Annotated in this window: 55 protein-coding genes and 4 pseudogenes (1 of these 59 cut by a window edge); 28 read left to right on the top strand and 31 right to left on the bottom strand. The window is 71.9% G+C overall.

The annotated features are described in order from the left end of the window. From E6R62_RS41215 to E6R62_RS26785, 3 genes and pseudogenes are all read left to right on the top strand, one after another. Positions 1-111: pseudogene (locus tag E6R62_RS41215) on the top strand (IS5/IS1182 family transposase); the annotation flags it as partial. A 27-nt stretch (positions 112-138) separates the two neighbouring features. Continuing rightward, positions 139-861 (top strand): response regulator transcription factor, encoded by a 723-nt coding sequence (locus E6R62_RS26780; protein ID WP_136216051.1) that lies wholly within the window; start codon positions 139-141, stop codon positions 859-861. Next, the gene (locus E6R62_RS26785) at positions 858-2,285 is read left to right on the top strand and encodes a HAMP domain-containing sensor histidine kinase (protein ID WP_136216052.1); all 1,428 of its coding nucleotides are present in this window, start codon (positions 858-860) and stop codon (positions 2,283-2,285) included. The genes E6R62_RS26780 and E6R62_RS26785 overlap by 4 nt, the downstream gene beginning before the upstream one ends. A gap of 102 nt (positions 2,286-2,387) precedes the next feature. Here the strand turns inward: E6R62_RS26785 and E6R62_RS26790 are convergent, their stop codons facing one another. Both E6R62_RS26790 and E6R62_RS26795 read right to left on the bottom strand, forming a co-directional pair. Then, positions 2,388-2,738 carry a PRC-barrel domain-containing protein gene (locus E6R62_RS26790; RefSeq protein WP_136216053.1) on the bottom strand — a complete coding sequence of 117 codons (351 nt, stop codon included), beginning with the start codon at positions 2,736-2,738 and terminating at the stop codon, positions 2,388-2,390. A gap of 139 nt (positions 2,739-2,877) precedes the next feature. After that, positions 2,878-4,062 carry an acyltransferase gene (locus E6R62_RS26795; RefSeq protein WP_240801921.1) on the bottom strand — a complete coding sequence of 395 codons (1,185 nt, stop codon included), beginning with the start codon at positions 4,060-4,062 and terminating at the stop codon, positions 2,878-2,880. Between the two features lie 454 nt (positions 4,063-4,516). Here E6R62_RS26795 and E6R62_RS26800 point away from each other — a divergent pair, with 454 nt between their 5' ends. Both E6R62_RS26800 and E6R62_RS26805 read left to right on the top strand, forming a co-directional pair. Beyond that, positions 4,517-5,353, top strand: a complete 837-nt coding sequence (locus E6R62_RS26800; RefSeq protein ID WP_136216055.1) for an undecaprenyl-diphosphate phosphatase — start codon at positions 4,517-4,519, stop codon at positions 5,351-5,353. 386 nt (positions 5,354-5,739) lie between these two features. Then, complete coding sequence (locus E6R62_RS26805; protein ID WP_240801922.1) at positions 5,740-6,396, top strand: phosphatase PAP2 family protein; 657 nt, start codon at positions 5,740-5,742, stop codon at positions 6,394-6,396. Positions 6,397-6,663: 267 nt separating this feature from the next. Here E6R62_RS26805 and xdhC read toward each other — a convergent pair whose 3' ends face one another. Genes xdhC through E6R62_RS26820 form a run of 3 tightly spaced genes read right to left on the bottom strand, consistent with a single transcriptional unit; the run spans position 6,664 to position 11,334 of the window. Continuing rightward, positions 6,664-7,473 carry a xanthine dehydrogenase accessory protein XdhC gene (gene xdhC, locus E6R62_RS26810; RefSeq protein WP_136216136.1) on the bottom strand — a complete coding sequence of 270 codons (810 nt, stop codon included), beginning with the start codon at positions 7,471-7,473 and terminating at the stop codon, positions 6,664-6,666. A gap of 1 nt (position 7,474) precedes the next feature. Continuing rightward, complete coding sequence (xdhB, locus tag E6R62_RS26815; RefSeq protein ID WP_136216056.1) at positions 7,475-9,856, bottom strand: xanthine dehydrogenase molybdopterin binding subunit; 2,382 nt, start codon at positions 9,854-9,856, stop codon at positions 7,475-7,477. Continuing rightward, positions 9,853-11,334 carry a xanthine dehydrogenase small subunit gene (locus E6R62_RS26820; RefSeq protein WP_136216057.1) on the bottom strand — a complete coding sequence of 494 codons (1,482 nt, stop codon included), beginning with the start codon at positions 11,332-11,334 and terminating at the stop codon, positions 9,853-9,855. The genes xdhB and E6R62_RS26820 overlap by 4 nt, the downstream gene beginning before the upstream one ends. A 784-nt stretch (positions 11,335-12,118) precedes the next feature. Between E6R62_RS26820 and E6R62_RS26825 the strand changes: the two genes are divergently transcribed. Further along, positions 12,119-12,532, top strand: a complete 414-nt coding sequence (locus E6R62_RS26825) for a phage holin family protein (protein WP_136216058.1) — start codon at positions 12,119-12,121, stop codon at positions 12,530-12,532. Continuing rightward, positions 12,529-12,903 (top strand): DUF3618 domain-containing protein, encoded by a 375-nt coding sequence (locus tag E6R62_RS26830; RefSeq protein WP_136216059.1) that lies wholly within the window; start codon positions 12,529-12,531, stop codon positions 12,901-12,903. The genes E6R62_RS26825 and E6R62_RS26830 overlap by 4 nt, the downstream gene beginning before the upstream one ends. A gap of 712 nt (positions 12,904-13,615) precedes the next feature. Here E6R62_RS26830 and E6R62_RS26835 read toward each other — a convergent pair. Further along, positions 13,616-13,777 (bottom strand): hydrophobic protein, encoded by a 162-nt coding sequence (locus tag E6R62_RS26835; protein WP_136216060.1) that lies wholly within the window; start codon positions 13,775-13,777, stop codon positions 13,616-13,618. 177 nt (positions 13,778-13,954) lie between these two features. Between E6R62_RS26835 and E6R62_RS26840 the strand changes: the two genes are divergently transcribed. Beyond that, the gene (locus E6R62_RS26840) at positions 13,955-14,386 is read left to right on the top strand and encodes a GNAT family N-acetyltransferase (protein ID WP_136216061.1); all 432 of its coding nucleotides are present in this window, start codon (positions 13,955-13,957) and stop codon (positions 14,384-14,386) included. A gap of 39 nt (positions 14,387-14,425) precedes the next feature. Here E6R62_RS26840 and E6R62_RS26845 read toward each other — a convergent pair whose 3' ends face one another. From E6R62_RS26845 to E6R62_RS26860, 4 genes are all read right to left on the bottom strand, one after another. Further along, a complete protein-coding gene (locus tag E6R62_RS26845) occupies positions 14,426-15,070 on the bottom strand; it encodes a response regulator transcription factor (RefSeq protein WP_136216062.1) in 645 nt (214 codons plus the stop codon). Further along, on the bottom strand, positions 15,022-16,329 hold the full coding sequence (locus tag E6R62_RS26850; protein ID WP_240801923.1) for a sensor histidine kinase: 1,308 nt from the start codon (positions 16,327-16,329) through the stop codon (positions 15,022-15,024). Before E6R62_RS26850 ends, E6R62_RS26845 begins: the two co-directional genes overlap by 49 nt. Positions 16,330-16,387: 58 nt before the next feature. After that, on the bottom strand, positions 16,388-17,245 hold the full coding sequence (locus tag E6R62_RS26855) for a CPBP family intramembrane glutamic endopeptidase (protein WP_136216064.1): 858 nt from the start codon (positions 17,243-17,245) through the stop codon (positions 16,388-16,390). 131 nt (positions 17,246-17,376) lie between these two features. Continuing rightward, complete coding sequence (locus tag E6R62_RS26860) at positions 17,377-17,811, bottom strand: MarR family transcriptional regulator (RefSeq protein WP_136216065.1); 435 nt, start codon at positions 17,809-17,811, stop codon at positions 17,377-17,379. 84 nt (positions 17,812-17,895) lie between these two features. Here E6R62_RS26860 and E6R62_RS26865 point away from each other — a divergent pair, with 84 nt between their 5' ends. The 3 genes and pseudogenes from E6R62_RS26865 (at position 17,896) to E6R62_RS26875 (ending at position 20,140) form a co-directional block, all read left to right on the top strand. Further along, complete coding sequence (locus E6R62_RS26865; RefSeq protein ID WP_240801924.1) at positions 17,896-18,789, top strand: alpha/beta fold hydrolase; 894 nt, start codon at positions 17,896-17,898, stop codon at positions 18,787-18,789. 62 nt (positions 18,790-18,851) lie between these two features. Then, on the top strand, positions 18,852-19,655 hold the full coding sequence (locus E6R62_RS26870) for a methyltransferase domain-containing protein (protein WP_136216067.1): 804 nt from the start codon (positions 18,852-18,854) through the stop codon (positions 19,653-19,655). A gap of 48 nt (positions 19,656-19,703) precedes the next feature. Then, positions 19,704-20,140, top strand: a pseudogene (locus E6R62_RS26875) (glutaredoxin domain-containing protein). 125 nt (positions 20,141-20,265) lie between these two features. On the opposite strand, the gene E6R62_RS26880 reads toward E6R62_RS26875, so the two are convergent. From E6R62_RS26880 to E6R62_RS26895, 3 genes are all read right to left on the bottom strand, one after another. Continuing rightward, positions 20,266-21,675: a serine/threonine-protein kinase gene (locus E6R62_RS26880; RefSeq protein WP_136216069.1), complete on the bottom strand. Its 1,410-nt coding sequence runs from the start codon at positions 21,673-21,675 to the stop codon at positions 20,266-20,268. A 137-nt stretch (positions 21,676-21,812) separates the two neighbouring features. Then, the gene (locus E6R62_RS26885) at positions 21,813-22,298 is read right to left on the bottom strand and encodes a flavodoxin family protein (protein WP_240801925.1); all 486 of its coding nucleotides are present in this window, start codon (positions 22,296-22,298) and stop codon (positions 21,813-21,815) included. 836 nt (positions 22,299-23,134) lie between these two features. Further along, positions 23,135-23,806, bottom strand: coding sequence for an Hsp20/alpha crystallin family protein (locus E6R62_RS26895; protein ID WP_136216071.1), 672 nt, complete (start codon positions 23,804-23,806; stop codon positions 23,135-23,137). A gap of 286 nt (positions 23,807-24,092) precedes the next feature. Between E6R62_RS26895 and E6R62_RS26900 the strand changes: the two genes are divergently transcribed. After that, a complete protein-coding gene (locus tag E6R62_RS26900) occupies positions 24,093-24,542 on the top strand; it encodes a hypothetical protein (RefSeq protein WP_136216072.1) in 450 nt (149 codons plus the stop codon). Between the two features lie 80 nt (positions 24,543-24,622). Here the strand turns inward: E6R62_RS26900 and E6R62_RS26905 are convergent, their stop codons facing one another. The 3 genes from E6R62_RS26905 to E6R62_RS26915 form a co-directional block, all read right to left on the bottom strand. Next, a complete protein-coding gene (locus E6R62_RS26905; RefSeq protein WP_136216073.1) occupies positions 24,623-25,150 on the bottom strand; it encodes a hypothetical protein in 528 nt (175 codons plus the stop codon). 118 nt (positions 25,151-25,268) lie between these two features. Further along, a complete protein-coding gene (locus E6R62_RS26910) occupies positions 25,269-25,826 on the bottom strand; it encodes a DUF3291 domain-containing protein (protein ID WP_136216074.1) in 558 nt (185 codons plus the stop codon). A gap of 32 nt (positions 25,827-25,858) precedes the next feature. After that, positions 25,859-26,536, bottom strand: a complete 678-nt coding sequence (locus tag E6R62_RS26915) for a metalloregulator ArsR/SmtB family transcription factor (RefSeq protein ID WP_136216075.1) — start codon at positions 26,534-26,536, stop codon at positions 25,859-25,861. Positions 26,537-26,786: 250 nt separating this feature from the next. On the opposite strand from E6R62_RS26915, the gene E6R62_RS26920 reads away from it, so the two are divergent. Further along, complete coding sequence (locus E6R62_RS26920) at positions 26,787-27,254, top strand: hypothetical protein (RefSeq protein ID WP_136216076.1); 468 nt, start codon at positions 26,787-26,789, stop codon at positions 27,252-27,254. A gap of 55 nt (positions 27,255-27,309) precedes the next feature. Here E6R62_RS26920 and E6R62_RS26925 read toward each other — a convergent pair whose 3' ends face one another. Together E6R62_RS26925 and E6R62_RS26930 are read right to left on the bottom strand one after the other, a co-directional pair. Beyond that, complete coding sequence (locus E6R62_RS26925) at positions 27,310-27,891, bottom strand: AAA family ATPase (protein ID WP_136216077.1); 582 nt, start codon at positions 27,889-27,891, stop codon at positions 27,310-27,312. Positions 27,892-28,280: 389 nt separating this feature from the next. Then, positions 28,281-29,465, bottom strand: coding sequence for an FAD-dependent oxidoreductase (locus E6R62_RS26930; protein ID WP_136216078.1), 1,185 nt, complete (start codon positions 29,463-29,465; stop codon positions 28,281-28,283). An 83-nt stretch (positions 29,466-29,548) separates the two neighbouring features. Between E6R62_RS26930 and E6R62_RS26935 the strand changes: the two genes are divergently transcribed. The 5 genes from E6R62_RS26935 to E6R62_RS26955 all read left to right on the top strand — a co-directional run bounded on the left by E6R62_RS26935 (position 29,549) and on the right by E6R62_RS26955 (position 32,536). Beyond that, entirely contained in the window at positions 29,549-30,124 is a 576-nt protein-coding gene (locus E6R62_RS26935; RefSeq protein ID WP_136216079.1) for a TetR/AcrR family transcriptional regulator, read from the top strand. Between the two features lie 238 nt (positions 30,125-30,362). Further along, positions 30,363-30,737, top strand: a complete 375-nt coding sequence (locus E6R62_RS26940; RefSeq protein WP_240801926.1) for a hypothetical protein — start codon at positions 30,363-30,365, stop codon at positions 30,735-30,737. 163 nt (positions 30,738-30,900) lie between these two features. After that, positions 30,901-31,482 (top strand): MFS transporter, encoded by a 582-nt coding sequence (locus tag E6R62_RS26945; RefSeq protein WP_136216080.1) that lies wholly within the window; start codon positions 30,901-30,903, stop codon positions 31,480-31,482. A 181-nt stretch (positions 31,483-31,663) separates the two neighbouring features. After that, the gene (locus tag E6R62_RS26950) at positions 31,664-31,981 is read left to right on the top strand and encodes a hypothetical protein (protein ID WP_206308854.1); all 318 of its coding nucleotides are present in this window, start codon (positions 31,664-31,666) and stop codon (positions 31,979-31,981) included. A gap of 159 nt (positions 31,982-32,140) precedes the next feature. Next, positions 32,141-32,536, top strand: coding sequence for a hypothetical protein (locus tag E6R62_RS26955; protein ID WP_136216081.1), 396 nt, complete (start codon positions 32,141-32,143; stop codon positions 32,534-32,536). A gap of 28 nt (positions 32,537-32,564) precedes the next feature. On the opposite strand, the gene E6R62_RS26960 is transcribed toward E6R62_RS26955, so the two are convergent. Further along, positions 32,565-32,792 (bottom strand): DUF2945 domain-containing protein, encoded by a 228-nt coding sequence (locus E6R62_RS26960; RefSeq protein WP_136216082.1) that lies wholly within the window; start codon positions 32,790-32,792, stop codon positions 32,565-32,567. A gap of 297 nt (positions 32,793-33,089) precedes the next feature. Between E6R62_RS26960 and E6R62_RS26965 the strand changes: the two genes are divergently transcribed. After that, positions 33,090-33,989: an SDR family oxidoreductase gene (locus E6R62_RS26965; RefSeq protein ID WP_240801927.1), complete on the top strand. Its 900-nt coding sequence runs from the start codon at positions 33,090-33,092 to the stop codon at positions 33,987-33,989. A gap of 51 nt (positions 33,990-34,040) precedes the next feature. On the opposite strand, the gene E6R62_RS41860 is transcribed toward E6R62_RS26965, so the two are convergent. The 3 genes from E6R62_RS41860 to E6R62_RS26980 all read right to left on the bottom strand — a co-directional run bounded on the left by E6R62_RS41860 (position 34,041) and on the right by E6R62_RS26980 (position 35,342). Beyond that, complete coding sequence (locus E6R62_RS41860; RefSeq protein WP_276615661.1) at positions 34,041-34,169, bottom strand: hypothetical protein; 129 nt, start codon at positions 34,167-34,169, stop codon at positions 34,041-34,043. 148 nt (positions 34,170-34,317) lie between these two features. Then, a complete protein-coding gene (locus tag E6R62_RS26970) occupies positions 34,318-34,677 on the bottom strand; it encodes a peptidase inhibitor family I36 protein (RefSeq protein WP_240801928.1) in 360 nt (119 codons plus the stop codon). Between the two features lie 278 nt (positions 34,678-34,955). Then, a complete protein-coding gene (locus E6R62_RS26980) occupies positions 34,956-35,342 on the bottom strand; it encodes a hypothetical protein (protein WP_136216085.1) in 387 nt (128 codons plus the stop codon). A 353-nt stretch (positions 35,343-35,695) separates the two neighbouring features. Between E6R62_RS26980 and E6R62_RS41220 the strand changes: the two are divergent. Next, positions 35,696-35,908, top strand: a pseudogene (locus E6R62_RS41220) (molybdopterin-dependent oxidoreductase); the annotation flags it as partial. Between the two features lie 132 nt (positions 35,909-36,040). After that, on the top strand, positions 36,041-36,241 hold the full coding sequence (locus tag E6R62_RS26995) for a hypothetical protein (RefSeq protein WP_136216086.1): 201 nt from the start codon (positions 36,041-36,043) through the stop codon (positions 36,239-36,241). Between the two features lie 73 nt (positions 36,242-36,314). Here the strand turns inward: E6R62_RS26995 and E6R62_RS27000 are convergent, their stop codons facing one another. Further along, positions 36,315-37,028 carry a hypothetical protein gene (locus E6R62_RS27000; protein ID WP_240801929.1) on the bottom strand — a complete coding sequence of 238 codons (714 nt, stop codon included), beginning with the start codon at positions 37,026-37,028 and terminating at the stop codon, positions 36,315-36,317. A 103-nt stretch (positions 37,029-37,131) separates the two neighbouring features. On the opposite strand from E6R62_RS27000, the gene E6R62_RS27005 reads away from it, so the two are divergent. Then, positions 37,132-37,755: a TetR/AcrR family transcriptional regulator gene (locus tag E6R62_RS27005; RefSeq protein ID WP_136216087.1), complete on the top strand. Its 624-nt coding sequence runs from the start codon at positions 37,132-37,134 to the stop codon at positions 37,753-37,755. A 49-nt stretch (positions 37,756-37,804) separates the two neighbouring features. On the opposite strand, the gene E6R62_RS27010 is transcribed toward E6R62_RS27005, so the two are convergent. The 3 genes from E6R62_RS27010 to E6R62_RS27020 form a co-directional block, all read right to left on the bottom strand. Next, complete coding sequence (locus tag E6R62_RS27010) at positions 37,805-39,190, bottom strand: carotenoid oxygenase family protein (RefSeq protein WP_136216088.1); 1,386 nt, start codon at positions 39,188-39,190, stop codon at positions 37,805-37,807. Between the two features lie 48 nt (positions 39,191-39,238). Beyond that, positions 39,239-39,679 (bottom strand): SRPBCC family protein, encoded by a 441-nt coding sequence (locus E6R62_RS27015; protein WP_136216089.1) that lies wholly within the window; start codon positions 39,677-39,679, stop codon positions 39,239-39,241. A gap of 114 nt (positions 39,680-39,793) precedes the next feature. Then, positions 39,794-40,360 carry a TetR/AcrR family transcriptional regulator gene (locus tag E6R62_RS27020; RefSeq protein WP_136216090.1) on the bottom strand — a complete coding sequence of 189 codons (567 nt, stop codon included), beginning with the start codon at positions 40,358-40,360 and terminating at the stop codon, positions 39,794-39,796. A gap of 229 nt (positions 40,361-40,589) precedes the next feature. Here E6R62_RS27020 and E6R62_RS27025 point away from each other — a divergent pair, with 229 nt between their 5' ends. Beyond that, positions 40,590-41,714: an esterase family protein gene (locus tag E6R62_RS27025; RefSeq protein WP_136216091.1), complete on the top strand. Its 1,125-nt coding sequence runs from the start codon at positions 40,590-40,592 to the stop codon at positions 41,712-41,714. Positions 41,715-41,771: 57 nt separating this feature from the next. On the opposite strand, the gene E6R62_RS27030 is transcribed toward E6R62_RS27025, so the two are convergent. Beyond that, the gene (locus E6R62_RS27030) at positions 41,772-42,806 is read right to left on the bottom strand and encodes a helix-turn-helix domain-containing protein (RefSeq protein ID WP_136216092.1); all 1,035 of its coding nucleotides are present in this window, start codon (positions 42,804-42,806) and stop codon (positions 41,772-41,774) included. Between the two features lie 107 nt (positions 42,807-42,913). Between E6R62_RS27030 and E6R62_RS27035 the strand changes: the two genes are divergently transcribed. Further along, on the top strand, positions 42,914-43,810 hold the full coding sequence (locus E6R62_RS27035; RefSeq protein WP_136216093.1) for an alpha/beta hydrolase: 897 nt from the start codon (positions 42,914-42,916) through the stop codon (positions 43,808-43,810). 33 nt (positions 43,811-43,843) lie between these two features. After that, a pseudogene (locus E6R62_RS27040) lies at positions 43,844-45,045 on the top strand (serine hydrolase domain-containing protein). Here E6R62_RS27040 and E6R62_RS27045 read toward each other — a convergent pair. The 4 genes from E6R62_RS27045 to E6R62_RS27060 form a co-directional block, all read right to left on the bottom strand. Then, complete coding sequence (locus E6R62_RS27045; protein WP_136216140.1) at positions 45,018-46,652, bottom strand: serine/threonine-protein kinase; 1,635 nt, start codon at positions 46,650-46,652, stop codon at positions 45,018-45,020. The pseudogene E6R62_RS27040 and the gene E6R62_RS27045 sit on opposite strands and share 28 nt — an antisense overlap. A 177-nt stretch (positions 46,653-46,829) precedes the next feature. Next, a complete protein-coding gene (locus tag E6R62_RS27050; protein ID WP_240801930.1) occupies positions 46,830-48,350 on the bottom strand; it encodes a hypothetical protein in 1,521 nt (506 codons plus the stop codon). Between the two features lie 158 nt (positions 48,351-48,508). Further along, on the bottom strand, positions 48,509-50,041 hold the full coding sequence (locus E6R62_RS27055; protein WP_240801931.1) for an amino acid permease: 1,533 nt from the start codon (positions 50,039-50,041) through the stop codon (positions 48,509-48,511). A 66-nt stretch (positions 50,042-50,107) separates the two neighbouring features. Beyond that, positions 50,108-51,088 (bottom strand): hypothetical protein, encoded by a 981-nt coding sequence (locus E6R62_RS27060; protein ID WP_136216095.1) that lies wholly within the window; start codon positions 51,086-51,088, stop codon positions 50,108-50,110. Between the two features lie 463 nt (positions 51,089-51,551). Here E6R62_RS27060 and E6R62_RS27065 point away from each other — a divergent pair, with 463 nt between their 5' ends. The 3 genes in view from E6R62_RS27065 to E6R62_RS27075 are tightly spaced (at most 37 nt apart) and all read left to right on the top strand, a layout consistent with a single transcriptional unit that may run on beyond the window. After that, the gene (locus E6R62_RS27065; RefSeq protein ID WP_136216096.1) at positions 51,552-52,988 is read left to right on the top strand and encodes an FGGY family carbohydrate kinase; all 1,437 of its coding nucleotides are present in this window, start codon (positions 51,552-51,554) and stop codon (positions 52,986-52,988) included. A gap of 37 nt (positions 52,989-53,025) precedes the next feature. Continuing rightward, the gene (locus E6R62_RS27070; RefSeq protein WP_136216097.1) at positions 53,026-54,423 is read left to right on the top strand and encodes an FAD-dependent oxidoreductase; all 1,398 of its coding nucleotides are present in this window, start codon (positions 53,026-53,028) and stop codon (positions 54,421-54,423) included. Then, positions 54,420-55,354: the 5' portion of an FAD-dependent oxidoreductase gene (locus E6R62_RS27075; protein WP_136216098.1), read on the top strand. 256 nt of this gene lie beyond the right edge of the window; 935 of the gene's 1,191 nt are visible here — the first part of the coding sequence; the start codon lies at positions 54,420-54,422; its stop codon lies off the right edge, out of view. Before E6R62_RS27070 ends, E6R62_RS27075 begins: the two co-directional genes overlap by 4 nt.

Raw genomic sequence — 55,354 nt, forward strand, 5'->3', positions numbered from 1 at the left:
TTCAAACGACTCGCCGTCCGCTGGGAACGCCGCACCGAACTCCACGACGCCTTCGTCTCCCTCGCCTGCAGCCTCATCTGCTGGCGGCGCCTCAACAAACCCGAATCATGATCGTGTTACGAGCTCTAAGGTGTCCACATGCCGAGCGTCCTGGTCGTGGAAGACGACCCCAGCATTCGCCAATCACTGATCGAGGTCCTGACGGAGCACGGACATGTCGTCCGCAGCACGGGCGACGGGTTCGGCGCCCTGCGGGAAGTCACCCGGGCACGCGTCGACGCCGTGGTGCTCGACCTGGGCCTTCCCGATCTGGACGGGGCGGACGCACTGCGCATGATCCGGGGCATATCCTCCGTCCCCGTGCTGGTGGCCACCGCCCGGGACGACGAGGCCGAGATCATCAACCTCCTCAACGCGGGCGCCGACGACTACCTGGTCAAGCCCTTCTCCGGGGGACAGCTCATCGCGCGCCTCTCCGCCGTGCTGCGGCGGACCGGTCAACTCCCCGGCGCCGCGGGTTCGGCGGGCATCGGCGCGGCCCCCACGTCCGATCCGCTGCACCCCGTCCTGGTGGGCGAACTGGCGGTGGACCCGGGTGCCCGCACCGCCCACCTGGCGGGCCGGGAGCTGCGTCTCACGCGCCGGGAGTTCGACCTGCTGGCCTTCCTCGCCCACCACTGCGGCCACGTCGTCTCCAAGCGGCGGCTGCTGACCGAGGTCTGGCGGGAGCCGTACGTGGACGACCAGACCGTCGACGTGCACCTCTCCTCCCTGCGGCGCAAGTTGGGCGAAAGCGCGGCATCCCCGCGCTACCTGCTCACCGTCCGCGGCGTCGGCATCAAGCTGGTGGCACCGCGTTGAGGCGCTCACTCGCCGGAGTGGCGCTCGCCGTCACCTCCATGGTCGCCCTCTCCTTCCTCATACCGCTGGCCGCCCTGGTGATGTCGCTGGTCAAGGAGCAGGCCGTCACCGCCGCCGAACAGCGCGCCGCCGCCCTGGCGCCCGTCCTGACCCTGACCACCGATCCGTCCGCCTTGCGGGAGTCCACCGCCGGACTCGACGCGGCCGACCGCCTCGTGGTCCATTTGCCGGACTCCGGCCCGCCGGGCAGCTCCAAGGCCCCGAGGGCCCTGCTCGAACGGGCCCAGCGGGGGCGGGAAGCGATCTCCCAGGAGATCCCGGGAGGCTGGATATGCCTGCAACCCGTAGTGCTCCCCGGCGACCGCGTGGCCGTCGTCGAGAACTTCGTCCCGGAACGGGAACTGACCCACGGGGTCAAGGAATCGTGGGCGGTCATGCTGTTCCTGGCCGTGGGACTGATCGGCGGTTCCGTGCTGGTCGCCGACCGCCTCGGCGCGAAGGTCGTCAGGTCGTCGAGACGGCTCGCGCAGGCGTCTCGCGCCCTCGGCCAGGGGGACCTGGACGCCCGGGTGGAGCCGATGGGCCCCCCGGAACTGCGGGACGCGGGAGTCGCCTTCAACGCGATGGCCCGGCGGATGACCGAACTGCTCGCGGTGGAGCGCGAACTCGTCGCCGACCTGTCCCACCGGCTGCGCACCCCGCTGACCGCCCTGCACCTGGCGTCGGAACGCATGGTGGGGACGCCCGAGTCGGCGAGGGTCGAGGCGGCGGTCGGAGAGCTGGAGTCGGAACTCCAGGCCATCATCGCCGCGGCGCGCACCCCGCTCGCCGTGGGACCGATGGGACAGGGCATGCTCTCCGGGGACGCGTCCGGGGAGTCTCCCGCCGCCCCGAAGGCGTCCGGTCCGCGCTGCGAGGCCGCCGACGTGGTGCGTCGCCGCACCACCTTCTGGTCCGTCCTGGCAGAGCAGCAGAACCGTTCCTGCACTCTGGCCCTGGCCCAGGAGCCCACGACGGTCGGCCTGTCCGACGACGACATCGCCGCCGTCGTGGACGCGCTCATCGGGAACGTCTTCCGCCACACCGCGCCCGGAACGCCGTTCGCCGTCCACGTCGTACGTACGGCGCAGGCCGTGAAGCTGGTCGTGGAGGACGGCGGCCCGGGCATCCCCCGACCGGACCGGGCGCTGACCCGCGGGAGCAGCAGCGGTTCCACCGGACTGGGGCTCGACATCGCGCGGCGGGCCGCGACCGTGGCGGGCGGCTCGATGCACATCTCCCGCAGCCGACTGGGAGGCGCGCACATCGCCGTGACGTTCGCACTGGCCCCGTCGGCCCCGTCCGCGCGCCCCTCCCGCATGTCCCGGCGGCGGCCGGCATGGCCGCGCGGCCGGCGGGGCCTGTGGGGGCTTCGCCGGAACTGACCTCGCGGCGGCGCCGCTCGGCGGGCCGACACCTCGCGCCGCGTGCCCCGTCCGGGTCATGCCACGTCCGGGCCGGCCGCTCCCCGGGGTGGACGGGGTCGGTCAGCCCAGGAGGTTGCCGTAGTACCCGCCGATCCGGCTGTAGTAGGCAGGGTCCTCGATGTGCTTGTCACCGATGAATTCGGGGGCGGCCTTGATCTGGTCCTTCGTCCGGTCGACGTGGATCGTCTTCTCCGCCGCGTCGACGCGGCTGACCGTGCCCGCCGGGAGAAGGACTTCCCGGCCGAAGATCCAGGGGCCGGTGTCCACGACGACGTAGGACGAGTCGACCTCGTCCGAGTGCTTGCTCACCTTCCCGATCGACCCGTCGGCCGCCTCGACCTTGTAACCCGTCAGATCGAGGGCCTCGACGCGGCCCGCCCCCTCGCGGTAACCCCATACGTTCACGTTCACGGGCAGATCCTCTCTTCCGGTAGCGGACGGGCGCCTGCCCCCGCGCACCGGCGGGGGCGGCACTGCCTCCCGCCCGCCTGCCCCGCACGGCGCCGCTCACACGTCGGCGGCCGCCGTCGCGCAGGACCTTGCGACCGGGCTACCGGCCGACAGGGACGCTTTCCCGCTCGGCGGCCGACGAGCGCTGTGAGGGCAATGGCGGGTGCGTGCGAGGTTCGCTGTCGGGGGTTTCCGCTCGCATGTCCTCGACGGCCTTCGTGAGCCCCGTACGCAACAGCCGGCTCACCGGCCGCTCGATCAGACGGTGGATCAACCATGCCAACACGAGCATGAAGCCGATGACGGCGAAGGCGAGGGGGACCGGTGCCATCTCGTCGCGGAAGTGGTGGATGATCGTCAGTCCGGCCATCATGTGCACGAGGTAGAGCGGGTACGTGAGCGCTCCGGCGTGCGGCAGCCATCGCCACTGGACGCGGTCGAGGAAGCCCAACGCGATGGCCGCCATCAGGACGAAGCCGAGTGCGATGACGAGGTGGGCCGGCCAGGCAGGCAATCTCTCCCCGGCCTCCTTGCCCAGGTTGGAGGCCATCCGTGCCTGCACATGGGTCTGTGCGAGGAGGAACTGCAAAACGACCATCCCCCACAGCAACATGTTCGGCTTGAAGCGGCGCATCAGATAGAAGGCGATGCCCGCGATGAAATACGGGGAACAGGTGGGGATCGCGAAGAAGGCGAGAACGCCGTCACCGGTCGTGGGCGCGACGATGCCGGCCAGTGTCCACAGTCCGCAGAAGGCCACGCAATTTCGATACGTCACACCCATTCGGATGACGCATGCGAAGAGGACGTAGAACTTCAGCTCGACGAACAGCGTCCAGTACGCGTCATCGATGTGAGGCACACGCAGGCCTCCTTGCAGCATGGTGAGGTTCACGAAGACGTCGCTGACCTTGCCGATCCTGCGCACCTCGGGCCAGTTGAACAGAACGAGGGCCGTGAACGCCACGCCGGCCCAATAGGCCGGGAAGATTCGGGATATGCGGGAAACGGCGAACTGCCCGAGGGTCCTCCCCCACGCACTCATGCAGATCACGAACCCGCTGACCAGGAAGAATATCTCGACCCCGAGCCAGCCGTAGGCGGCCACCCTCCGCCCGTGCGGGAATATCTCCGCGGTCGCTCTCCCCCACGCGCTTTCCAGTACGAGGTAATGATAGGAAACGACGAAGAGCGAGGCCGAGAGGCGCACAAAGTCCAGAGCCGCCAGCCGCCGCCCCGAGGGATGTTCCCGTGGCGTGAGAGCTTCGGCTTTCGGTTCGCGCACGAATTCCCCCATTGTTACGTGCATGACAATCAGACCGGGATACTCTACAGGCGGCAGCGGAATTGCCCCTGCCCGGGGCGGAAGGGTCGGTCCCGCGCCGCGGGCGGGGCTCTCAGGGGAATGGGCCGGGGAGCGCGGGCAGTCGGCGCCGAAGGCCCGGATAGCCTTGGCCACGGGGGCACACGGGGCGGAACGTGGCCGACCCAGCAGCCGTCTACATATCTGTAGACGCTATAGTCGGCACCGGCGGCGTCCAACTGCCCCGGGAGAAGGGGTTCCGAGCCTGATCGCGCTGTCGCGCGCCTTCGCGGTCCGCCGCGAAAGCACAGCGTACGCGCACGCGGAACGAGGCCGGGGTCCTCCACCGACCGCGCCCGCCGCACCCCCAGCCCACGCGGTGGTCCAGCGCACGCTTGGCCAGCGTCATATCGAACCAGCCCCAGGGACGGACCCATTGAGCACCATCGACATCGGTCAAGCAGCCGTTCTCGGCATCGTCGAAGGGGTCACCGAATTCCTGCCGGTCTCCTCCACCGGCCACCTGAAGATCACCGAGGGCCTGATGGGCATCCCGGTGGACGACAAGGCCGTCGTCGCGTTCACCGCCGTGATCCAGGTGGGAGCCATCGCCGCGGTCCTCGTGTACTTCTTCAAGGACATCGTGCGCATCATGGCCGCCTGGGGACGCGGTCTCGCCAACCGCGAGGAGCGGTACCACCACGACTACAAGTTCGCCTGGTGGGTCATCTACGCCACCATCCCCATCGTGGTCGTGGGACTGGCCGCCAAGCCCCTGATCGAGGGCCCGCTGGCCTCCCTGTGGGTGGTCGCCGGTTCCCTGATCGTCGGCAGCGGTCTGATGTGGGCGGCGGACCAGATGGGTCGCCACAAGCGCGGCGAGGACGACACCGGCCTCAAGGACGCCATGTTGGTGGGATGTTCGCAGATCCTGGCGCTGCTCTTCCCCGGCTTCTCCCGCTCCGGCGCCACCATGTCCACCGGGCTCATCCTCGACCTCGAACGCGTCGCCGCCACCCGACTGTCGTTCTTCCTCGGCATCCCCGCCCTGACCGGCGCGGGCCTGTACGAGCTCAAGGACGCCGTCGGCGCCGGTGTGGACACCGTCCCCCTGGTCGTCGGCACCGTGGTGTCCTTCGTCGTCGCCTACGCCTCGATCGCCTGGCTCCTGAAGTTCGTCGCCAAGCACTCGTTCAACGCCTTCGTCCTCTACCGGATCGCCGTCGGGGTCCTGCTCTTCGGCCTGCTCGGCACCGGCGTCCTGACCGCCTGACGCTCGTCGCGCGCGTTCGGCGCCGAACCAGCGGGCGGCCACGGCTCATCCCGGCGCACAGCCTGGTCAGCGCGCGGGCTTCCGGTCCACCGACGCACTCGCGGTCGGTCGGTGGACCGGGTCGTTGTCTCCCCCTCGCCCGAGGATCGTCTACAGTGCGGTAGACCACCGGCGGGCGGTGGCGCCCGGTTGACCGGTCCTGCGCGCCCGGCCGTCTTCCGCCCGGCCGCCTTCCGCCCGAGTCCTCCGAGAGGCCCCGCCGCATTGGCCGCTTCCGTGCCCAGCGTCGCCCTCGACCCCAGGGTCGATCCGCTCGACGCCGCTCCCGTCCCGGTTGCCCCGGGGGTACCGGAGAGAGGCCCCCTGCGCCCCCTGCCGGCCGTCGCGTGACCCGCGCCGGGCTCGCCCGCCGGGCGGGATGGGTGGCCCTGGCCGCCATGGCGCTCTTCGCACTGCTGACGGTATGGGTCGTGCGGGCCCCGGACCACCTGCTGCCCCCCGACGCGGCCTTGCACCGCTGGTCCGTGGAGCACCGCCCGGCCCTCGCCTCCGTATCGGCGCGGGTCCTCACCGACACCGGCACCGGGGTCATCCCGTACGCCCTTCTCCTGGCGGCGGGCCTGTACGCGGGCCGCACCACCCGGCAGCGCGCCTGGACGGCGGCCGCACTGATGCTGTGCCTCGGCGCGGGTCAGGCCCTGCGCTACGCGGCAATGATGCTGATCGCCCGCCCGCGTCCGGCGGTCGGCGACTGGGTCACGCCCGCTTCGGGGTGGTCCTTCCCCTCCGGCCACTCCACCACGGCCGCGCTGACAGCCGGACTGTTGGTGACGGCGCTGTTCCAACGCGGCTCCCGGGTACCCCGGACCCCCGTCGTAGTGGTCGCGCTCTGGGCCACGGCGGTCGGCCTCACGCGCGTCTACCTCGGGATGCACTGGTTCACCGACGTGCTCGGCGGCTGGCTCTTCGCCACCGCCTGGCTCTCCCTCCTCGGCTGCGCCTATCTGGGGGGCGTAGGCGACCGACGCCAGGCCTCCGACTGACGGGAGACGGCGCGGTCCCTGCGAAGAAGGAAGAGCCCGACGGGTCGAGATCGCACCGCCGGAGGGCGCCGGGCCCGTCGTTCCGGACGGACGCCCTGTCCACCCGCCCGAAGTGGGCCGCCACCTTGGCTCCGGGCGCCCGGAGGGCCGGGCGGGCGCTTTGAGGCACACCCCGGCCGCCCGCCCCGGGCCGCCCGGTATCCGGCGGCCGGGAAGCGCTCGATCAGCGACACGGGCGCGGGCGACCGCCCCCGCACGCTGCACCGCTCAGTGGCGGTCCTGTTCGATGGTCCGGAGCAGGTCCGCCGCCACGCTCACCGCGATCGTGGCGGGTTCCTTGCCCGTGATGTCGGGCATGCCGATCGGGGTCTTGATCCGGTCGATGGTGGCGGCGTCGTGGCCACCCTCGGTGGACAGACGGTGGCGGAACCGCACCCATTTGGCGGCCGAGCCGATCAGACCGATCGAGCCGAGGTCTTCCGTACGCAGGGCGGCGTCGCACAGCGCGGCGTCCTCCGCATGGTCATGAGTCATGATCAGGACGTGGGTACCGGGCGCCAGTTCCGCCAGTACCTCTTCCGGAAGCAGCGGTACGTGGTGCACGTGGACCTGGGCCAGCGCGTCCTCCAGCACACCGAGCCGCTCGTCGGTGAGCATGTCCGAGCGGGTGTCGGTGAGGTGCAGGTCGATATTGTGCCGAGCGAGAATCCGTGCCAGCTCCAAGCCGACGTGCCCGACGCCGAAGATCGCCACCGTCGGGACCACCGGCAGCGGTTCGATCAGCACGGTGACGGCTCCGCCGCAACACTGCACGCCGTGCCGGTTGGTGACCTTGTCGTTGAGCGCGAACTCCATCAACTCGGGCTGCGGATCGGGCGTGCCGATCAGTTCGCGGCCCCGATCGATGGCGACGGCCTCGATGTTGCCGCCGCCGATGGAGCCCCAGGTCTCGGTCCGCCCCACGACGAGTTTGGCGCCGGCGCGGCGGGGCGCGTGGCCGCGCACGGTCGCGACGGTCACGAGCGCACCGGGTTCCCGGCGTGCTCGCAACCGCGCGACCGCGGCCACCCAGGTCATGTCAGGCATTGCTCAAAGCGCTCGCGGCGGTCGGGGCCTCGCTGTCGCGCCGCTCCTTGGCTCCGCGCGCGGCCTCGATCGCCCAGTAGACCGCCTCGGGTGTGGCGGGAGCCGCGAGCTCCACGCTGGCACCGGCCGGTCCGAAGGCCGCGGCGGCCTGCCGCAGCGCCTCTCGTACCGAGAAGGCCAGCATCAACGGAGGCTCGCCCACGGCCTTGGAGCCGTAGACGGCGCCCTCCTCGGTGGCGTTCTCCATCAGCGTGACGTTGAACTCCTCGGGCATCTCCGAGAAGCTCGGCAGCTTGTAGGTGCTCGCCGCCTGGGTCAGCAGTCGACCGCGGTTGGGGCCGTCACCGGTGTCCCAGCGCATGTCCTCAAGCGTCAGCCAGCCCGCGCCCTGCACGAAACCGCCCTCGACCTGACCGATGTCGATCATCGGGGAGAGGCTGTCGCCGACGTCGTGGACGATGTCGACGCGCCGGATGCGGTACTTGCCGGTGAAGCCGTCCACCTCCACCTCGGCGGCGGCGGCGCCGTGGGCGAAGTACTTGAACGGCGAGCCCCGGAACGACTTCGCGTCCCAGTGCAGCCCCTCGGTCCGGTAGTAACCGGCCGCCGACAGTTGGACCCGCTGGAAGTACGCGGTGCGGACCAGGTCGTCCCAGGCCAGCTCCTTGTCGCTGCCGAGGACACGGGCGACGCCCTCGACGATGCGCACGTCCGAGCCGTTGGCACCCAGCTGGGAGGCGGCGACCTGTACCAGCCGCGCGCGCAGCTGCTCACAGGCGTTCTTGATGGCCCCGCCGTTGAGGTCGGCGCCCGAACTCGCCGCGGTGGCAGAGGTGTTGGGCACCTTGTCCGTACGCGTCGGCGCCAGCCGCACCTTGTGCAGCGGGATGCCCAGCGTGGTCGCGGCCACCTGCATCATCTTGGTGTGCAGGCCCTGGCCCATCTCGGTGCCGCCGTGGTTGATCAGGACGGAGCCGTCCCGGTAGATCAGTACCAGCGCGCCGCCCTGGTTGAAGGCGGTGAGGTTGAACGAGATGCCGAACTTGATGCCGGTGATCGCGAGCGCCCGCTTGGTGTGCGGGTGCGCGGCGTTGAAGGCCGCGATCTCGCGCTTGCGGTCGGCGATGCCGCCGTTCTCCTTGACCTGGTTCCAGACCATCGCGATGCGCTCGGGCTGGGTGACCGGCTGCCCGTACGGCGTGTGCTGGTCCCGCTGGTAGAAGTTGCGCTCCCGCAGCTCCATCGGGTCCAGACCGAGCAGCGGCGCGACCCGACCGAGGATGTCCTCGATCACGAGCATGCCCTGGGGCCCGCCGAACCCGCGGAAGGCGGTGTTGGAGGTCTTGTTGGTCTTGGCGATACGACCCGCGATGCGCGCGTTGGGTATCCAGTAGGTGTTGTCGATGTGGCACAGCGCACGGGCCGTCACCGGCTCGGACAGGTCCAGGCTCCAGCCGCCGTCGGCGGTCAGGGTGGCGTCGAGGGCCTGAATGCGGCCCTCGACGTCGAAGCCGATCTTCCACGTGGCGTGGAACCCGTGCCGCTTGCCCGACATGGTCAGGTCCTGGGTCCGGTTGAGGCGCAGCCGGACCGGCCGGCCGGTCAGCTTGGCTCCGAGCGCGGCGATGGCCGCGAAGCCGTGCGGCTGCATCTCCTTGCCGCCGAAGCCGCCGCCCATCCGCAGACACTGCACGGTCACCTCGTGACTGTGCAGGCCGAGGACGTGCGCGACGATCTCCTGCGTCTCCGAGGGGTGCTGGGTGCTGCTCTGGACGAAGACCTGCTCGGCCTCGTCGATATGGGCCAGCGCGCAGTGCGTCTCGAGGTAGAAGTGCTCCTGGTCGGAGAACTGGAACTCGCCGGTGAACACGTGCGCGGAGTCGGCGAAGCCCGCGTCGACGTCACCGGCCAGCATCACGGGCCGGGCGCCGTGGAAGCTCTCGGCCGCGATCGCCTCCTTCAGCGTGATCACGGACGGCAGTTCGTCGAGTTCCACCTCGACGGCCTCGGCACCGAGCCGGGCGGCCTCAAGGGTCTCGCCGAGCACCCAGGCGACCGCGTGACCGTAGAACATGACCTCGTCGGGGAACAGCGGTTCGTCGTGCTTGATGCCGGCGTCGTTCACGCCGGGCACGTCGGCGCCGGTCAGCACACGGACCACGCCGGGCACGGCGAGCGCGGGCTCGGTGCGCAGTGCGGTGATCCGCCCGTGGGCCTTCATGACCTGGACCGGGTACGCGTGCAGTACGTCCTTGGTGCGGTGCACCAGGTCGTCGGTGTAGAGCGCGGTGCCCGTGACGTGCAGGTTGGCGCTCTCGTGCGGCATGGAAACGCCGACGACAGGCTTTTCGGGGCGTTCGGACAAATGACTCATGACGACACCGCCTCGGTGGTCTCTGCGTGCAGCTTCAGCAGGCTCTTGCCGAGCATCGCGGCCCGGTACTCGGAACTTGCGCGGTGGTCGCTCATCGGCGTGCCCTGGGCCCGCAGCACCTGGGCGGCGGCCTCGACGGTCTCCGCGTCCCACGGCTTGCCCTCCAGGGCAGCCTCGGTGGCGAGCGCCCGGATCGGGGTGGCGGCCACGCCGCCCAGGCCGATGCGCGCCTTGCGGACGATGCCGTCCTCGATCTCCAGGGCGAACGCGACGGCCACGCTGGAGATGTCGTCGAAGCGCCGCTTGGCGATCTTGTGGAAGGCCGCGACCGGCGACAGCGGAAGCGGGATGCGCACCGCGCGGATCAGCTCGTCCGGACGACGCACGCTCTGCCGGTAGCCGGTGAAGTACTCGGCCAGCGGGACCTCGCGCTCACCGTCGGCGTCGGCGAGCAGCAACGACGCCTCCAGCGCGAGCAGCACCGGCGGGCTGTCGCCGATGGGGGAGCCGGTACCCAGGTTGCCGCCCAGGGTTCCGCTGTTGCGGATGAGCCGCGACGCGAACTGCGGGAACAGCTCGGCCAGCAGCGGGACGCTTCCGTCGAGGCGGCGCTCGATCTCGGTGAGCGTCACCGCCGCACCGATCTCGATGTGGTCGGATTCGACCCGCAGCTCACGCAGCTCGGGCAGCCGGTCGATGGCGATCACACACTCCGCCCGGCGGGAGCGGATGTTGACCTCGACGCCCCAGTCGGTGCTTCCGGCGACGACCACGGCCTCGGGGCGCTCGCGCAGCAGCTGCGTCGCCTCGGCCAGGGTGCGCGGCCGCAGGAACGTGCTGCCGTCCTGGGTGTACGCAGTGGCGGCCGGCTCGGGCGCGGCCTGCTCGCGACGCTGCGCCAGTGGGTCGTCCTCGGTGGGCGCGCCGACGGCGAACGCGGCGTCGCGAATCGGACGGTAACCGGTGCAACGGCAAAGGTTTCCGCTCAGCGAATGCAGGTCGAACCCGTTCGGACCGTGCTCGGCGTCGGCGTTCTCGGCCGAATCCGCGTCCGAAGCCGAGTCCGTGTGCGCGCAGCGGTCGGGCCGGTAGTACTCGGAGGCCATGCTGCAAATGAATCCCGGAGTGCAGTAGCCGCACTGGGAGCCGCCACGGACCGCCATCTCCTCCTGCACGGGGTGCAGGGTGGGGGGCAGACCGGGCTCACCGGCGGTGGCGAGGCCCTCCGAGGTGATGATCTCCTGGCCGTCGAGCGCCGCGGCCGGGACGAGGCAGGCGTTGACCGCCACCCAGTCGGTGGGCTTGTTCACCCCGGGACGGGCCACCAGGACCGAACAGGCACCACATTCACCCTCGGCACAGCCCTCCTTGGTGCCGGTGAGACCACGCTCGCGCAGGAAATCGAGCACGAAGGTGTGGGGCGCGTCCGGTGCAATGGGGGTTTCTTTCCCGTTGACCGTGATCCTCGCTGCTACCACGGCGCAACCTCATTTCGGTGCGCGGTCAAAGTGAATATCCTAGTCGCCATTTGCAGGAGCTTTCTATTTCGGTGGCGCAGCTCGAAAACCCGGGCGCACATGGGCACGAGAACAACGTGCCGAAGGCGGTGGGAGAGATCAGGAGATGCCGGGGCCCATGATCGGGCACGCCGGAAGGAGCGGCTACTCAGCAGCCGTGTGCGACACGACCCGGAACCCAGGCGGCCGTCTGAGCGAGGCGATGCAGGTCGGAGATGGTCGACATCCGACTTCGCCTCCTTCTTTCAACAGCTCACGAGTCGTTTCGCTCGAAATTACGTCGTGCGGGCCCATCGGTCAAGCGGAAGGGCGGGGACCGTTAACACTTGTCGGGGATCTGCGACAAACCGACCAATGGCCACCCAAACACTTGGACGATCATACAAAAGGATGGGTTGCGAGACTTCTCGCGGTGAATGTGTGATTGCGGTGGAACCTGCTTCCTCGACGTTGTCTCCCTCGACGTTGTCTACCACGGCACCCGGCGGCTCGTCCGCCCGTTCGCGCTGTTCGTCGGAACCCGCCCGGAACCCGCCGGACCGGGCCGGGATGGGCAGGAACCCGCTCACCGCAGGCACACCCGGGGGTCCGGAGTGCGGACCACAAACCCCGGACGGGGGCGGGTGATCGAGCCGTTGTGGGGTAGCCGTGCCCATGGCAACGGCACGAGACCGGTGACCACGGCGCACGGCCGACGACTGACGTTCCGTCGACAGCACACGAAGGAAGGCACGGTGACCTCGCAATGACCACGGTAGGGCGACAGGCCAACGCCACCGATGACTCGGTGAACGCACTGGTCTCGCGCGCCTCCCAGCAGATCTCGGAACTGGTCCGCGAGGAGATGCAGCTCGCGCGGACTGAGATGACACAGAAGGGGAAGCGCTTCGGCAAGGGCGGCGGCCTTTTCGGGGCGGCGGGTCTGATCGGCGTCCTGGCCGCCCAGGCGTTGGTGGCGACGTGCATCGCGGCTCTCGCCCTCGTACTGCCGGTCTGGGCCGCGGCGCTCCTCATCACGGCGGCCTTGGGCGCGATCGCCGCATGGATGGCGATGTCGGGGAAGAAGGAGATCGCGAAGGCCGGCGCGCCGGCGCCCGAGCAGACCATCGACAGCGTGAAGGCCGACCTGGCCGAGATCAAGGAGAAGGCGAAGCGATGACCGACGACCCCCGTACCCACATTGGCACGCCCACGCCCGAGGAACTGCGTGAGCAGATCCAGCACACACGTGACGATCTCGGGCAGACGGTCGAGGCGTTGGCGGCCAAGGCCGATGTCAAGGCACAAGCCAAGGAGAAGGCGGCCGCGATGAAGGAGCAGGCGGCGGAGAAGGCCGCCGTGGTCTCCGAGCAGATCCGCGCGAAGGCGGAGCAGGCCGCACGCCTGGCGAAGGAGAAGGCTCCCGAGCCGCTCCTCGACACGGGCCGTCAGGCCGCCCGCGTGGCGCGGGCGAATCGCACGCCGATGCTGGCTGCCGGGGCCGCCGTGGTGGTCCTCCTGCTGCTGCGTCGCAGCCGGCGCCGCCGCTAGGCCCTCTCGCCAGAGTCCCGCCACGATGCCGGCCCGTCCTTCGGGCCGGCATCGTCGCAAACGCCCTCGGGGAACCGCCCGGCGCGACACCGACCGCGTCATCGGCGCCGCCGGCGCACCGCACCCGTCCCCCGGTGCGGTGACCGTCCCGCTGCCGAATCGCGGACGGCCGATCCCCTGTATACGTCCCGAGCGGACGCGCCCGCACGTCCACCAGAGGGCCGGCGCCGGGACGGGACCGTGACGGGAACGTGGCGGTCCATGATCATCCGGCGGGATAGCGGGCCGGAGAGCGACGGCCCGGCCGCCGCCGCGAAGGGACCGTTCACCGCGCCGCTCGCGCTGAAGACGCCGGCGGACGCCTCCGAGACGCACTCCCCGGACGACGCCAAGACGCCGCTCCGCGTCACCCCGGTAGCGGTGGTCAAGGGGCAACCGACCTGCGCCTGGACGCGGGCAAGTCCGGCACCACCTGCAAGATCTATCTGGTCCGGAGAGCGTGCGGCCCGCGTTCGTCGGCTTCCAGGGCGACCGTGAGGCAGGCACCCCGAGCAACGAGACCGGCTCGGGTCCCCAGGCCGTCCGGAAGGCGGGCCGACGGGCCCAGCTCGGCCCGACGAACACGACAGGGCGGTGGCCTGCCGCCCCTCCTACGGAAGAGGGGAACAACAGGCCACCGCCCGGCGGTCGTCAGTGCGCCGTTGCCGTCCGCCTACCAGCGGTACCAGCGGCCGCTGCCACCCCTGGGGCGGGCGACGAAACCGATCAGCCAGAGCACCAGAACGGCGATGGCGACCCACCAGAGGATCTTCACCGCGAAACCGGCACCGAAGAGGATCAGGGCGAGCAGAAGAACGAGAAGCAGGGGAACCATGGTTATCAACCTCCGAAGCACCTTCTGCCCGACCGCTCCCCACCCATGCAGCCGATTCTTATGTGTTTCTTATCCCCACGAGCGGGCATCAGAGGGCACCGCATCCGCCGAGCGGTGTGGGCCGGCTCCGGGCGAAATCCCCTGGCCCGCGCGTGTTCCGACTGCTTGGATACGGCCATGAACAGTGCTCTTCCGGACGGATACGAAATCTCCACCGACCCCGAGCGTCTTGATCGCGAGCTGGTGCACCGCTGGCTCTCACAGGACGCCTACTGGGCCCTCGGCCGCCCCCGGGAGAAGCAGGACCTGGCCATCGCGGGGTCCCTCAACTTCGGTCTCTACGACAGCGTTTCCGGGGTCCAAGTCGGCTACGCCCGCGTGGTCACCGACAACGCCACCTTCGCCTGGCTCTGCGACGTGTACGTCGACCCCGCCGCACGCGGCAAGGGTCTGGGCACGTCCCTGGCCACCGCGGTCAGGGACCACCTGGCCCCGTACGGACTGCGCCGCATCATGCTGGCCACCGCGGACGCCCATGGGGTCTACGCCAAGGTCGGTTTCGCACCGCTGGAAACGCCGGAGAAGTGGATGGCGTTCGGGGAACAGTGAACGCCGCTCCCCTCCCCCACCGTGTTCACCGTGCGGCGTCTACCGTTTGAGGTAGGCCAGTACGGCCAGCACCCGGCGGTTGTCGTCCGCGGACGGTTCGATCCGCAGCTTGGTGAAGATGGCGGCGGTGTGTTTGGCCACCGCGCTCTCGCTGATGAAGAGGGTCTGCGCCACGGCGGCGTTGGAGCGGCCTTCCGCCATGAGCCGCAGTACGTCCAGCTCGCGCGGGGTCAGCTGCGCGGTGGTGCCGCGGGCGTCGCTGCGGGCGAGGAGCCGTGCGATGACCTGCGGGTCCATCACCGTGCCGCCCGCCGCCACGGTGCGCACCGCGTCGACGAACTGGGTGGTGTGCGTGATCCGGTCCTTCAACAGGTAGCCGATGGCGCCTTGGCCCCCGGCGAGCAGTTCGTGGGCGTAGAGCTGGTCCACGTACTGGGACAGCACCAGGACCGGCAGCGCCGGCCGGGAGCGACGTGCCTCCAAGGCCGCCTGGAGGCCCTCGTCGGTGAAGGTGGGGGGCAGCCGGATGTCGACCACCGCCACGTCCGGCTCTTCCCGGAGCAGCGTCCGCAGCAGCGCGGGGCCGTTGTCGACCGCCGCGACCACTTCGAACCCGTGGTCCTGGAGGGTGCGCGTCAGCCCGTCCCGGAGGAGGAAGAGGTCTTCGGCAAGGACGACGCGCACGGTATCTCCAAGGTCACGGTGGTGGGGCCGCCCCGCGGACTGTGCAGGGCCAGGGTTCCGTCGAAGGGGTCCAGCCGGCGCCGCACGCCCCGCAGGCCGTTTCCGCCGGGATCCGCACCGCCGCGTCCGTCGTCCTCGACCGTGACACGCAGGACGCCGTCCGTATGGTGGAGTCGGATGCGGACCTCCGGGGCGCCGGAGTGCTTGGCGGCGTTGGCGAGCAGTTCCGCGATCGCGAAGTAGCCCGCGGACTCCAGCGGGGCCGGGAGCCGGCCGGGCAGGACGGCCTCGACGTGCACGTCGAGGTGGCTGTCCAGGGCGAGCGAGCGCACCGCGTCGCCCAGACCCCGGTCGGCGAGTATCGGGGGCAGGACACCGTGGACGAGTTCGCGGAGGTCTTGGAGGGCCCGTTCGGAGGTGGCCCGTACCTCGTGCAGGAGGGCGCGGGCGGCCGGGGGGTCCACGTCGAGGAGTCTGGTGGCCTCGGCCAGGGTCATGCCCAGGGCGACCAGCCGAGCCTGTGCCCCGTCGTGCAGGTCCCGCTCGATGCGCCGCAGTTCGGCGGCCTGGACGTCGAGGACGTCGGCGCGGGAGCCGGCGAGGTGTTCAATGCGGCGGACGAGTTCGGTGGTGTACGGGGCGGCGAGCAGTCGTACGCTCCAGCGGGCGTGCAAGCGCAGCGCCACGGGGGCCAGGTACCGCCCGGCGGCCATGAACGCGAGGCCCAGCAGGAGGGCGGCCGACATCGTCGGCGTCGAGTCGACCAGGACGAAGGCGTACCAGTTGCCGTCACCCAGGAGCCGCCAGACGAAGGGTTGCACGGCCGCGCCGAAGAGTCCGTACTCGACGAGGGCCGGCGGCACGACGGCGAGCAGCCCGCCCGTCCACGGCTCCAACCAGGCCCAGCGCAGGTCGCGCCAGAACCCGTCGTCGCCGAGGATGGCGCGGGCCCGTCCCCGGCGGCCGGTCGCGCCCTCGGAGGGGACGGCTCGGGTCGGCAGGGGCCGGGGCGGCCTGATCGCGACCCCCGTCCGGCGGGTGGCCCGGTCGCGGTAGCGGTCGGACACGCGACGAAGGGCCGCTGCGGCGGGCGGGAGCAGGACGAAGCCGACGCCGATGGGCAGGAGCAACAGGGCCCCCACCACGAGCGCACCCGCCCCGGACACGGCGAGTGCGGCGAGTGACAGCAACTGGCAGCGGCCGACGTCGGCCAGTGCGCCTCTGAACCGGGACCGCTCACCACTGATCCCAGACCGCACACCTCTGGTCCCGGCTCGCTCGCCGTCTTCTGCCATGCCCGCCTGTGGTTCCGTCATATCAGCACGCCGTCGGCGTCGTTGCGGCGGTGATCCTATCCGGCGATGCCACCGTGCGGCGGGCGGAGACGATCCAGGGGACTGCCGCGGCCAGACAGGCGGCTCCGAAGACCACCATCGGCGCTGCCGCCGGGGACTTCTCGTCAGTCACGAACAGCATGCCCAGGTTGACCAGGGTGTGGAAGCCGCCCGCGAGCAGCAACCGGTTGCTCCGCACGTGTTCCAGGGCAAGGCCGAGGATCACGGACATCGTGACGGTGGCCAGGAGGAAGCCGGCCGCGTATGCCGGTCCTTGGGAGAGGGCCGGTACGTGCCACAGGCCCCAGGCCGCGCCGACGAGGACGGAGGCGGCGAGCGGGCCGAAGCGGCTGCGCAGCAGCGGCTGGAGGCAGCAGCGCCATCCGATCTCCTCACCGCAGGCGCCGACGAGCTGCGCGACGACGACCAGGGCGACGGGGTGTGCCACCAGGGCCGCGGGGGCGGTGACGGGGAGCGAGCCGGTCGTCAGAAGGCCGCCGCCCGCGCACAGGGCGGTGATCAGGACTGGGATGAGCAGGAGCGCGGCCCTGCCGAGGACGGGGTCCCGACCCTCGCGGCCTGCCTGTCCCCGGCCGCGGGCGGGCAGGGTTCCCGCGAGCCGGTTCCTGATCCGGCCGGGCCACAGCAGTGCCACGGCCGCCACGGCGACGGCGGGCCCGAACTGGGTCAGTTGCAGCACCTCGGGCGGGATGCCGGTCGCCGGTTGCAGGGCGCCGCACACGCCCGCCGCCACGAAGGCGACGGCGAGGAACACCCCTGACTGCGCGGCCCAGCGCGTCCGCGGCTCCCGCCGCCGGTCCTGCTCTTCGTCCGGCACCATGCCCGGCCCTCCCGTGGATCGATCGCGGCGTGTCCGTCACGCCCGCCTTCGACTCTGCCGGTACGGGTCCGGGTCGACCGTGCACGTGGATACCGAAGGGGGGTGTACCCAAGTGCACCCCCGGGTCGCACCTAGGGCGCGTCGGTCGGGGCCGCCGCGTGCAGGGCTGCGGCCAAATAGCGCCGTACGACGTCGAGTTCGGCCGAAGTGAACTCCTCGGACGCCTCGACCAGGCTGCCGATGAGAGGGCCGAAGAAGGACCAGCCGAGCTCGACAGCCTTCTCCTCCACCGCCACCAGCACGCGCCGTCTGTCGCGTTCGTCGCGGACGCGGCGTACGAGGCCCGACCGTTCCAGCCGGTCGAGCAGGGCGGTGGTGCCGGCCGAGTTGAGCTTCAGTGCCTCCCCGAGACGCCCCGGGGTGACGGTGTCGCCCACCCGGTCCGCGTCGAGCAGCCGGATCAGGGCACGCAGGTCGGTCGGATGCAGGCCGTTGCGTGCGGCGAACTCGGCTGCGCGCAGGTGGAGTTCCACCGTGACCGCGCGCAGGAGGTGGACCAGCCGCATGGCAGGGGTGTCGTCATCGCTCACTCGACTACTATCTCGCCGAACGAGATACTCGGTCAACAAGACGAATCCCGGGGAGCCTCCGTGTCCGCATCCCATGACTTCTTCGCCGCCTACGACACACTGCTGGCCCGCTGGCCGGCGGGCACCACCGAGATCGACGTCCCGACCCCGTACGGCACGACCCGCGTCCACGCGTACGGGGCGGCCGAGGGTACTCCGCTCGTCCTTCTGCACGGCGGCGGCTCCACCGGCGCCGTCTGGTTCGCCAACGCCGCGGCGCTCGGCGCGCACCACCGGGTGCTCGCCGTCGACATCCTCGGCGACGCGGGCCGCAGCGTCCGCGCGGGCCGCCCGCTGCGTACCACCGCGGACTTGACGGCCTGGCTGGACGCGGTCCTCGACGGCCTCGACGTCTCGCGAGCCCACCTGCTCGGGCACTCGTACGGGGCCTGGCTCGCGTTGACGTACGCCCTGCACGCGCCAGAGCGGGTCGACCGGCTGGTGCTCCTCGACCCGACCCAGTGCTTCGCCGGCTACCGACCCGGCTTCCTGCTGCGTTCGCTGCTCCTGCTGGTGCGGCCGAGGGCGGCTCGCGCGCTCGGCTACCTCGACCACGAGACCGCGGGCACGGACACCGACCCGGACTGGAAGCGGCTGTTCGCCCTGGCCGTCTCCGATGTCCCGCACCGCAGGCTGGTCGTCGGCCGCCGCCCCGACCCAGGGGCGTTGCGTGCCCCGCTGATGGTCCTCCTGGCCGGCCGGAGCGGCGCCCACGACCCGGGGAAGGTCGCGGCCCGCGCCCGCGCGGCGGTAACGGGTGCCCGGATCGAAACGCTGCCGCACCTGACCCACTACGCCCTGCCCACCGCGACCCCCGCCGCAACGAACCGCTTGATCACAGAGTTCCTCACATCCGTCGAGGGGCCCTCGCAGTCCCCGGGCCGGATGAGGGGACCGGGCGACAGGCCCTCTTGACCACCGGTGCGCAGGGACGGCCGCCACCCGGCACGCGACCGCGCCTCTGACAGAATCGCCATATGGCCGACGACGACACGGACCGCGGTTACCTGCTGGACAACCGGCAATCGGAGGCGGGCATCCGGTTCGCGGCTCTCGGCGAGCTGTTCGATCGGGTGACGTTCCGGCACGTCGACGAGCTCGGCATCAGGGCCGGGATGCGGTGCTGGGAGGTCGGCGCCGGCGGCCCGTCCGTACCCCTCGGTCTGGCCGAGCGGGTCGGCCCCACGGGGAGCGTGATCGCCACCGACATCGACGTGTCCTGGACCCGGGACATCGCGGGTGGTGTGATCGAGGTGCTGCGCCACGACGTGGCGGCCGATCCGCCGCCGCCCGGGGGCTTCGACCTCGTCCACGCCCGACTGGTCTTGGTGCACGTCACGGACCGCGCCGAGGCCCTGCGCCGGATGGTCCGGGCGCTGCGACCCGGCGGCCGGCTGCTCTTGGAGGACGCCGACCCCGGCCTGCAGCCGCTTGTGTGCCCGGACGAATCGGGTCCCGAGCAGCAGCTCGCCAACCGGCTGCGGTCCGGCTTCCGCGCGTTGATGGCAGCGCGCGGCGCGGACCTCGCCTACGGGCGAACTCTGCCCAGGCTGCTGCGCGAGGCCGGTCTGGTCGACGTCCGGGCCGACGCGTACTTCCCGCTCACCTCGCCGGCGTGCGGCGTCCTGGAAGCCGCGACCGTACGGCAGATCCGCCACCTGCTGGTGGCGGAAGGGCTCGCCACCGACGAGGAGATCGACCGCCATCTCGCGAACGTCTCGACCGGTCGACTCGACCTGGCCACCGCCCCGATGATCTCCGCCTGGGGACGTCGTCCCTGACCTGGAAGCCGTGGCGACTGTCCATACCCGCCGATATCCTGGGGCGTCATGACGCGCACCTGGCTCTGCCCACGCTGCTCATGCTCTGCGGCGCGGTCGTCGCGACCGGACTGGTTCTGACCGCAAGCCCCGTCACAGCCGCGGCGCTCCTGCTGGGGTTCATGGCGCCGGCGGACGTGCACTCGCCTCTGGTCTTCCCCCGGTCGATCTCCGCGGCGGAGGCACAACGCCGCAGCGCGATCGACTGGCGACCGGTCGTCTACCGGCGGTCGGGCTGTACGTTCTGCCTCCGACTGCGCGTCCGGTTGGGGCGCGGCGCACGCCTGGTGCACTGGGTCGACATCTGGCGTGACCCGGCCGGAGCGGCGGTGGTGAGGGCAGCCAACGACGGCAATGAGACCGTGCCGACCGTCGTCGTGGCCGGCCGGCCCCACGTCAACCCCGATCCCGGGTGGGTCCGCGAACAGCTCGCCCGTTCCGCGTGATGGGGAACGGGGCGCCTCCGCCTCGCGTACCGGTGTCCGGGTGGCCCTGCCGGCTTCGTACGCCGCGCACAGCTCGGAACACGCTCCTGTCCAAGACCCGACCACCGCCGCGGCCTGACGGGACCTCACCCCGAAGGCTTCACCGGCCCCTTCCCCTTCACCTTCCCCTTGTCATTCTTGTCCTCCTTGTCCTTCTTCTCCGTCTTCCCCTCGCTTTCGACTCGGTCTTCCTTGGCCTTGCCCGCTGGACCGCGGCCCGTCGGGCGGGCGTCGTCCGAGGTCGTGGCCGCGGAGGCGGAATCGGGTGACCGGTTCGCGGTGCCGGCCGCCGGGGTCGGGGAACCCGTTGTGGTGGTGTGCGAATTCGTGGACACGGACGTGGCGGGTATCGCGGAGGGAGCGGGCCTCGCCGGTTTCGTGGGCGTGGGCGACGGACGCGCGGCCGCCTCCGACGTCGACGGTCGGCTACCGGAGGGCGCGTGCGAGGAATCGGTCGCCCCTACCAGGAGCACGGACGCGCCGACCACGCTCGCGGCCATCACCGCGACGCCCGCCGTACGGCGAGGGGACCGGCGCGGGCGCTTCTCGCGACCGGGAAGGCCCGGCGCGCCGCCCAGCGGAGCGGGTGCGCGATGCGTGTCCGACACCGGCCCCGCCGGAACGGCGGTGGGAGCCGGCGTCAAGGCCACGTGCGGATGCGGCTTTCGCACCGCGCCGAGACTCTGCAGGGTCAGGTGGATGCGGGCGGCGTCGGGGCGCGCCTGCGGGTCCGGGTCGGTCATCGCCGTCAGCAACCGTCCCAGATCGACAGGCACCAGCTCGGGCACCTGGGGCGGACGCAACAGCGGGGCCACGCCGAGCTCGGCGGGTGTGCCCACGTACTCACGGACACCGGTGAGCGCTTCGAGCAGCGTCAGACCCAGGGCGTAGACGTCGCTGGCCATACCCGCGCCCTCGCCGCGGAGTTGCTCGGGGGCCATGTAGGCGAGGGTGCCGACGAGCGTGTCCGGTTCGCTGCGCGAATGGTCGTCGACGGCCCGGGCGAGTCCGAAGTCGGCCAGGAACGGTGAGCCGTCGTCGCTGAGCAGGACGTTGGACGGCTTGATGTCGTGATGGATGATGCCGTGCGCGTGGACGTGGTCGAGGGCCGACGCGATCTCGGCGCCGAGCCGGATGACGTGTACGGGGCTCAAGGAGCCGGCGTCGATGCGGGTGCGCAGGGTGATGCCCGGTATCAACTCCGTCACCATGTAGGCACCGTGTCCGTGCCGTCCGACGTCGTACACGGTGACGAGGGCTCGGTGCGAAAGCCGGGCCAGGGTCTGCGCCTCGTCGCAGAAGCGGTCGGCGGTGACGGCGTCCGCGCCGGGGCGGAAGATCTTGACCGCTACCTCGCGTTCGAGGACTTGGTCGACACCGCGGAACACGTCCGCCGTCCCACCGGACCCTATGAGGGCTCGAAGCCGGTAACGGCCGCCGAGCAGGGAACCGAGCGGGGTCTGCACTGCGTGGGCCGAACTCGGGCGCGCCGACATGCGGGACCTCCTCTACTCGCCGGCAATACGCCGCGCTTACCCCCCGGATGACGGGCTACGCAGTCCCGCCCGCCCTCCGGGGGCCTGAGGGAGGTCCCGCCGGCCCCTACCCCCGTAAGGGTCCGGCGGGAGGTCTGTCAGTGCTCCGGCGCGGTCGCGGCGGCTCTCAGCACGCGCTCTGCGAAGTCCCGCGCGGCGGTCAGGTCCTCGGCGGCCGGGCGGTGCTTGTTGATGCCACCGACGATTTTGAAGGGTGCCCAGGTGTCGAACGCCCGGCACGAGAAGGCGCCGTCCACCTCGTAGCCCTTGCCTTCGAGGAGCCGAGTGAGGGCGCGGGTGTAGGGCCTCGGCGGGATCTCGGGGAGCCCGCTGGTGGCGAACACGAACGCCCGGCCCCGGCACGGGGGCAGGGTCTTGACGAAGTCGGTCAGGCCGTGGTGGAGCTTGCCGTAGAAGACGCCCGAGCCGAAGCCGACGAGGTCGGCGCCGGCCGGCTCGGCCGGGTCGGCTTCCTCGGGGGTGACGACCTTCGCGTCCAGTACGTCGGCCATTGCGTCGGCGACCCGACGCGTGTTGCCGTGCGACACGGAGGTGCACACGATGACGATCTTCATGGCTTCCATGGCGGGAGTCCTCCTCCGGTGTCGGGCGTGTCATAACCCAGACCCGTCCCGACCGGCGGAACGTGACACCTCACCACCGTGGCGTGCCTCACACAGGTGGCCGGAGGGTGTGAAGTCCCCTTACAGCGAGCGGTGCGGTTTGCGAGTCGCGGGGCGCGTGTCCGGCATCGCGAGGCCGGCGGAGCCCGGGGATCCTGCCGGTGTGCGGCCCCGGTGCCGCGTCAGGGAGCCGGATGCTGACGGGGGAAGGCGGTGCGGGCCGGGCCGTGGGCGTCTCGCTCCACGTCTACGGCCGGGAGTACCTGGAGGACGGAAGGGGTCTCGGGGGCGGCGGCTTGAACGGCCCGGCCCGACTCGCCATGAGGATCGTCATCGTTCCGGCGAAGAACAGGCTCAGGACGATCAATGCGAGGCCGACGGGGTTCTGTGGATTGTAGGAGTAGCGGCTGGTTCCCCACCCGCTGCGTGTGAAGACGCGGCCGGCGCGGAAGAGCATGCGGCCGCCGTGGTGGCGCGGGCGGTCCTCGCGTTCGTGGGCGGCGTCTGGGTTGGAACACCAGCCGGCTGAGGTAATCCGGCGCCGCGAGGCCGGCTCTGGGTGCGACGATCGCCCGGCCACCGCGCCGGGCCGGGGCTGACCATGCGCATCCGGCTGGTGAACCGGACGAGCCACGCGCCGGTGTCGCGGTCGTGACCGGCTGCGGGGGGTGGGGCGACTCGGAGCGGCACCTGTCCCGACGCAGCCGCCCGAACCGGGCACGGCGTACCCGCCCGAGCGACCGGGAAGCCGCGCGGGCGGGTACGCCGAGACCGGCTGTCGGACTTCGCGGAGGGCGTCAGGCTCCGGGGTCTGGGCGGATTTCGCGGGCAGCGGTGTCGTCGGGGGAGCTGCCTGCGGTCCGCTCTCCGGTGGCATCGGCGGCAGCGCCGCCGGTCACAAAGGCGTTGCGCTCTTCGGCAGGAGTCATCTCCCTTTCTCCCGCCGGCTCGACTTCTCCCGCCGGCTCGACCGAACCGTCCTTCTCGACCGCTGACCCTCCTCCCAGGTGGGGCCGCCCCTGCCCGATCTCGATCTTGCGACGGTGTTGGCGCCGTGTCGCCTTCGGGACGGTCAGGGTGAGGACACCATTGTCGAGGCCGGCCTCGCAATGCTCGGGGTCGGCGCCGGCGGGCAGGCTGGTGCGGTACGTGAAACCGCCCTGCCTACGGATGAGTACCTTTCCGTGCTGTTCCTCGGACAGCGAGCCGCTGACGACGAGCTGGTCGCCGTTGACCTCGATGTCGATGTTCTCGGCCGGGTAGCCCGGGAGCTCCAGCTTGAGGGTGTACGAGCGGTCGTTTTCCGTCTCCTCGGCCATGGGCATCCAGGCCCAGCGGCCCGTGGTGGGCGCGGCGGCCTGTTCCAAGTAGCGACCCATTTGTTCCCACATACGCTCGAAGTCCCCGAGGTGCAGTCCCTTCAGCACCCCGCCCGGACTGCTTCCGTGGCGTCGGATCGGCAGTGCCATCACCTTCACCTCCCGTGGTGATCAGGGGCGGCGGGCGCGCCACCCCCGACATAGAGGTGGGTAACCCCACCACCAGCGGCTAAACCGATCCGTACGAGGTAATCGTCGGCCACCGGCGCACTGCCTCCGGGGCCGCCGGCCTCCGGCACGGGCGCGCCGCCGGGGCGTCGGGGAGCGTGTCGCCCCCGGCGGCCGCTACGCCCCGACCGCCCTTTTCACCAGGCGAGGCTGGGGTAGGCGGGTGAGGGAGAGAGGGCAGGCGCGGCATAAGGAACGAGGAGCAGCGGTGATCACTCAGGAACAGTTGCCGGCATTGGCCACCTGCACGGCCCGGACGGAGCAGGGCCAGCGAGTCGGCGCGGTGGAATACGTGCTGGTGGACGACACCACGGGCAGGCCGGAGTGGGCTCGGCTCGTCGACCGCTCATCGGGGCTCGGCGGCGTGTTCGTCCCGCTGCGCCACGCCTCGCTGCACGAGGAGGACCTGGTCGTCCCGTACGCCGTGTCCGTGATCGAGCAGGCCCCCTGCGCGGCGCTGGACTGTGGAAGCGTGCTGACCGTGGCCGACGAGCACGAGTTGTTCGCCCACTACGGCCTCCAGGACGTACGCGACGAGGTGAACGCGGAGGGCGGCGCGGGCTGGGGGCGGATGGACCGGGCACAGACCATCCGGGAGGGGACGGCCGGACACGAGCGGGATGTCTCCCGACTGCGACAGGCCTCGCTCGGGAGGTAGCCGGCGAACCTCCGGCGGGGCCGGTCGCCGGGTCGACGGCCGTGCGGGGGCGGGTTCTGTAGGCCCATCCGCAGAACCGGTCAGCGCCCGTACGCACCGTTGCAGAGGCCGGTGACCGAGGAGCTGATGACTCCCTTGGACGCCCGGCACAGCTCGGCCATCTCGATGCGCCCGACGGGTGCGGAGCCGGGACGGCCGCCCTGGGCGGGAGCCGGCCGGCTCCGGGGATGCTCCCGACGCTTCGGTTTCACAGGCGGGACAGGCGGGACCTGCGCGCGGGGACGGTGCGTGCCCGGGGCGGGGTGGTGGCGCCGACCCGCCTGCTCACCGCCCGAGCCGGTTCCGCGCTCCTCCGGGCGCGGCTCGGAAGGCGCCGACCCGGTCCGCTCGCCGTCCGCGACATGAGCGACGGCGGGCGACGGGGTGGGGTCCGACGGCAACTGGGTGAGGGGGCGCGCTCCGTACCCGACGTCCGTGCCGGCCCGCGGCGTGGAGGCACCCGGTGTCATGCCCCGCTCGGCCGGCTTGTCGTCGGTGCCGTGGACCGACACACAGCCGGAGACGGCCAGCAGAGAGGCGAGTACGAGAGGCAGGACCCGGCAGCGCATCCGCCCACTGTGTCCGACCCGTCGCGGCGGGCGCGCGCCGGCTCGCGGGCATTCCACCAACGAGTGACTTGCCCGCCGGCGTTCCCGCGCCACCACCCTGGCGACCAGGCGGGACGCGCTACACGGCCGCCGTGTCCCCGGCCGGCGTCGGCAGCGCGCTTCGGGCGGGCTGCTCGCGCCGCGCCGGTGGCGGGGTTCGGAGGTGCTGGGCGGCCTCGGCGGCGGTGTAGGAGGAGGCGAAGGTGAACGCGTAGGGGGACGGCCCGTGCGCCCGCAGGTCCGCCAGCCGCTCCAGGGCCTCGTTGACGCTCGGGATGTGACCGGCGGGGACCCACCAGAGCACCAGGTGCGCCTCGACGTGTCGCTCGAACCACTCGCGACGTCGCCGCATCACCTCCAAGTGGCCACTGCGGTAGGTGAAGTCCCACAGGGCCTCCTGGGTCTCCCACACCGTCAGGTTGACGATGACGTCCTCACCCGCCGGGCGCAGTTCGGTGGCGTCGGCCGCCCCCTCCTCCACGAGTCGCCAGACGAAGCCGGGGGCGGCGTCGGCCGCGGCATTGACCGGTTCGAGCATCTCGACGAACGGCGCCAGGCGCGGGTCGTCGAGGGGGTGTCGGAGCGTGGCGACGTTGAGCTGGGCGAGGTGCGCGGCGTGCGCGACGGATGCGGTCATGGTCACATCCCAGCACGGCCCGCTTTTCTATGTCAATGAGAATTGTTTTTAGAAGTCACCACCACGCAACACTCCCCCGGCCGGGCGTCCATGCGGGCGCGCACGGGGCCGTCGGTGCCGAACATCCCTTCCAGAAGGGCCAAGTTCATGGCGCAGACAAGCGGCGGGAAGCGTTCCGCGACGGCATGGAAGGGACAGTTGCGCATGCGGACGACGCGCGCGGCGGCCTCGGCCGACTCCTCGTCACCTTCGAAGTGGGGTTCATAACCTCGGGCGGCCAGCATCTCCACGGCCTCTTCGAGGCCCGCACAGGGCGCCGCCGAGCCGCGCAGGGCCTCACCCCGGCGGCGCGCGGCCGCGCAGAGCGTGGCGTCGATCCCGGCCTGTTCCGCGGCCTCGGCGAGCAATTCGGCGGCGGTGCGGTAGTCGCGGGCCGGCAGCGACACCGCCCGCTCGATCCGCGCCCGGGTGTACACCTTGGCGGGACGACCCGCCCCCGGCCCCGAGCGGCCCGTCAGCCGGCGGCTGCCGCTCTCCAGCAGCCCGGCCTCGACCAGCTTGTCCAGATGGTGCGCCGCGAGCGTGCGGGCCACCCCGGCCGCCTCCGCGGCCTCGTTGCGGCCGACCTCGCGGCCTTGGGCCACGACGTACTCGTACAGGCGGCGGCGCACCGGATCTTGCAGCGCCGCGATCGCATCGATGTCTTCCACGCGGCCATTCTAAGAACAACACGGGTATGAGATAGAGGCGCGGCCTGTTGGCCCCTCGGGAAAAGCATCGGTGCCGGGGGGCAGGGCCGCGGGGCGGGTGGGCTGCCGGAGCCCTTCGGTGCGGCTTCGGCGGGCCGACACGGCAGGCAGCCAGATGACAGCTGTCATACGGCACAGGTGACCCGAGACCCTGCCACCCGAAGATCGCCCTCCGGCAGACTGACGGTCACCACACGACCTCGGGGGAATCATGAACATCCGCAGCAGGAAGACCGCACCGGCCGAACCGATCGACACCGGCAGCCTGTCGCCCGCCGACTACCGACTCCCGCTCTGGTTCTTCGGATTCGAAGGCGTGCTCGCAGCCGCGTTCGACATACTCCAGGCCTTTCCCTCCGCGTGGCCCGTACTGCTGGTCGCCCTGGCCGTGAACATCACCGTCTCCCTGACGCTGATGCGCAAGCGCCTCGGGCTGGCCAAGGCATTGTGGCGCGGCAAGGAGACCCGCAAGATCGCCATCGCGTTGGTGGTCCTGCGCGTCGGCAGCCATTTCCTCCTGAAGGCCCTGGGCCTGACCATCACTTCCACGCTCGGCCACGCGCTCTTCGCCGTCGCCATGGGCGCGATCACGATCGGCCTGCTCGCCTACTCGCAGCACATCGCCATCCGCGCACTGATCACCACCAAGAAGCCCGCACCCGCCGCCGCGAGCATATGAACCAGGCCGCGTCACGTCACCTCGCGATCGGCCCGCTCCCGTCGCGGCGGCCGGCTCACGCGGAAGGGAGTCCGAACCGCACCGCTGTGACGCGGTCCCGCTGACCTCGGTCGAGCAGAACGAGGGAGGTGATGCCATGGGCCCCGGTCAGTCCTTCGCGTTCGACTCGCGACAGGAATCTTCCCAGCCCTCGCTGATGGGTGCTGAAGACCCGGCGCGACGCCAGCCGCCGGCGGGCGTACTGGCCCGACAGGGCCTCCGCGGAACCGACGTCCAACACGACCATGTGCAAGGGGCGTCCGGCCCGGCGAGCCGTATGGGCCAGCCACCGTCGCATCCAACCCCGGCTGCCGCAGTCGTGGATGAGCAGGGGTCGGCGGCTGCGCAGTTCGCGGCGCGTCCACCGCATGTGCCGCAGCCGCGCCCAGGGCCGGTACGCCGCATAGGGAAGCCAGGCGGGCATGCGCGCCTCACAGGCGGTACGGGTGACGCGGGGATCGACCACGGTGGCGGCATCGGCCCACGCGCGGAGCAGCGTGCTCTTCCCGCTGCCGGGAAGCCCGGCGACCACGACCGCCGCGTCGAACGGGTACGAGAGCCGGAGATCCCGACCGGCCGGGCCTCGCAAGTCGACCATCCCCCGCGGGGATATGTCACCGCCGGGGCATGGATCGCCGAGCCCGTCCGCGGGCGCCCGGCGGTCCGGTCGCTGTTCCGCGTGGGCCTCGGTGCTCGGGTGTGTGCTCACAGGTGTAGGCCGTCCGGTACGGGGTCTGAAGGACTTCGACACTACGTGAGCCCTTTGGCCAACGGATAAGGGACCGCCAGGGGGCCGCCCCACCGACGGTGACGCACGTCGGCCGCGCCACCCGGGAGGCGACCTTGCCTTCCGATTGTGGCGGACGACGGCCATCGACCGATAGGCCGCGTCCGGGGGGTGTAGAGGACGCAGGAATGCGGCCGCACATCTGGCTCGGGTGCCCCTTGCGGGTCCCGGAAACCGAGTTGCCTCCCGCGCCGTCCCCGTTACAGCTCGGGGAGGTGGAAGCCGTTGAACAGGTCGTCCATGCCGCGCAGCGCGAGGCGGGTCGGGGTGGCGCGGACCGTGAGGTCACGGGCCGCCACCGCGAGCGGGTTACGGAGAGCGCCCAGGCGGCCGACCCGGCGGGCGCGGACGCGCACGGCGTCGGTGCGGCCGAGGCGGGCCGCGGTGTAGGCGGCAAGGGCGGCCGGGACGGAGCGTGAGTCGTGGCCGCCGTCTCCGGCGGGCAACAGGTGGGCGAGGACCACGGCGTCCTCGATGGCCTGACATCCGCCCTGGCCGAGGTTGGGCGCCATGGCGTGGGCGGCGTCGCCGAGCCAGGCGATCCGGCCGTGGTGCAGGCGCGGGAGCGGGCCGGCCAAATCGTAGAGGTCGTTGCGGAGTACGTCGGCGGGGTCGAGCCGGTCGACACGATCCAGCAGGGCCGGAATCGGGTCGTGCCACGAGCCGAAGCGTCGGCGGAGTTCGGCGCGGGCGTCGGCCGAACGGGTGCCGGCCGGGACGAGCGCGGTGGCGTAGAGGTAGAACCGGCCGTCGGACAGAGGGGTCACGCCGAACCGTTCGCCTCGCCCCCACGTCTCGCTCATCGCCGTTATCCGCAGGTCGGGGGCGTCGACGAGGGCCCGCCAGGCGATCTCGCCGATGTAGTGCGGACCGGGGTGGGCGGGGAAGTACGCGCGGCGCAACGCGCTGTGGATGCCGTCGGCGGCGACCACCAGATCGGCCGGAAGGTCGGCGCCGGTCGCCGTACGGACCGTTGAGCGGTCCGCGTCGTCGACGACGGCGGTCACCGCCGTGCCGTAACGGACGGCTTGCGCCGGCAGGGCGCCGGTCAGGGCCGCGGTGAGAGTCGGGCGTGGGACGGCGATCGGGGCCACGCCGTAACGGGCGGCCATGTCGGCCGTGTCGGTCCGGGTGAGCCACCGGCCGTCGGCGCGGCGCACGCCCATGGTCGTGGGTACGGCGCTGCCGCCGGCGTGTGCGGCGTCGACGCCGATGGCGTCGAGCGCGCGCAGGGCGTTCGGGGCGAGGCCGATGCCGGCGCCGGTGGTGGGGGGCTCCGGGGCGCGTTCGCAGACGGTGACCCGCCAGCCGCGGCGGTGCAGTGCGATGGCGGCCGTGAGGCCGCCGATTCCCGCGCCCACCACCACTGCGTGACGGTTCGTCATGGGACACCTCTTCCGATCGGCGTGGGCTTCCTCCCTCTACAGCCGTAGAGGATGCCCTCACTCTACAGCTGTAGAGTGGGGGCATGTCCACTCCTGACCGACGCACCCTCATCGCGGACACGGCGATCGCCACCGTGGCCGCGGCCGGCCTTCGAGGGCTCACGCACCGCGCGATCGATACCGCGGCCGGACTGCCCGCCGGGAGTACGTCGTACTACTTCCGTACGCGTACGGCGCTGATCGGCGCCTGTTACCAGCGCATCGAGGAACTCGACCTGGACGACATGGAGCCGAGACGGCCGGGTTCGCGGGCAGAGGCAGCGGCCTGGCTCGGGATCATGCTCCACCGCTGGTTGACCACGGGCCGCGAACGCCAACTCGCCCGCTACGAGCTCAGCTTGGAAGCCGCGCGCACGCCGGAGTTGGAGTCCGCCCTCCACCGGGCGGGCCTGGCGGCCCGCGCCCGCGCGGAGGCAGTCCTCGCGGCACTGGGCGCCGATCGACCCCGGGAGGCCGCCGAGCTACTGGCCGCCTGGACCGACGGCGTGCTGTTCGACCGGCTCGCCGGCGCGATGGCCCGTACCAGGCCGGCGCCGGACCCGGAAGAACTCACGGCGGTCGCCCACCGCATGCTGGACGCCGCCCTGACCGCCGGCTGAGCGCTGCGCCGGTATTCGACAAGACGCCCGACGCGTACGTCCCGTCGGCCGGGACAACGCGGCGCGAGGGTCCGCCCGCCTACCCGGCCCGCTCTCGCCGCAACCGATCGAACCGCTTCCGCGCCCTTCCGGTCGAGTCGTCTCCGGCCGGCCCGTGCGGAGCGACGCCACACCCGGGAGGGACATCATCGGCACGCCCACCCCCGACCGATCCGCTCCGACCGCTCGGCCCCGCCGGATGACCGGAATCGGCAGGGTACTGCTGGGCGGCGTCGCGGGCGGCGTCCTGACCGGCGCGTTCCTGGCCGTCGTGTGGTGGCCGAGGACCGAGGTGACGTACCGCGCCGACGCTCCCGCCACACTGGTCTACGACGACCGGTCGCCGCACTTCCTCGGATTGGTGCACCAGCACACGCTGTCCGGGCGGCAGTCCTACCGGATGGTGGTCGGCAGGGATCCCGGCCTTTCCTACGGGCACCTGGTCGACATCGACCCCGCGTTGGGAGCGGAGGGGATCGAGTCGACCACATGGACGGAGTCGGGAGTACGTGTCCGCTTCCGGACCGAGCACGAGGTGTTCGTCCCGGCCCGCTTCTTCCTCTTCGGCAGGTGATAACGGCGGCAGTCTCGTCCTCGGCATCGACGCCCTCGGCTTCCTGCTCTTCGCCATCCTGCTTCCGGCAGTGCCCGGCGCTCCCCCGGGTCAACAGCCACAGCAGGCGCGGGACGGTGCGGAATCACGGTGGCGCGGTGGCGGCCTGCGCGAACATCGGCCGGTGTTCGGCCTGTTCGTGCCGGCGGCGTTGTTTCTCCTCCTCTACGGGCCCTTCGTCGTCGGCCTGCCGCTGATGGCACGGGAACGAGCGGGCGGTGGGAGCGCGGAATCCGTGCTCGGTGGCCTCTGGGCGGCATTCGGTGTCGGCGCCGCCCTCGGGAGCCTGCTCGTCGGCGGCCTCCGGGCGCCGGCGCGGGGCTGGTACGCGGCGTTGGTCGCGGCGGCCTGGGGCGCCGTCACCGCCATCGTGGCCGTCCCGGCGCACCTGGCCCTGGCATGGGTGGCCATGCCGATCGGCGGCCTGGTCCACGCACCGTTCCCGGCGATCGTCAGCACCGTGATGCAGCAGCACCTCCCGGAGCGCCGCCTCAAGGAGGACGGGGCCTACTGCGTGGCTCTCACCAGTACGTTCGGGCCGCTCGGAACCTTGCTCGGCGGCGTACTCATCGCCTCCGCCAGCGCGGTCGCGGGCCTGACCGTCGACGGGGCCCTGCTCGTCGCCGTGGGGCTGGTCATGGCGTGGCTGTTGCGTTCCGACCCCGCGCCCACCACCACTCGTCCCGCCGAGGTCATGGAGCGTTGAACGAACACGCGGTGGAAGCCCGGGCGGCGGGGTTCCCTGCCGCCCGCCCGGGGCAGCGCCTGCGCACACTCGGTCACCGAGAGTTACCCGGTCCGCCAGATCGCCTGCTCGAATGTGGACGTCTCGAATGTGGACGTGCGGCGACTCGCGGAGAAAATCGAACACCTGATTGAATAAGTGGATGGAGTCCTTCCCCTTCCCCGATGACCTCATCCAGCTCCAGCAACGGTGGACGCGCACGTACAACCTGCTCGCCCTCCGACCCGATCGGGGCGGAGCCGAGCTTCGGCGGCAGCTCATCCGGCTGTCGTGCCTGATCAGCGCGCATCCGTTCTGGCGGCGGGGTGGCTACAGCGGGGTGCGCCGGGTGGAGCTGCGGCGTGCCGCCGAGGCCGCTTCGGGCGGGGAGCGGGAGCTGGTGGTGCACTACGTGGACGGCGCCTTCGCGGTGTCAGACACGGATCACGACCCTCATCGGCGTGGCCTCGGACCGGCATGAGCCGCGTACCGAACCGGCCTGGGCTCGGCCCACCGGCCCTCACCTCCCCGCCTCGGGAAGCCGGGCCTCGGGAAGCGGGCGTCGGGAGGTCGGCTACTCGGTGCCGGCTGAGTACGGGGACTCTTCCCAGGGACCGGAGCGTACCGGGACGCTTGGGCCATGCGCCCGAACCCCCGGAGCCTCGCTCCCTTCCTCCTCCTGCTTCTCGCACCGGTCGCGGCGTGGGCCGCCTGGATGGGCTGGGACCGACATCGCGTCGTCCACCCCGACGGGTCGGAAACCGGCCCTTACGAGGCCTGGCAGGTGATCGGGCTCGTATTGACGCTGCTGTGCCCGGTGTACTGGGCGGCGTCCCGACGGCATGTGCCGAGCGCCGTGATCGGCACCACGGCCGGTCTGACCGCCGCCGCTTGGTACGACTGGTCCGACGACGCCGGCGGCCTGTTCGTGATCGGCGTGGGCCTCGTCATGATGTCGACCCTCGTGGCGACCCTCGCCGTCTCCGCCCTGGTCGCCTTCACGACACGCCGCGGAGGCTCCGCTCCCGGCGCATGAGTGCGGCCCCCCGAAGTGCAGACGCTCGTCACGCCCCCTTGCCGCGCTTGCGCAGCGACTGCGGCTTGTGGACGGCCCGCCGGCCGGACTTGTCGCTCTCCACCTCGTACTGCGGCTCGTCCTTCGAGGCGTCGACGGTGCGGCCCGCCGCCTTGGTGCGTGTGGTGATCTTCTTTTTCACCTCACCGGACACGGTCCTACCGTGGCTGCTCCACGCAACCTTGTCACCCGATCCGAGCTTGTCGTCCTTGGCCATGGCAGCCTCCTCCTCCGCTCGCCGTCATTCGCCCCGATCATGTCGTCCGCGGGTCCCGATCATGTTCTTCGCGGCCGGGCAGTGCCGCAACCGCACGTCTACCGGTTCCTTCGCCGGGCCGGCGTCCAGCGGATGCGTCTTTCGCCGGATCTGTCCACGCGTTGACGATCGGCCCGGTGAGCCACCCGACGGTGGACCGGCAGGGCCCGGCTCCGGTGCCTATGGTGGGAGAACGGCTCACCGGCCCACGCGATGCGAACCGCCGCGCCGGTGACACTTCCCCCGAGGAGGAACCTCGTGACGGGCTCAGCACGTTCCTTGCAAGGCCGCACCGCTGTCGTGACCGGCGCCGCCCGCGGACTGGGTGCGGCGATCGCCCGGGAACTCGCCCGGCGGGGCGCCGCGGTCGCACTCCTCGGCCGTGAGGAGTCGACCCTCGCCAAGGTCAGGGATTCGATCCCCGGACCGGCCCGGTGCTGGGAAGTCGACGTCACCGACGACGACACGATGCGGCGGGTTGCGGCGGACGTACGGGAGCGCCTGGGCCCCGCCTCCATCGTGGTCGCGAACGCCGGGGTGGCCGAGGGCGGCCCCTTCGCGGAGTCCGATCCGACGCTCTGGCGCCGGGTGATCGAGGTGAACCTCATCGGGAGCGCCGGCACCGCCCGGGTGTTCCTGCCCGACCTGCGGGCTTGCCGCGGCTACTACCTGCAGATCGCCTCGCTGGCCTCGATCGGGGCGGCGCCCATGATGAGTGCGTACTGCGCCTCGAAGGCCGGGGTGGAATCGTTCGCCCACTCACTGCGGGCGGAGGTGGCGCACGAGGGTGTCGACGTCGGTATCGCGTATCTGAACTGGACCGACACCGACATGATCCGCGGCGCGGACGATCACCCCGTACTGCGCGAACTGAGGGCGCACATGCCACGCCCGGCGAGGAAGGTCTATCCGGTCGAGACGGTGGCCGCCCGTATGGTGCGGGCCGTCGAGCGGCGCAGTGCGGCCGTGTACGCACCGGCGTGGCTCCGGGCCACCCAACCCGTCCGCGCCGCGATGCCGCCGGTGGTCACGTTCCTCTCGAAGCGGGAACTCCCGCGGCTCCAGCGGAGAACCACCCTCCAGGCGACGGGACTGCTCGGAGCCGGCGGCCTGGCGGACTCCGTCGGTACCCGACACCCGGACCGGCAGGCCGGCTGAAGCGGAGGCGGCCTACCGGTCCAGGGCAGGCGCAGGGCAGACTCGGCGAGGTCACCATCCGACAGGCCGGCAGCGCGTACGGGCCAGGTAGTGGGCGTCGTCCAGGGCGCGGTAGGTCGTCGACGCTGCGGCGCTGACGTACGGGTGGGGTGCGTCGGCCGCCACGCCTGTCGCGATCACGGAAACGACCTCCCAGCCGGGGTCGGTCCGCCGGGGATCACGAGACACGTCCGATACGACTGCGCGTCCCCGTGATCCATTTCCGGTCAGGGCGATCGTGAGGCGGTTCCGATCGCCTCGCGCGCCGCCGATCCGCGCCGGCGACAGCTCAGCAGGTGTCGCCGACCGCGTCCATCTTGGACCCGAAGCGCTGCCCGTAATTGCTGCCGTAGTCCCCCTTGCGGACCGCGTGGCACTCCTTGCCCTTCGCCCAGTCGATGAACGCGCCCGACCTGTTGGCCCGGAAGGAATAGACGTGGTCGACGAACTTGGCGGGCAGATCCACGTAACCACCGCGCCATACGTAGAGGTCCCCGGTCCCGTCCTGGAACCTCCACAAACAGATCGCGTTGGCCGGGCATGCGGGCAGCGCCTGCGCCGGCGTCGTGGTGGCGAGTGTGGCCATCACCGCCGCCCCCAAGACCACCCAGGTGCGCGGGTGGTGTGCCCGTAAGTGACGTGTCCTCACTGGTTCCTCCTCGCCGAGCCGGTTTCCCCATCGTCCTCGTCCCGGCGGGGAAATGTGCGAGAACGGGGACATCTCCACTGCTTCGGCGAGGAATCGGCCGGATAGCGGATCTTCCCCTCCACACCGGCCTCATCCGGCGCGCACGCCCCAGCGGCGGTCGGCGGCGGCCGACGCCAGACGGTCAAGCCTCCGACGGAGCGGGTCCGGACGGAGCGGTGTCAGACGGGCCGGCGTCAGACGGGCCGGCGTCAAACGGGCCGGCGTCAAACGGGCCGGCGTCAAACGGAGGTGAAGACGTCGTCCCGTGCGCCGTCGAGGACGAAGCCGTTGTCGAAGCGGACGCGTACCGTGACGCCCGCGCCCCGTTCCTGATGCGCGACCCACGCCGGCTCCAGGGAGGCGACCTTCTCCTCCAACTGCCGCTTGCTCTCCGGCGGCATGTCATGGCCGAAGGAATCGAGGAGCGAGTGCAGCCTCTCGTACTCGCGGACCTCTTGACCGGGGTCCCGCTCCCCCACCACCCGGTCGACGGTGCCCTCGGTCCCCGCCGCCAAGATCAGGAACCCGGCTGCGGACCCCGTCGGGGAGCCCTCCACCATGGCGACCGCGTCGGTCAGCCCGATGTCCACCGCCAGCTTCACCCGCCGGCCTTCCTTCAACGTCATGACCCTTCACTCTCTTGATGCGCCGCGTGCCCGACCGCCAACCGAGGCGGCAACCTCAGCGGCAGCCGGGGGGTGGCCATTATCCGTCCCGTTCGAGGACCGCGTACCGACGGCCCGTCGGCCGCAGCGCAGCGCCGCGTACAGGTCGACCTTGTGGTCGATCCCCCTCAAGGAGCTGTTCGAGGCCGCACACGCCGGGGGCATGGCCGAGGAACCGGCGGCGGTCGGGCCCCTGGGGCGGCTCGCCGCGCTCGGTCGCCTTCAACGCCCAGTGGTTCCGCCTCGCGGTCGACCCGGACACGGGTGAGATGAGGATCCTGCGCAGCGTCCACGCGGCGGCCGCCGGCTAGGACGGGGACGCGGACCATACCGTCCTGCCCTGGGCCGAGCTGGACACCGACTTCGGCGGGAGCCCGGTCCTGCCGGCCACCCGCCTCGACGGAGACGATCTGGACGACGCCGGCTGCCGGCTGGCGGTGCCCTCGGACCGGTGCGGGGCGCGCTATGTCAGCGCCGTCACCCACGTGTGGTTCGGCGCGCTGTCGCCGCCGAGCCTCGGCGCGTAGGCGACACGGGCGGCGGCGGCCGGCTCGGCCATTCGGCTTGCGGTTGGCCGAGCACGAGGCGGCGGCGAGACAACGAGGCGGTCCCTCCCTACCTTCTAGGGTGTTCCTTTCCCGCTCGAAAAAGGTGGATTCGTGCGATCTGTACGCGCTCTCGTCACCCTCGTCGCCGCCGGTGTCGTCATCCTCGGCGGCGCGTCCGCCGCCGCCGCCGACGTGAACGTCACCTACCAGCCCGAGCCCTCATACACGTTCACCTTCGGCAACTGGCTCCAGTTCGCTGCCGACGACGTGTTCAACGCGGGCCACGACAACACGGTCGGCTCCAACAACTGACGGCGTGGACCCACGATGCCCCTTGCCCCACGGCAAGGGGCATCGCCACGGGGTCGGCGGGTTCACCGCCGGGTCATCGCGCCGACGACGGCTCTCCGGCGTCTCGCCCGGCCGGGGCGGGGCGCCGGGCGGAGCGGCGGGGCAGGAGGCAGGCCAGGGCGCCGAGGAGGAAGCCGTACACGGCCACCAGTCCGTGACCGTTGGACTGGGCGAACCACATGATCAGCCCCAGCACTGGCACGCCGAGGGCGAGCAGGGCCTCCTTGACGTTCAGCCCCTCCCGGCCGGAGCGCACGGCGCGCAGCAGGAGGGGCGCGGCGAGCGTCGCCGCGAGGAAGTAGGTGGCGCCCGAACTGCCCGCGAAGTTGCGCGGGTCGGTGCTGTGGGCCGTCTCGCCCCACAGCTTGTCGATGTAGGTCGGCAGGAGGATTCCGGCGGCGAAGAGGCCCAGCATGAGGGGACCGCCCCAGAACCATTCGGCGAGCGCGGCGATGACGGCGATGGTCGCGAGGTTCCAGGCGTCCCCGAACAGGCCGCCGTTCTGCATGAAGACGGAGGTGACGACGCGCCACCAACCCGACTTGGACGGGTCGCTGTCGAGGGCGTCCATCGCGCCCGACCAGCAGAGTTGGGTCACCAGGCCGGCGACGACGAGGACGGTGAGCCCCACCGCGGCCCAAGGCGTGCGACGCCCTCTCAAAGTGCCCTCACCCAGCAGGGCCAGTCCGCCCTTGAACATCAAAACCATCAGTGCCGCCGTGGTCACGCTGAACACCAGTGCGTCCATCGTCACCACCCCCCTTCAATCCCCGTCGTGTGGTCGAGGACGACAGTAGCCGCACGAACGGCCGAATTCAAACAGTGTTTGAAACCCGGGGTAGGCTGCCTCCATGAAGCTGACAGCGGAGCGGATCATCGACGCGGGCATGGCGGTCTTCGCCGAAACGGGTTACCACGGCCTGTCCATGCGGAGGGTGGCCCAGCGGCTCGACGTCCACGCCGGGAGCCTCTATTACCACGTGCCCAGCAAGAGCGCCCTGGTCCGACTGATGGCGGACCGGGTCGCCCGGCAGGCGTACGAGGCGGGGACCGCCGCCCTGGCCGAACTACCCCCCGGGGCAGGCTGGCCGGAACGCGTCGAGGCCCAACTGGTCGCGTTGCGCGGCACACTCCGACGCCACCCCGGCGGGGCGGTGATGTTCGCGGACAGCCCCAAGGTGCTCAGCGCCGGGGCGCTGGCCTTGATGGAGCGACTGCTGGAATGCCTGCGCGACGCCGGCTTGCCCGCCGAACACGCGGCTGTCGGGGCGGACGCCCTGCTCAGCCATGTCACCGGATTCGTCCTGCAGGAGCAGAGCGAGTCCCCCTCCGTGGCCGTCGGCGTCGAGGAGGGCCTCGCGTTGCGGGAGCGGTTCCCGCTGACCGTCGCCGCCGCCTCGACCCTGGGGGAGGACGAGAAGTACGCACGCAGCGTGCGGCTCCTGTGCGCGGGCCTGGGAACGCTCCTGGCGTAGATCGCCTGCCGACGCGGTCACCGGGCCCCGGCCGGGCGGCGTCGTAGGGTCAGTTGCCGGAGCCTTCGGGGCCTGAGACGGGGTCGGCGGCGGGGTCGGCGTCGGGTATCCATGAGCCGTGGATGCCCGCGGTGACACGCCGCGGGAGCTGGACGGCGGCGATCGGGTCGAGGCCCGAGGCGTCGAGGACCAGCAGTCGCGAGCTGTCCTGCTTGAGGTCGGAGACGACGGTGAGCAGGTACCCGTCGTCCTCACGGGTGGCGCCGGCGGCGGGGACGAAGACGGCCTCGCTCGGAAGTCGGGCGTCTCCGGCCTCGTGGACGCGGCGGGCACCTGTGACGCGGTCGTACTTGACGATGCCGTATCCACCGAAGCCGTACCGGTCGGGGAAGGACACGGCGTACTGGTAGCGGTGTTCCGCGCCCAGGAAGTCCTCGTTGAGGGTGGGGAATTCGACGGCGAGGTCGTCGACGGTCTGCTCGGCGACGCTGCCGGCGGCCAAATCGATGGTCCAACGGCGCGTGAGGGAGCGGGTGTTGGGCTCGCTGCCGCGATCGGGGGCGCCCACCCACCAGTTCCAGGAGAGGCGGAAGCCCTCCCGGTCCACGGTGGGGCCTTCCAGCACGATCCGGCCTTGGGCGTCCTCGTACGCGTTGGCGGCGTGCAGCATGTTGCCGGGCTCGATGGGGAACCAGCGGATACCGGCCGCACCGTGCGGGCCGCGGGGCATGACGCCGATACGGGCGGGCTGGTCGTCGTTCCAGCCGTAGGGGATGCCGGATCGCTCGGTGGGGTCGAAGGTGACGGTGCCCTCGACGAAGACGACGTGGTGGCGGGTGAGGGCGAAGTCGTGTTTGAGGGAGGCGGTCGCCCCCGGCACTTCGAAGCCGTGCGTGATCCGCCCCGCGCCGTCGGCCACGTAGTACATGAGGTACGGCGGGAACGGCGACGAGCCGAAGAAGTGCAGCTCCCCGGTGAGCGGGTCGGTCTTGGGGTGGGCGGTCATCGCGCTGCGCAGCTTGCCGTCGAAGTCGTGGGGGCCGACGGTGTCGAGGTCCCGGGTGAGTTCCACGGGAAAGTTGGCCTCGCTCAACGCGAGGAGGCGGCCGGCGTGTTCGATGACGTGGGTGCCCGCCGTGGCCGCCGTCAGGTCAGGGCCCCGGTCGGTCATGTACGGGGCACCGTCCAGGGCCGGCGTGCGGACCCAGCGGTTGCGGTACCACTCGGCGCGGCCGTCGCGCAGGCGGATGCCGTGGACCATGCCACTGCCCTTGAACCAGTGGGTGGGGGTGACGCCGGGCTTGGGGTTGTGGCTGTTGCGGATCAGCCTGCCGGTCAGCTCGGGCGGCAGGACGCCTTCGACGGTGAGGCCGGTGGCGGTGATCTCGTCGACGGCGGGCGTGTAGTGGCCGGTCAGGTAGGGCTTTCCGGGCATGGCGGGGGCCTCGTTTCCGTGGAGGGTGGGGGCGGGGGTGCGGCGTGGTCAGCCGGTGCGCTCGGCGGCGGCCTTGAGAGAGGCGAGCCAGGCGGTCAGGGACTCGTGCAGGGCCCGGCCGAGCCGGTCTGCGGCGGCGTCGACGGGCGCACCGCTCCAGGACTCCTCAGTGCGGACCACGACCCGGTCGCCGGTCCGTTCGAAGGTCCACACGTGGACGCCTTCGATGCCACCGGCCGGGCCGCCCCAGACCAGGCGCTCGCCGGGGACGATCTCGCGGACGGTGGAGGCGATGTCCAGCCCGTGCGTCCTCCAGTGGAACGTGCAACCGGGCGTCAAAGGGCCCTGGAGATGGGCGTGTTCCACGTCGGCGTTCCAGTCGGCCCAGGCGTCGATGTCGGTGTGCAGGGCCCACACGTGCTCCGGTGTGGCGTCGATCACGGTGGAGAGGCGAACGACGACGGGAGCCGTCTCGTCGATGGTGAACATGGGATGCCTTTCCTGGCGTTTAATGAGTGGTTGAACACTCACTCTTAGGGGCCAAAGAAGGCGGGGCTGTGCGCCCCGCCGCGCGGCTCGGCGACTGGTCGCCGCGGTCCGCCGTCAGTAATGCCTCATGCCGGCCGACAGTGTCCGCGTCCAAGGGGCGTCCACCTCGTCCGCGCCCGTGGAGACGATGAGGTGACACAGCATGCCGCGGGCGAAGAACTCCTGGATCTGCGCCTCCGTCGCGCCGGACGCGCCACGCACGTACTCCACCAGTCGGGCGTAGCCACGGCGGACCGCCTCGCGCACGGCGGGCTCGGAGACGGCCGCCGCCTGGGCGTGGAGCTGGATCAACATCACGTCATTGTCGGTGATCAACCGGGCGTAGGCGTCCCCCATGGCTTTGAGGACCACCTCCGGCGAACTGCCCCCGGCGTCGGCGGCGGCCCGCTCCAGGCCTGCTCGCACCTGCACGAAGCAGTGCTCCGCCACCGCCGTGAACAGCAGCTCCTTGTTCGGGAACAGGCGGTAGACGTATGCCTGGGAGATGCCGGCCGCCTTCGCGACCTCGGAAGTGGTCGTACCCCAGTAGCCGCGGGCGGCAAAGGCGCCGAGGGCGGTGCGCAGCACCGTCTCACGGCGTTCCTCGGCGGTGGACAGTTGGCGGGGGCGTTCGCTCTTCATGTGAGTACTCAACCACTCACACTCGTCCGTGTCAACGTCGGCTCCTCGCGGGGGCGTTGGCGCCTGCCCGCGACGCCGGGCGATGGGGAACCCACCCGATCGGTCGAAGTCGCCCCCGGTGGAACGGATCGCCGCGTACGCCTGTCTACCCTGACGCGCACCGCGACGGGGTGCGGCCGGGCAGCCCGAGGCGGTCCGTTCCGATACGACGCAGAGGCTTTACCGAACCGTGAGTCTGACCAGTGCCACTCCCCTGCTCATCGCCGTACTCGTCCTCGCCCTCACCTTCGCCGCGGTGCTCCGGTGGTGGCCCCGGCTCGCCGGCCGGGGTTGGAGACGGGTCGCCGGACGGGTGGGGCTGCTGTGCCTGATACAGGTGCTGCTCCTGGCCACCGTCGGGCTCGTCGCGAACCGCACCTTCCTGCTGTACGGCTCCTGGGCCGAACTGGCGGGCCACTCCAAGCCGGCGCCTCCGCCCGGTCGCGCCGCCGCCGACAAGCCCGTACGCGTCCTCGGCCGGCAGGCGACCGGCACGCCCGGCGGCGGGCCGCCGCAGGTGGCCGGCGTGATCGAGAAGGTCATGGTGCACGGCGCGCGCTCGGCGGTCGACGTCCCGGCGTACGTGTACCTGCCGCCGGAGTACTTCCAGAAGGGCAACGAGGACAAGAAGTTCCCGACCACCGTCGTCCTCACCGGGTTCCCGGGCATGGCGGAGAACCTGATCAAGGGCCTGGACTACCCGAAGAAGGCGTGGTCCCTGGTCAAGGAGAAGAAGACCCGGCCGATGATCCTGGTGATGTTGCGGCCCACCACCGAATCGGCACGCAACACCCAGTGCATCGATGTCCCGGGCGGCCCGCGGAGCGAGACCTTCTTCGGCACCGACCTCCCGAAGGCGGTGTCGGCCACCTACCGCACCACCCCCCAGCACGCCGGCGGCGCCGCCCGCGGCTGGGCCGTCATGGGTGATTCGACCGGAGGCTACTGCGCGCTGAAGCTCGCACTGCAGCACCCGGAGAGCTACGCGGCCGGGGTCGGTCTGTCGGCGGACTACAAGCCGGAGGTGGACGGCTACTCCGGTGACCTCTTCCACGGCAACGGCGCCGAGGAGCGCCGCTCGGACCTGCTGTGGAGCCTGGACCACCTGCCGCAGGGCAAGACGTCCTTCCTCGTGACGACCTCGACGCAGGGAGAGGCGAACCTCAAGCCCACGCAGAAGTTCATCGAGAAGGTGAAGGGCCCCGCCCGTGTCTCGTCGATCACCCTCGACCACGGCGGTCACAACTTCGCCACCTGGCGACGGGAGATCCCGCCGGCGCTGGAGTGGATCAGCAACCGCATCGGCCGCGACTGACGCGAACGCCCTGCGTGGTGGAGACCGTGTACGCGTGACGGAGACCGTGTACGCGCCTCAGCCGTCGAGCAACCGCCGCGCGGTGAGGGCGAGTCTGGCGCGGGTGAGTCCGGTGGGGTCGGTCAGGTCGATGCCGAGGGTCTTGCCGATCTGTTCGAGTCGGCGGGCGACGCTGCTGTGGTGCAGGTGGAGGAGGTCGGCGGCCCGTCGCAGTGAGCCGGCGGCGCAGTAGGCGTCGAGGGTCTCCAAGTCCTCCGGGAAGTCGGCGAGTCGGGCGACGGCGACCACGTCCGGGTTGTCTCGCAGCGCGTCCGGGGGCGTCTCGGCCAGGAGCGCCAGGGCGCCCAGGGCGGTGTGGCGGATGACGGGTTCGCGCGGGGTGGTGAAGCGGAGGGCGGTGCGGGCCTGTCGCCAGGACCGGTGGGGGCCGCCGGCCGAGCCGATGCCCGCGCGTACCCCTGCCGGGAACCGGGCCGGGTCGACGGTGGCGGCCAGGATGACGCCGACATCGGCCAGTGGCGCCGCCTTCGCCGGGCGGCCGGGGCAGATCAGGCCGCTGATCCGGTCGAGCGGGAGCCGCGTCCGTACGGCCACGACGTGGACCGGCTGGTCGGCTGCGAAGCCGAGCAGCCGCAGTGCCCGGGCTCCGGCCGCCTCGTCGGCGTCGGAGCTGATCGCGAGTTCGACGAGGGCGGGATCGGCCATGGTGGTACGGGCCGGGCCGTAGCGCTCCGCGACGGCCGCGGCGGCGATCGCGAGCCGGTCCAACAGGATCTCGTCGAGCGGGTCGGGGGGCCCTGGGCGTTCCAGCCACACGGTGCCGATCTCCTCCTCGTCCAGGGTGATCGCCGCGGTGGTGGACGCGGGTGCCGGCGGGGTCGACGCGGCGGTGCCGTGAGGTGAGACGCGGGTCGTGTGCCCGGTGCCGTGGAGTCGTATGCCGGTCACGCATTCGGCAAGGCCCGCCGAGGCCCGGGCGAGCGCGGGGAGGTCCACCCTGCGACGTATCAGTGTGTCGTAGAACGCGACGACGCGGATCGCGCCGTCGACGTACGGATCGAGTCCGGACAGCCGTAGGGCCAGTGCCTCCATGGCACAAGGATAGGAGGCCCGGGTCGCGCCGATCGGTGCGCGATCGGGGCGGGACGCGCGACGGATGGCGGGTGACCGCCCGGCGGGCGGCCGCGAGGATGGCCGTCATGGATCCCGAACTCGAAGCGTTCGTCCCCTTGTTCCCCGAGGCCGACCTGAACGACCCGGCCCGCGCACGTGAGGAGTTGGCCGCGTTGGCCGCCGCGATACCGACGCCGGAGGTCGCGGGCATGAAGACGGAGGACCACACGGTGCCCGCCGACCCGGACGTGGCGGTGCGGCTCTACCGCCCGCTCGGGGCGCGGGGCGCCATCGTGTGGCTGCACGGCGGTGGATTCGTCCTCGGCGGTGTGGAATCCGAGCACCCGTGGGCCACCCGGATCGCGGACGGCTCCGGCGCGGTGGTGATCGTGGTGGACTACCGTCTGGCCCCGGAACACCCTTTCCCGGCCGCCCTGGACGACGCATACGCCGTATTGACCTGGGCCGCCGAACACGCCGACGAACTCGGCATCGACCCGGAGCGGATCGCGGTCGGCGGCCACAGCGCCGGCGGCGGCCTCGCGGCCGCGCTGGCGCTGCGGGCGCGCGACGAGCGGGGGCCCGCGATCCGCTTCCAGTTGCTCAACCAGCCGGGGCTGGACGACCGGCAGGAGAGCTGGTCCGCGCGGCACTTCACCGAGTCGCCCTGGATGGATCGCGACAAGGTCACCGCGTCGTGGCGGCAGTATCTGGGCTCGACGGCCGCCACGCCGTACGCCGCCCCCGCCCGGGCCGCCGATCTGTCGGGGCTGCCACCGGCCTACATCGCCACCGCGGAGCTCTGCCCGAACCGCGACGAGGACCTCGCGTACGCGATGCGCCTGCTCCGGGCGGGCGTGTCGGTCGAGATCCACCAGTGGCCCGGCACCTTCCACGGCTCACAGGCGATCGTCTCGGCCGAGGTCTCGCAACGACAGAACGCCGAACTCGGTGCGGCGCTGCGCCGCGGTCTGGCCGGGTGAGCCGTGGACATCGACAGGCAGGGGGAAGCGCGGATGCGGGGGAAGCCGGAAACACCGGAGGAGCTCGAAACACGCGAGGAGTTGGAGGCGGCCTTGGAGGCGGTCCACCGCGCGGGGATGCCGGGGGTGTTCGCCGAAGTACGCGACTGCGGTCACATTGGAGCGGCGCCCGCGGGGTCGCCGACGTGGGGACCGGCCGTCCGGTCACGCACGACATGCGCCACCGCGTCGGAAGCGTGACCAAGACCTTCACCGCCGTCGCGATCATGCACCAGGTCGAGCGGGGCCTGCTCTGCCTCGACGCGCCGATCGGCGACCTCCTGCCGCGGTTCGTACCGGGAGAGCGCGGCAGGAGGATCACGGTGCGGATGCTGCTCAACCACACCAGCGGCCTCAGGGACTACCTGCCCTACGCCTTCCCGTCCTTCCGGGGGTTCCCTTCCCTCTCGGACATATCTCCGGAAAGCCTTGACGACAACCGGTTCAGGAGGTTCCACCCGGCCGAGCTGATCGGGATGGGGGTCGCGGCACCGGCCACCGGCGAGCCCGGGGGCCCGACGGGGGTGTACTCCAACACCAACTACCTGCTGCTCGCCCAGCTGTTGGAGCAGGTGACCGGCACCACGGCCGAGGACTACATCACCCGCGAGGTCATCGAGCGTGCCGGGTTGCGGCACACCGGGTTCCCGTCCGGCCCGCGGATCGAGGGTCCGCACGCCCGCATGTACGAGGCGCTGTACGGCTTGATCGCCCCGCCGCGCGACTACAGCGTCTACGACATGTCCTGGGTCGGGCCGGCAGCGGCCCTGGTGTCGACGGTGGAGGATCTCAATCGGTTCTACGGCAGACTGCTCGCCGGCGGGATCGTCGACCGGGCGTCGCTCACCGAGATGCAGCGCACGGTGCCGGTCCGCGCGCTGGACGGGACGACGATCGACTACGGCCTCGGCCTGCACAAGGTCGTGGTCGAGGACGGCGGCACCTTCTGGGGTCACGACGGCTCGGCCTGGGGAGCCGGGACGGTGTCCTTGACCCGCGCCGACGGGCAGCGGCAGATGTCCGTGGCCGTCAACCTCGCGAGGTGGAACGAGCGGGACTCCTCGGGAAGGCCGCGGCGCCACCCCATCGACGACGCGCTGGCCGCGCTGTACCAGCGGGCGTTGGGCGGCGGGACCCGGACCGGGGAGGCCTCGGGGGACCTCGACGGTCAGCAGGGGGTCGAGGGGCCCTTCTGACGGGTGAGGTTGTCGTTGGACATCCAGCCCGCGGTGTTCGTCCCCTCGATCCGGACGTACGTCCACTTGTTGCCGTGCGCGTTGACGACGTAGCAGTGGTACCAGACCTTGGTACCGGACTTCGCCAGCGTGACGGCGGGGCAGGTCTGGTAGGGGCCGGTCTCCAGGTGGTAGTCGCCGGCCATGTAGGCGTAGCTGCCCGGACTCGGGTCCTTGTGGCTCCATCCGCCACAGGCCGTCGGTACGGGGCCGGGCCGGCCCGCCGAGGCGCTCGGAGTCGCCCCGTGGGCGCCGGCCGTGCCCGACGGGGACGGCTTGGCCGACCGTGTCGCGCCGGCCTTGGGCGGGGACGCGCTCGGAGCCGTCTTCGCCGGACGTCCGCCGCCCGCCGAGGGCGTGGTCGCCGGCAGGGCCGCCGGCGCCCGGCCGCCCCTTCCACCGCCGTGGCCCCCGGTGAGGGCGTAGGCGACCCCGCCCGCCGCGAGTACGGCGACGGTCGCGGCCACCGCGACGACGGTACGGCCGCGGCCCCGCGCGGGGCCGGCTGCCGAGGCCCCTCGCGGCGGGGGCGCGGGCGGCCCGGAGACCGGGACGGGACGGGGGTGCGCGGGCTCCAGGTAGGGCAGGTGGAGCGGTACCGGAACGACGCCGGCCCCCGGGGCGGGGCCGAAGGCGGGGGGCGGACCGAAGCCGGGGGCGGGCGCGGGGGGCGGTGGTGCGGGCGTCGCCACGACGGCCGTGGCCGGCGACGGGCTGCCGCCCGGCGCACGGTTCTCGGCCGTCTCGGCCAGCATCGCGCGCGCCCGGTCGGCCGTGGGACGCTGGGCGGGGTCCTTCGCCATGAGCGCCCGGAGCACCGGTCCGAGCGGTCCCGCCCGGCGGGGTTCGGGCAACGGGTCCGCGACGATCGCCGACAGGGTGGACCACACGGAGGTGCGGCGGAACGGCGACGTGCCTTCCACGGCCGCGTACAGCGTCATGCCGAGCGACCAGATGTCGGAGGCCGGGCCGGGCTCCTGCCCCTGGGCGCGCTCGGGCGGCAGGTAGTCCAGGGAACCGACGAGTTCGCCGCTGCGCGTCAGCTTGGCGAGGGACTCGTCGCCCGGGCCGTCCATGGTGGCGATGCCGAAGTCGGTCAGCACGACCCGGCCGCCCTGCTCCAGCAGCACGTTGCCCGGCTTCACGTCCCGGTGCAGGACCCCCGCGCGGTGCGCGGCGTCGAGGGCGTCCATCAGCTTGGCGCCGATCGCGGCCGCCTCGCGCGGGTCCAAGGGGCCGCGCTCGGTGAGGACGTCGTCGAGGGAGGGCCCCTCGATCAGCTCCATCACGATGACCGGCAGACCTTGTTCCGAGGTCACGTCGTGCACGGTGACCACGCCGTCGTGCCGGATGCGGGCGGCGGCTTGCGCCTCCCGTTGCATCCGGGCGCGCAGGTCGGCGAGTTCGGGGCCTCCCGCGTCGGTGTAGGCGCGCAGGACCTTCACGGCGACCTCGCGGCCCAGCAGCGTGTCCTGGGCCCGGGCCACCACGCCCATCCCGCCCCGGCCGATCATCGCCGTCACCCGGTAGCGGCCCCCCAGTGTCCTGCCGACCAGCTCATCGTTCATCTCCCCCGTCGGCACCGCACACTCCGTTTCGCAACCGCTCGTCAAGAAGCCGTCTGGCCGCACCAGAGTAGAGGCACGGTCACCGCGACCGCTCGCCAGGCGCGTACCCCGGTGTGCGACGCCGCCCGCCCCGGCGCAGCCCGACGGGGTACCGCCGTAACGGCGTGTCAGCCGGTGTCAGCCGCCGCCGTTCTTGAGACGGCGCAGGAACTCGTCGGACAGGCGTTTTTGCAGTTCGGCGAGTTGCTCGGGGGTGTAGCCGTTGAGGTCGACCTCGCCCGGCGGCGACGTGGCCTGCTCCTTCGGTTTCTGCTTCTCCTGTTCCCGGCGATTGAGTTCGGCTTCCTCCGGCGAGCCGGGCGCCGCGTACGCGCACCTGATGAGTGTCCCGTCGGCGGCTTTGAGGCAGGTCGCCTCGCGACCGGCCACCTGACCCCGGCCCTCCACCCGGTAGCGGATGTTCTGTTCGCTCCCGATGGTGGCGGTCCACGTGCTGCCGCCGGTCGGGACGACCTCGAACACCCGGTCCTCGTTGTAGCAGCAGACGTCCCGGTACTCGGCCTTGACCAGCTCGACGAGTGCCTTGGGCGACGACCACGTCGGGTTGAGCCGGTGCACCGTCATCGGGGCCAGACCGCCGCCCTGGTGGCGGGTCGGGACCGTCGACACGGCCACGACCGAGCTGGCCTCGCCCTGCGGCGTGAGGGGGGTGACGTACGCGCTGTTCCCGGTCGCGTCGCGGTACCGGAGCGTGAACTCCGAGTCGTTGCCCTCGTTGGCGCCGTCCTCGGAGGCGTCCCAGCCGCTGCGCTCGAACCACCAGTCGCTGAAGCTGCCGACCGCGGCCGTCCCCTCGCGCTGCCGGGAGGCGAGGCTCAGTGGATACGACGGGCCGGGCACCGCGGCCGTGTCGGAGGTGATCGTGACCTTTCCGGTCCGTCCGTCGTAGAGCGCCACCCCGGCGGGGCGTTCGGTCACCACGAGGATGCCGGTCTGGCGCTTGAGGGGGACGACCACGATCGGGGTACCGCCCGAGCAGGTCACGTAGGCGTCGGACGCCTCGAAGCGCACCCAGCGCTTCCGGTCCGAGATCTTCCGGCCGAGGTTGTGGGTGAACCAGCCGCCGATCCGCGCGTCCGCCCGGTCCACGTCGAACGCACAGCGTTCCTGGTTTCGGCTGTTCCCGCCGAGGGGGATCTCCTGGACCAGGCCGACCTCGTATCCGGCCAGCCACCCGCGCCGCTCGACCAGGGTCGCGAACCGGTCCGAGTCGGGCAGGTAGGTGACGTCCGAGATCTCACCGGTCACATCGCCCAGGTGCGGTGCCGCCTGGGCCTTGCCGACGAGGTAGGGGGCGCGGGGCGTCAGCTCGGGCACCGGCTCGGACACGACCCGGACGTCGTGCATGTACTCCCGGTCCTGGAGGTACGCGCCGTATACCAGCCACCAGATCGCGAGGCCCAGGCCGAGGACGCCGCCCAGCCAGGCGAGGGCCACCGCCGCGGCTCCCCCGGCCGCGCCGCCCCGTTTCCCTCCGGACGGCTTCCGGCGGAGCGTCCTCGCCCCGAGCCAGAGCACCCCGGCGGTGACCGCCGCCAGGAGTGGCACGGCCAGCCAGGCGAGCATCTTGCGAAGCTCCCAGACCACGATCGTGGTGTAGTACGAGCCGTACCAGAGCGCGAGACCCGCCAGAACCATCCCCGTGCCCCACCGCAGTGCCCGGCCCATCAGCGCCCCCCGACGTCGTTTCCCCGATTGTCCACGCCGCGTCCTCGGGTGTCAGCAGTCCGGGACCACGTGTGCCCGCCCGGCGAGCGGGCCGGGTGGGCGGGACAAGGCGGCGGAGGCGGCGCGGATCAGACGATGCCCTCGGCGATCTCCGCCTGCTCGCGGGCGTTCCCGTAGGCCGCCGGGGTCCCGTAGGAGCGTCGGGCGACGAACCACCACACGGTGGCGAGTACGAGTACCACCGCCAGGGCGTACACCGCGTAGTTCATGGAGTCGACGGTGACCGGCGACTTCTGAGGCAGGCAGAACAGGACGGTGACCACCGCCACCCAGACCACGGCGATCCAACCGATCGGCCTGCTCCAGCGGCCCAGGTTCCACGGGCCGGGCCGGAAGCGCTTGCCGGCGCGCAGCCTCAGGTAGATCGGGATGGCGTAGGCGGGCGTGATGCCGATGACGTTGATGGCGGTCACGGCCCCGTAGGCGGTGGCGGACCAGAGCGACGGCAGGGCGAGCACGCCCGCGACGACGACCGACAGCCAGACGGCGGGGACCGGCGTCTGCGTACGGCCGCTGACCTCGCGCCACAGGGACGAGCCGGGGAGCGCGTTGTCGCGGCTGAACGCGAAGACCATCCGGCTCGCGGCGGCCACTTCGGCGTTGCCGCAGAAGAGCTGCGCGACGATGACGACGAGGAGCAGGGCGCCGGCGCCGCCGGAGCCGAGGGCGTCGAGGAAGATCTGGGCGGGCGGGACTCCCGTGGCGCTGTTCTGGACGGCCGCGTAGTCCTGGATGGCGAAGGTGAGCCCCGCGAGGAGGGCGAATCCGGCGATCCAGGAGACCCAGATGGACCGGACGATGCCCCGGGCGGCGGAGACGGAGGCGTTCGAGGTCTCCTCCGAGAGGTGTGCGGAGGCGTCGTAACCGGAGAAGGTGTACTGGGCGAGCAGCAGACCGATCGCGGCCACGTAGAGCGGGTTGGTCCAACCGGTGTCGTTGACGAACTCGGTGAAGACGAACGAGGGCGAGCGGTGGTGGTCGGGAACGACGGCCAGGGCGCCGACGATCAGCGCGACGCCGCCCAGGTGCCACCAGACGCTGACGGAGTTGAGCACGCTGACGAGGCGGACGCCGAAGAGGTTGAGCGCGGCGTGCAGCAGCAGGACGCACAGGAAGATCAGGAAGGTCGAACCGGAGGTCGGTACGAAGCCGAACTGGAGGTTGAGGAAGGCTCCGGTGAACAGGGCGGCGCCGTAGTCGATCCCGGCGATCGCGCCGAGCAGGCCGAGGAGGTTCAACCAGCCCGTGTACCAGCCCCAGCGGCGACCTCCGAGCCGGTCGGCCATGTAGTAGAGCGCCCCCGATGTGGGGTAGGCACTGGTCACCTCGGCCAGGGCGAGACCGACGCAGAGCACGAAGAGGCCGACGCCGGCCCAACCCCACATCATCACGGCCGGACCGCCGGTGCCGAGCCCGAAGCCGTAGAGGGTCATGCACCCGGAGAGGACGGATATGACGGAGAAGCTGATGGCGAAGTTGCCGAATCCGCCCATCCGACGGGCGAGGACGGGCTGGTAGCCGAGCTCCCTGAGCCGTTCCTCCTCGTCCTGTGGGTGTGGGGCGGTGCGGCCCAGGTGGGCCGCCCATTCGGTTCGCGACACGGTGGTACCTCCGGGTGGGTGGTGGGGCACGGGGACGGTGAGCGGGGCGGGGAGCCGGGGGGATGGTCAGTCCCGGCCGGCCAGGCTGCGGGACCTGGCCTGCAGGAACACCTCCTCGGCCAGTGCCTGGTCGGCCGGCGAGCGGGTCCGGTAGGCCCATGGCGCGGGGGTCCAGTAGGGGCCGATCGCGTCGAGGACACGGGCCGCCTCGTCGAACCGGAGGGCTCCCCACAGGGCGTGGGCGAGGTGGTTGAGGTCGAGCGGGGAGGCGTACCGCGGGTCGGCGTGGTGGAACCAGCGCTCCAGGGCGTGGCCGGCGTCGCGGGCGGCGTCCTCGGCGACCCAGTGCAGGTCGAGGGCCCTGTCCTGGCCGCGTTCGCGGCGGTAGCGCTCGACCCGCACATAGAGCGGCAGGACGTGCGCGGTGGACCCGGAGGGCGCGGAACCGGCGGCCCAGTAAGCGAAGTTGGCGGCCTCGGTGAGCGGTCCGGGGTTGCCCGCGTACACGAACTGGAGCATCCGGTGGTACGCCTCGCGGTTGTTCGGGTCACGCTCTTCGACCTCGGCGAGGATGCCCCAGGGGCCGGGGGGCAGCATCGGGCCGGGCGGCGGGAGCCGGTGCTCGTCCATCCGGCGCTGTTCGTCGAGGGGCGCGAGGGCGAGCAGGCAGACCCACGGCACAGGGTCGGCGGGGCAGAGACCGGCGGTGTCCCGGCAGGCGCTCCAGGCTTCCTGCCAGAGCTCGTGGGTGCGGGGGTGTCCGGCGCGGTGGGCACGGACGGCCCGTTCGACGGTGACGCGCGTGTGCATCACGGCCGCGGCGACACTGCGCGGTTCCTCGGTGAGCCAGGCCTGGACCACGTCGGAGCCGGCGGCGACCGCGGCGAGGACCTGGGTGCGCTGGGTCCACAGCCCCCATCCGTCCGTCCGTTCCAGCAGACGCGCCATCGACACCCAGCGGCCGGTGCGCAGGTCCTGCACGGCGACGCGCAGTTCCTTGTCGTGGCCGGCGGGGTGGTAGACGGGCCGGAAGTCGCCGCCCGCCATCACCTCGTCCCGGTCGACGGGCGGCCCTGTAGGGTGCGTCCTGCGGTGGTCGTGGTCATCGGTCCTCGGATCGCGTAGGGAGCTGGGTCCGTCCGGCGCCGGACCGCGGCGCTGCGGCCGTACCGTGCCGTGCCATGCCGGGAAGCACGAGAGCCGCGCGCGAAGCGCGCTCTGCGTCCTCGACGTCGACCCGCGATCGACGTCCTTCCCGTTGATCGGCGATCACTATAGGGCGACGGGACGGTTACGCATCCAGATTCTTGTTCGAACGCAAGTAACCGGCCACGAGAGCCATATGACTTTGCGTCAGCACCTCCACCGGACGCCGGGCGGATCTTGACGAGCGAGGTCGGCTGATGGAGGCTTCCGAGCGACGATCCGACGATGGAGGCGATCGCGAGGATCGCGACGACCAGGACGCGAACGCGCGAACGATCGCGACGCACGGCAGGACGGAGTGGTGATGACGGGCCCGGTGCTCGCTGTGGACCAGGGCACCTCGGGAACCAAGGCCCTCGTCGTCTGCCCCGTTCGCGGGGTCATCGGATCGGCCTCCGCGCACGTACGGCCCCGCCACCTGCCGGGCGGACGGGTCGAGGTCGATCCCCGCGAGCTGCTGGACTCGGTCGTCGACGCCGGGCGGGCGGCACTGGCCGCGGCCGGTGAGCCGATCGTCGCCGTGGGCCTGGCCAACCAGGGCGAGACCGTTCTCGCCTGGGACCCGGCGAGCGGTGAGCCGCTCACCGACGCCATCGTCTGGCAGGACCGACGGGCCGCACCGCTGTGCGCCGAACTGGCGCCGTACGAACCCTGGTTGCGCGAGACGACCGGCCTGCCGATCGATCCCTATTTCGCCGCGCCCAAGATGGCCTGGATACGCCGCCACCTGACCCGGGACGGCGTCGTCACGACCAGCGACGCGTGGCTGGTACATCGCCTCACCGGTGCGTTCGTCACCGACGCGGCGACGGCGGGCCGCACGCAGTTGCTCGACCTCGACACCGTGCGGTGGTCACAGGCGGCGCTCGACGCCTTCGACCTCGGCGGGGAGCGTCTGCCCGAGATCGTCGACGCGGACACCCACGTCGGTATCACCACGGCCTTCGGGCCCGCGCTGCCGCTGACCGGGCTGCTCGTCGACCAGCAGGCGGCGCTGCTGGCCCAGCGCGCCACCGAGTCCGGCATCGCCAAGTGCACGTACGGCACGGGCGCGTTCCTGTTGGCGCAGACCGGCCCGCTCCCCCGCCGCAGCACCCGCGGCCTGGTCGGTTGCGTGGCCTGGCGGCTCTCCGGGCGCACCGACTACTGCCTGGACGGGCAGGTGTACACGGCCGCCTCCGCGGTCCGCTGGCTGACCGATCTCGGCGTGATCTCCGGGGCCGAGGACATCGACAGCGTGGGTGGCGGCGTCCGCGACGCGGGCGGCGTCACCTTCGTCCCCGCGCTCGCTGGGCTCGCCGCCCCGTGGTGGCGGGGCGACCTGCGGGGCTCGCTCACCGGCCTCGGGCTCGACACCACGGCCGGCCATCTGGTGCGCGCCCTGTGCGACGGTATCGCCGCCCAGGTGGCGGAGCTCGCCGACGCGGTCGCCGGCGATCTGGGCGCGCCGCTCACCACCCTGCGCGTCGACGGAGGCCTGACCCGGTCCGCGCTGCTCATGCAGACCCAGGCGGACCTGCTCCGGATCCCCGTCGAGGTGTCGGCGCTGCCGGACGCCACCGCGCTCGGCGTCGGCGCGGTCGCCCGGTTGGGGCTCGACCCGACGCTCACCGTCGAGGACGCCGTCCCGGAGTGGAAACCGTCCGCCGTCTACGAGCCGAGGGCCACCGCCGGGCAGGCCGAGGAGCGCCGCGCCCGGTTCCGTACGGCGGTATCGGCGCTGCTCGACGGCCCCGCATGACCGTCGAGGACCGCGGCGCCCGGTCCGGCGGACCCCGGTGAGCGTCACCACCGGCGGCCCGATGCCCGGCGGGGAATACGACGTGACGGTCGTCGGCGCCGGGGTGGTGGGCTCGGCCATCGCCCGCGAACTGTCCCGGCTCCCTCTGCGGATCGCCTTGGTCGAGGCCTCCGACGACGTCGGCGAAGGCGCCTCCAAGGCCAACACCGCCATCCTCCACACCGGTTTCGACGCGGTGCCCGGCTCGCTGGAGGCCGGGCTCGTCCGCGAGGGACGACGGCGGCTCGCCGCGTACGCCACCGACAGCGGAATCCCGGTGGAGCCGCTCGGGGCTCTCCTCGTGGCCTGGGACGAGGAGCAGGCGGCGGCGCTGCCGGGCCTCGCCGACAAGGCCGTGCGCAATGGTTACCGCTCGGCTCGTGTCATCCCGGCCGAGGAGGTACGGGCCCGCGAGCCGGAGCTGGGCGCCGGCGTGCTGGGGGCTCTCGACGTGCCCGGGGAGTCCGTCATCTGCCCCTGGACGACCACACTCGCCTACGCCACACAGGCCGTCCGCGCCGGCACCGACCTCCACCTCGGCTGCCGGGTCGAGTCCGTCGTCCCGGGCGATCCGCACGTCCTGCTCACCGGCCGGGGCCCACTGCGCACCCGTCACCTGGTCAACGCCGCGGGCCTGTACGCTGACGCGGTCGACCGGCTCCTCGGCCACGCGGACTTCACCGTGACGCCCCGGCGGGGCCAGCTGATCGTCTTCGACGAACTGGCCCGCCCCCTGGTGCGGCACATTCTCCTGCCGGTGCCGGGAGCGCTCGGCAAGGGGGTGCTGGTGACGCCGACGGTGTACGGGAACGTGCTGCTCGGGCCCACCGCCGAGGACCTGGACGACAAGACGGCGACGGGATCGTCCGCCGAGGGGCTCGCGCTGTTGCGGGAGAAGGGCCGGCGCATACTGCCGGCGCTGCTGGATGAGGAGGTCACGGCCGTGTACGCCGGGTTGCGGACCGCCACCGGGTCCGAGGACTACGCCGTCCGGGCCCATCCGGAGCAGCGGTACGTCACGGTGGGCGGCATCCGCTCGACGGGCCTGACCGCCTCCATGGCCATCGCCGCCCATGTGGTCGCCCTGCTCGCCGACGGCGGCCTGCCGGTGACCGGCGCCCGGGAGTTGGAGCCGGTGCGGATGCCCAACCTGGGCGAGGCCTTCCCCCGGCCGTACCGGGACGCGGAGCTGATCGCGGCGGACCCGGAGTACGGCAGGATCGTCTGCCACTGCGAGCGGGTGACGCGGGGGGAGATCCGCGACGCGCTCGCCTCCACCGTCCCACCAGCCTCCTTGGACGGCCTGCGGCGCCGCACCCGGGCCCGGGCCGGTCGCTGTCAGGGCTTCTACTGCGGCGCCTCCGTCCGCGCGCTGTTCGAGGAGGGACGCCGGTGAACCGTGCGGTCGACGTCCTGATCGTCGGCGCCGGGCCCGCCGGACTGGCCCTCGCCGCCCGGCTCGCGGGTGCGGGCGCGGGGCGGGTGGAGGTCCTGGAACGCGAGCGGGAGGCGGGAGGCGTGCCGCGCCACTGCGACCACGGCGGGTTCGGGTGGCCGCCCCGCCCCTGGCTGCGCGGGCCGCGGTACGCGCGGCAGGCGGTGCGGGCCGCGGTCGGGGCGGGGGCCTCGGTCCGTACGGGCGTCACCGCGACCGGTTGGGCCGGCCCGCTGTCCCTGGAGACCACGAGCCCGGCCGGGTTGGAGCGGATCACGGCCCGCGCCGTCGTCCTCGCCACGGGCGCCCGGGAGCGCCCCCGCAGCGCCCGGCTGGTGCCGGGCTCACGTCCGGCGGGGGTGCTGACCACCGGGGAGTTGCAGCAGTCGGTCCACTTGTACGGGCAACCGGTCGGTCGGCGGGCCGTGGTGGTGGGCGCCGAGCCGGTGGCCCGGCACGCGGTGCGGACGCTGCGCCGGGCCGGCGCGGAGGTCGTGGCGATGGTCACCGGGCACTCGCGCGGTGCCGCCCCGCCGGGCGTCGCACTGCTCACGTCGACGTCGGTGACCGAACTGCACGGCCGGGGCCGCCTGTCGGGCGTGTCCGTGCGCCACGGGGACGGCCGGTCGGGCGTCCTCGCCTGTGACACGGTGGTCTTCACCGGCGATTGGGTGCCCGACCACGAGCTGGCCCGCCGGGGCGGCATCGGCCTGGACCCCGGTACCCGCGGCCCGTGCGTGGACGCGTCGTTCCGTACGTCGTCGCCCGGTGTCTTCGCGGTGGGCAACGCCCTGCGCGGTGTCGAGAGCGCCGCCACGGCCGCCGCGGAGGGAGCAGCGGCGGCCGTGGGGGTGCTGGCCCACCTGTCGGGCGCCCCCTGGCCGGAGCCCGG

The organism is Streptomyces sp. A1136 (genome assembly GCF_004795055.1).
Lineage (GTDB): Bacteria > Actinomycetota > Actinomycetes > Streptomycetales > Streptomycetaceae > Streptomyces.

Excerpts from the sequence above, each read along its gene's own strand:
- E6R62_RS26780 (WP_136216051.1), top strand. The coding sequence starts at position 139 with ATGCCGAGCGTCCTGGTCGTGGAAGACGACCCCAGCATTCGCCAATCA.
- xdhC (WP_136216136.1), bottom strand. The coding sequence starts at position 7,473 with ATGACCTGGGTGGCCGCGGTCGCGCGGTTGCGAGCACGCCGGGAACCC.
- xdhB (WP_136216056.1), bottom strand. The coding sequence starts at position 9,856 with ATGAGTCATTTGTCCGAACGCCCCGAAAAGCCTGTCGTCGGCGTTTCC.
- E6R62_RS26825 (WP_136216058.1), top strand. The coding sequence starts at position 12,119 with ATGACCACGGTAGGGCGACAGGCCAACGCCACCGATGACTCGGTGAAC.
- E6R62_RS26830 (WP_136216059.1), top strand. The coding sequence starts at position 12,529 with ATGACCGACGACCCCCGTACCCACATTGGCACGCCCACGCCCGAGGAA.
- E6R62_RS26835 (WP_136216060.1), bottom strand. The coding sequence starts at position 13,777 with ATGGTTCCCCTGCTTCTCGTTCTTCTGCTCGCCCTGATCCTCTTCGGT.
- E6R62_RS26840 (WP_136216061.1), top strand. The coding sequence starts at position 13,955 with ATGAACAGTGCTCTTCCGGACGGATACGAAATCTCCACCGACCCCGAG.
- E6R62_RS26855 (WP_136216064.1), bottom strand. The coding sequence starts at position 17,245 with ATGGTGCCGGACGAAGAGCAGGACCGGCGGCGGGAGCCGCGGACGCGC.
- E6R62_RS26860 (WP_136216065.1), bottom strand. The coding sequence starts at position 17,811 with ATGCGGCTGGTCCACCTCCTGCGCGCGGTCACGGTGGAACTCCACCTG.
- E6R62_RS26870 (WP_136216067.1), top strand. The coding sequence starts at position 18,852 with ATGGCCGACGACGACACGGACCGCGGTTACCTGCTGGACAACCGGCAA.
- E6R62_RS26880 (WP_136216069.1), bottom strand. The coding sequence starts at position 21,675 with ATGTCGGCGCGCCCGAGTTCGGCCCACGCAGTGCAGACCCCGCTCGGT.
- E6R62_RS26885 (WP_240801925.1), bottom strand. The coding sequence starts at position 22,298 with ATGGAAGCCATGAAGATCGTCATCGTGTGCACCTCCGTGTCGCACGGC.
- E6R62_RS26895 (WP_136216071.1), bottom strand. The coding sequence starts at position 23,806 with ATGGCACTGCCGATCCGACGCCACGGAAGCAGTCCGGGCGGGGTGCTG.
- E6R62_RS26905 (WP_136216073.1), bottom strand. The coding sequence starts at position 25,150 with ATGCGCTGCCGGGTCCTGCCTCTCGTACTCGCCTCTCTGCTGGCCGTC.
- E6R62_RS26910 (WP_136216074.1), bottom strand. The coding sequence starts at position 25,826 with ATGACCGCATCCGTCGCGCACGCCGCGCACCTCGCCCAGCTCAACGTC.
- E6R62_RS26920 (WP_136216076.1), top strand. The coding sequence starts at position 26,787 with ATGAACATCCGCAGCAGGAAGACCGCACCGGCCGAACCGATCGACACC.
- E6R62_RS26925 (WP_136216077.1), bottom strand. The coding sequence starts at position 27,891 with ATGGTCGACTTGCGAGGCCCGGCCGGTCGGGATCTCCGGCTCTCGTAC.
- E6R62_RS26930 (WP_136216078.1), bottom strand. The coding sequence starts at position 29,465 with ATGACGAACCGTCACGCAGTGGTGGTGGGCGCGGGAATCGGCGGCCTC.
- E6R62_RS26935 (WP_136216079.1), top strand. The coding sequence starts at position 29,549 with ATGTCCACTCCTGACCGACGCACCCTCATCGCGGACACGGCGATCGCC.
- E6R62_RS26940 (WP_240801926.1), top strand. The coding sequence starts at position 30,363 with ATGACCGGAATCGGCAGGGTACTGCTGGGCGGCGTCGCGGGCGGCGTC.
- E6R62_RS26950 (WP_206308854.1), top strand. The coding sequence starts at position 31,664 with ATGGAGTCCTTCCCCTTCCCCGATGACCTCATCCAGCTCCAGCAACGG.
- E6R62_RS26955 (WP_136216081.1), top strand. The coding sequence starts at position 32,141 with ATGCGCCCGAACCCCCGGAGCCTCGCTCCCTTCCTCCTCCTGCTTCTC.
- E6R62_RS26960 (WP_136216082.1), bottom strand. The coding sequence starts at position 32,792 with ATGGCCAAGGACGACAAGCTCGGATCGGGTGACAAGGTTGCGTGGAGC.
- E6R62_RS26980 (WP_136216085.1), bottom strand. The coding sequence starts at position 35,342 with ATGACGTTGAAGGAAGGCCGGCGGGTGAAGCTGGCGGTGGACATCGGG.
- E6R62_RS27000 (WP_240801929.1), bottom strand. The coding sequence starts at position 37,028 with ATGGACGCACTGGTGTTCAGCGTGACCACGGCGGCACTGATGGTTTTG.
- E6R62_RS27005 (WP_136216087.1), top strand. The coding sequence starts at position 37,132 with ATGAAGCTGACAGCGGAGCGGATCATCGACGCGGGCATGGCGGTCTTC.
- E6R62_RS27010 (WP_136216088.1), bottom strand. The coding sequence starts at position 39,190 with ATGCCCGGAAAGCCCTACCTGACCGGCCACTACACGCCCGCCGTCGAC.
- E6R62_RS27015 (WP_136216089.1), bottom strand. The coding sequence starts at position 39,679 with ATGTTCACCATCGACGAGACGGCTCCCGTCGTCGTTCGCCTCTCCACC.
- E6R62_RS27020 (WP_136216090.1), bottom strand. The coding sequence starts at position 40,360 with ATGAAGAGCGAACGCCCCCGCCAACTGTCCACCGCCGAGGAACGCCGT.
- E6R62_RS27030 (WP_136216092.1), bottom strand. The coding sequence starts at position 42,806 with ATGGAGGCACTGGCCCTACGGCTGTCCGGACTCGATCCGTACGTCGAC.
- E6R62_RS27035 (WP_136216093.1), top strand. The coding sequence starts at position 42,914 with ATGGATCCCGAACTCGAAGCGTTCGTCCCCTTGTTCCCCGAGGCCGAC.
- E6R62_RS27045 (WP_136216140.1), bottom strand. The coding sequence starts at position 46,652 with ATGAACGATGAGCTGGTCGGCAGGACACTGGGGGGCCGCTACCGGGTG.
- E6R62_RS27050 (WP_240801930.1), bottom strand. The coding sequence starts at position 48,350 with ATGGTTCTGGCGGGTCTCGCGCTCTGGTACGGCTCGTACTACACCACG.
- E6R62_RS27060 (WP_136216095.1), bottom strand. The coding sequence starts at position 51,088 with ATGGCGGGCGGCGACTTCCGGCCCGTCTACCACCCCGCCGGCCACGAC.
- E6R62_RS27065 (WP_136216096.1), top strand. The coding sequence starts at position 51,552 with ATGACGGGCCCGGTGCTCGCTGTGGACCAGGGCACCTCGGGAACCAAG.